This window comes from Streptomyces sp. URMC 126 (assembly GCF_051386555.1).
GTDB lineage: Bacteria > Actinomycetota > Actinomycetes > Streptomycetales > Streptomycetaceae > Streptomyces.
In genome coordinates this window covers 1-57,671 of record NZ_JBPQTX010000003.1, presented here as the reverse complement: position 1 = coordinate 57,671, position 57,671 = coordinate 1, and the positions used below count along the sequence as shown (strand labels likewise).

General features: G+C 70.1%; 52 protein-coding genes, 2 tRNA genes and 1 pseudogene (1 of these 55 running past the window's edge). 31 read left to right on the top strand and 24 right to left on the bottom strand.

Annotated features, from left to right (window positions below):
- Positions 1-72 carry the beginning of a TetR/AcrR family transcriptional regulator gene (locus ACSNOK_RS01030; RefSeq protein ID WP_436778596.1) on the bottom strand. 507 nt of this gene lie to the left of the window's left edge, so only the first 72 of its 579 coding nucleotides appear in the window; it begins with the start codon at positions 70-72; its stop codon lies beyond the left edge, outside the window.
- Between the two features lie 288 nt (positions 73-360).
- On the opposite strand from ACSNOK_RS01030, the gene ACSNOK_RS01025 reads away from it, so the two are divergent.
- Complete coding sequence (locus tag ACSNOK_RS01025; protein WP_436778595.1) at positions 361-2,010, top strand: TlrC/CarA/OleB/SrmB family ABC-F type ribosomal protection protein; 1,650 nt, start codon at positions 361-363, stop codon at positions 2,008-2,010.
- A gap of 118 nt (positions 2,011-2,128) precedes the next feature.
- On the opposite strand, the gene ACSNOK_RS01020 is transcribed toward ACSNOK_RS01025, so the two are convergent.
- Positions 2,129-2,563: a VOC family protein gene (locus tag ACSNOK_RS01020; protein ID WP_436778594.1), complete on the bottom strand. Its 435-nt coding sequence runs from the start codon at positions 2,561-2,563 to the stop codon at positions 2,129-2,131.
- Between the two features lie 117 nt (positions 2,564-2,680).
- Positions 2,681-4,183: a replicative DNA helicase gene (gene dnaB / locus ACSNOK_RS01015; protein ID WP_436778593.1), complete on the bottom strand. Its 1,503-nt coding sequence runs from the start codon at positions 4,181-4,183 to the stop codon at positions 2,681-2,683.
- 504 nt (positions 4,184-4,687) lie between these two features.
- Here dnaB and ACSNOK_RS01010 point away from each other — a divergent pair.
- Positions 4,688-6,028: an MATE family efflux transporter gene (locus ACSNOK_RS01010; RefSeq protein ID WP_436778592.1), complete on the top strand. Its 1,341-nt coding sequence runs from the start codon at positions 4,688-4,690 to the stop codon at positions 6,026-6,028.
- A gap of 85 nt (positions 6,029-6,113) precedes the next feature.
- Here ACSNOK_RS01010 and rplI read toward each other — a convergent pair whose 3' ends face one another.
- The 4 genes from rplI to rpsF form a co-directional block, all read right to left on the bottom strand.
- Positions 6,114-6,560, bottom strand: a complete 447-nt coding sequence (gene rplI, locus ACSNOK_RS01005; protein ID WP_185940371.1) for a 50S ribosomal protein L9 — start codon at positions 6,558-6,560, stop codon at positions 6,114-6,116.
- An 18-nt stretch (positions 6,561-6,578) separates the two neighbouring features.
- Complete coding sequence (gene rpsR, locus ACSNOK_RS01000) at positions 6,579-6,815, bottom strand: 30S ribosomal protein S18 (RefSeq protein ID WP_004950692.1); 237 nt, start codon at positions 6,813-6,815, stop codon at positions 6,579-6,581.
- Positions 6,816-6,917: 102 nt separating this feature from the next.
- Positions 6,918-7,502, bottom strand: coding sequence for a single-stranded DNA-binding protein (locus ACSNOK_RS00995; RefSeq protein ID WP_351507612.1), 585 nt, complete (start codon positions 7,500-7,502; stop codon positions 6,918-6,920).
- An 81-nt stretch (positions 7,503-7,583) separates the two neighbouring features.
- Positions 7,584-7,874: a 30S ribosomal protein S6 gene (gene rpsF / locus ACSNOK_RS00990; protein WP_049719052.1), complete on the bottom strand. Its 291-nt coding sequence runs from the start codon at positions 7,872-7,874 to the stop codon at positions 7,584-7,586.
- Between the two features lie 303 nt (positions 7,875-8,177).
- Between rpsF and ACSNOK_RS00985 the strand changes: the two genes are divergently transcribed.
- The 3 genes from ACSNOK_RS00985 to ACSNOK_RS00975 all read left to right on the top strand — a co-directional run bounded on the left by ACSNOK_RS00985 (position 8,178) and on the right by ACSNOK_RS00975 (position 10,813).
- The gene (locus tag ACSNOK_RS00985) at positions 8,178-8,516 is read left to right on the top strand and encodes a hypothetical protein (RefSeq protein ID WP_436778591.1); all 339 of its coding nucleotides are present in this window, start codon (positions 8,178-8,180) and stop codon (positions 8,514-8,516) included.
- Positions 8,517-8,617: 101 nt separating this feature from the next.
- Positions 8,618-9,736: a lipid II:glycine glycyltransferase FemX gene (locus tag ACSNOK_RS00980; protein ID WP_436778590.1), complete on the top strand. Its 1,119-nt coding sequence runs from the start codon at positions 8,618-8,620 to the stop codon at positions 9,734-9,736.
- Between the two features lie 45 nt (positions 9,737-9,781).
- A complete protein-coding gene (locus tag ACSNOK_RS00975) occupies positions 9,782-10,813 on the top strand; it encodes an alanine racemase (protein WP_185940369.1) in 1,032 nt (343 codons plus the stop codon).
- A gap of 56 nt (positions 10,814-10,869) precedes the next feature.
- Here ACSNOK_RS00975 and ACSNOK_RS00970 read toward each other — a convergent pair whose 3' ends face one another.
- A complete protein-coding gene (locus ACSNOK_RS00970; RefSeq protein WP_436778589.1) occupies positions 10,870-12,357 on the bottom strand; it encodes a glycosyltransferase family 87 protein in 1,488 nt (495 codons plus the stop codon).
- 143 nt (positions 12,358-12,500) lie between these two features.
- On the bottom strand, positions 12,501-15,161 hold the full coding sequence (locus ACSNOK_RS00965; protein WP_436778588.1) for a transglycosylase domain-containing protein: 2,661 nt from the start codon (positions 15,159-15,161) through the stop codon (positions 12,501-12,503).
- Positions 15,162-15,546: 385 nt separating this feature from the next.
- Here ACSNOK_RS00965 and ACSNOK_RS00960 point away from each other — a divergent pair, with 385 nt between their 5' ends.
- The 3 genes from ACSNOK_RS00960 to ACSNOK_RS00950 all read left to right on the top strand — a co-directional run bounded on the left by ACSNOK_RS00960 (position 15,547) and on the right by ACSNOK_RS00950 (position 18,682).
- Complete coding sequence (locus ACSNOK_RS00960; protein ID WP_436778587.1) at positions 15,547-16,140, top strand: helix-turn-helix transcriptional regulator; 594 nt, start codon at positions 15,547-15,549, stop codon at positions 16,138-16,140.
- A gap of 49 nt (positions 16,141-16,189) precedes the next feature.
- Complete coding sequence (locus tag ACSNOK_RS00955) at positions 16,190-17,272, top strand: inositol-3-phosphate synthase (RefSeq protein ID WP_436778586.1); 1,083 nt, start codon at positions 16,190-16,192, stop codon at positions 17,270-17,272.
- Positions 17,273-17,350: 78 nt separating this feature from the next.
- A complete protein-coding gene (locus tag ACSNOK_RS00950; RefSeq protein ID WP_436778585.1) occupies positions 17,351-18,682 on the top strand; it encodes an MFS transporter in 1,332 nt (443 codons plus the stop codon).
- 19 nt (positions 18,683-18,701) lie between these two features.
- Here the strand turns inward: ACSNOK_RS00950 and ACSNOK_RS00945 are convergent, their stop codons facing one another.
- A complete protein-coding gene (locus tag ACSNOK_RS00945; protein WP_436778584.1) occupies positions 18,702-20,171 on the bottom strand; it encodes a CCA tRNA nucleotidyltransferase in 1,470 nt (489 codons plus the stop codon).
- Positions 20,172-20,379: 208 nt separating this feature from the next.
- Between ACSNOK_RS00945 and ACSNOK_RS00940 the strand changes: the two genes are divergently transcribed.
- On the top strand, positions 20,380-22,707 hold the full coding sequence (locus ACSNOK_RS00940) for a DUF6049 family protein (RefSeq protein ID WP_436778583.1): 2,328 nt from the start codon (positions 20,380-20,382) through the stop codon (positions 22,705-22,707).
- 40 nt (positions 22,708-22,747) lie between these two features.
- On the opposite strand, the gene ACSNOK_RS00935 is transcribed toward ACSNOK_RS00940, so the two are convergent.
- Positions 22,748-23,059, bottom strand: coding sequence for a hypothetical protein (locus tag ACSNOK_RS00935; RefSeq protein WP_436778582.1), 312 nt, complete (start codon positions 23,057-23,059; stop codon positions 22,748-22,750).
- Positions 23,060-23,125: 66 nt separating this feature from the next.
- Here ACSNOK_RS00935 and murJ point away from each other — a divergent pair, with 66 nt between their 5' ends.
- From murJ to trxA, 6 genes are all read left to right on the top strand, one after another.
- Positions 23,126-25,003 carry a murein biosynthesis integral membrane protein MurJ gene (murJ, locus tag ACSNOK_RS00930; protein WP_436778581.1) on the top strand — a complete coding sequence of 626 codons (1,878 nt, stop codon included), beginning with the start codon at positions 23,126-23,128 and terminating at the stop codon, positions 25,001-25,003.
- 108 nt (positions 25,004-25,111) lie between these two features.
- Positions 25,112-26,821, top strand: a complete 1,710-nt coding sequence (locus ACSNOK_RS00925; protein WP_436778580.1) for a protein kinase family protein — start codon at positions 25,112-25,114, stop codon at positions 26,819-26,821.
- A 93-nt stretch (positions 26,822-26,914) separates the two neighbouring features.
- A complete protein-coding gene (gene sigM, locus ACSNOK_RS00920; RefSeq protein WP_436778579.1) occupies positions 26,915-27,628 on the top strand; it encodes an RNA polymerase sigma factor SigM in 714 nt (237 codons plus the stop codon).
- Positions 27,625-28,578: a hypothetical protein gene (locus ACSNOK_RS00915; RefSeq protein WP_436778578.1), complete on the top strand. Its 954-nt coding sequence runs from the start codon at positions 27,625-27,627 to the stop codon at positions 28,576-28,578. Before sigM ends, ACSNOK_RS00915 begins: the two co-directional genes overlap by 4 nt.
- Before the next feature lie 118 nt (positions 28,579-28,696).
- On the top strand, positions 28,697-29,665 hold the full coding sequence (gene trxB / locus ACSNOK_RS00910; RefSeq protein ID WP_436778577.1) for a thioredoxin-disulfide reductase: 969 nt from the start codon (positions 28,697-28,699) through the stop codon (positions 29,663-29,665).
- 45 nt (positions 29,666-29,710) lie between these two features.
- Positions 29,711-30,040, top strand: a complete 330-nt coding sequence (trxA, locus tag ACSNOK_RS00905; RefSeq protein WP_436778576.1) for a thioredoxin — start codon at positions 29,711-29,713, stop codon at positions 30,038-30,040.
- Between the two features lie 72 nt (positions 30,041-30,112).
- Here trxA and ACSNOK_RS00900 read toward each other — a convergent pair whose 3' ends face one another.
- The 9 genes and pseudogenes from ACSNOK_RS00900 to rpmH all read right to left on the bottom strand — a co-directional run bounded on the left by ACSNOK_RS00900 (position 30,113) and on the right by rpmH (position 36,939).
- A complete protein-coding gene (locus ACSNOK_RS00900) occupies positions 30,113-30,730 on the bottom strand; it encodes a GNAT family N-acetyltransferase (protein WP_436778575.1) in 618 nt (205 codons plus the stop codon).
- 329 nt (positions 30,731-31,059) lie between these two features.
- Positions 31,060-32,166 (bottom strand): ParB/RepB/Spo0J family partition protein, encoded by a 1,107-nt coding sequence (locus tag ACSNOK_RS00895; protein WP_436778574.1) that lies wholly within the window; start codon positions 32,164-32,166, stop codon positions 31,060-31,062.
- Positions 32,163-33,230 (bottom strand): ParA family protein, encoded by a 1,068-nt coding sequence (locus ACSNOK_RS00890; protein ID WP_436778573.1) that lies wholly within the window; start codon positions 33,228-33,230, stop codon positions 32,163-32,165. Before ACSNOK_RS00890 ends, ACSNOK_RS00895 begins: the two co-directional genes overlap by 4 nt.
- A 267-nt stretch (positions 33,231-33,497) precedes the next feature.
- Complete coding sequence (gene rsmG, locus ACSNOK_RS00885) at positions 33,498-34,214, bottom strand: 16S rRNA (guanine(527)-N(7))-methyltransferase RsmG (protein ID WP_436778572.1); 717 nt, start codon at positions 34,212-34,214, stop codon at positions 33,498-33,500.
- A gap of 152 nt (positions 34,215-34,366) precedes the next feature.
- Positions 34,367-34,888 (bottom strand): protein jag, encoded by a 522-nt coding sequence (locus ACSNOK_RS00880; RefSeq protein WP_436778571.1) that lies wholly within the window; start codon positions 34,886-34,888, stop codon positions 34,367-34,369.
- A 15-nt stretch (positions 34,889-34,903) separates the two neighbouring features.
- Positions 34,904-36,019, bottom strand: coding sequence for a membrane protein insertase YidC (gene yidC, locus ACSNOK_RS00875; protein WP_436778570.1), 1,116 nt, complete (start codon positions 36,017-36,019; stop codon positions 34,904-34,906).
- Between the two features lie 3 nt (positions 36,020-36,022).
- A complete protein-coding gene (gene yidD / locus ACSNOK_RS00870; protein ID WP_004939828.1) occupies positions 36,023-36,340 on the bottom strand; it encodes a membrane protein insertion efficiency factor YidD in 318 nt (105 codons plus the stop codon).
- A gap of 71 nt (positions 36,341-36,411) precedes the next feature.
- A pseudogene (gene rnpA, locus ACSNOK_RS00865) lies at positions 36,412-36,777 on the bottom strand (ribonuclease P protein component); the annotation flags it as partial.
- Between the two features lie 24 nt (positions 36,778-36,801).
- On the bottom strand, positions 36,802-36,939 hold the full coding sequence (gene rpmH, locus ACSNOK_RS00860; protein WP_003949374.1) for a 50S ribosomal protein L34: 138 nt from the start codon (positions 36,937-36,939) through the stop codon (positions 36,802-36,804).
- 448 nt (positions 36,940-37,387) lie between these two features.
- On the opposite strand from rpmH, the gene dnaA reads away from it, so the two are divergent.
- From dnaA to ACSNOK_RS00810, 10 genes are all read left to right on the top strand, one after another.
- Entirely contained in the window at positions 37,388-39,205 is a 1,818-nt protein-coding gene (dnaA, locus tag ACSNOK_RS00855; RefSeq protein WP_436778569.1) for a chromosomal replication initiator protein DnaA, read from the top strand.
- 869 nt (positions 39,206-40,074) lie between these two features.
- Entirely contained in the window at positions 40,075-41,205 is a 1,131-nt protein-coding gene (dnaN, locus tag ACSNOK_RS00850; RefSeq protein WP_436778568.1) for a DNA polymerase III subunit beta, read from the top strand.
- 362 nt (positions 41,206-41,567) lie between these two features.
- On the top strand, positions 41,568-42,443 hold the full coding sequence (gene gnd, locus ACSNOK_RS00845; protein WP_436778567.1) for a phosphogluconate dehydrogenase (NAD(+)-dependent, decarboxylating): 876 nt from the start codon (positions 41,568-41,570) through the stop codon (positions 42,441-42,443).
- Positions 42,444-42,490: 47 nt separating this feature from the next.
- A complete protein-coding gene (gene recF / locus ACSNOK_RS00840; protein ID WP_436778566.1) occupies positions 42,491-43,624 on the top strand; it encodes a DNA replication/repair protein RecF in 1,134 nt (377 codons plus the stop codon).
- Positions 43,621-44,151, top strand: coding sequence for a DUF721 domain-containing protein (locus ACSNOK_RS00835; protein WP_436778565.1), 531 nt, complete (start codon positions 43,621-43,623; stop codon positions 44,149-44,151). The genes recF and ACSNOK_RS00835 overlap by 4 nt, the downstream gene beginning before the upstream one ends.
- A gap of 346 nt (positions 44,152-44,497) precedes the next feature.
- On the top strand, positions 44,498-46,564 hold the full coding sequence (gene gyrB / locus ACSNOK_RS00830; protein WP_436778564.1) for a DNA topoisomerase (ATP-hydrolyzing) subunit B: 2,067 nt from the start codon (positions 44,498-44,500) through the stop codon (positions 46,562-46,564).
- A 46-nt stretch (positions 46,565-46,610) separates the two neighbouring features.
- A complete protein-coding gene (gene gyrA / locus ACSNOK_RS00825) occupies positions 46,611-49,244 on the top strand; it encodes a DNA gyrase subunit A (protein WP_436778563.1) in 2,634 nt (877 codons plus the stop codon).
- Between the two features lie 3 nt (positions 49,245-49,247).
- Positions 49,248-50,015: a DUF3566 domain-containing protein gene (locus ACSNOK_RS00820; protein ID WP_436778562.1), complete on the top strand. Its 768-nt coding sequence runs from the start codon at positions 49,248-49,250 to the stop codon at positions 50,013-50,015.
- Positions 50,016-50,097: 82 nt separating this feature from the next.
- Positions 50,098-50,171: transfer RNA gene (locus ACSNOK_RS00815), tRNA-Ile, on the top strand.
- A gap of 252 nt (positions 50,172-50,423) precedes the next feature.
- Positions 50,424-50,558, top strand: coding sequence for a DLW-39 family protein (locus tag ACSNOK_RS00810; protein ID WP_003958712.1), 135 nt, complete (start codon positions 50,424-50,426; stop codon positions 50,556-50,558).
- A gap of 175 nt (positions 50,559-50,733) precedes the next feature.
- Here the strand turns inward: ACSNOK_RS00810 and ACSNOK_RS00805 are convergent, their stop codons facing one another.
- Together ACSNOK_RS00805 and ACSNOK_RS00800 are read right to left on the bottom strand one after the other, a co-directional pair.
- Positions 50,734-51,831: a serine/threonine-protein kinase gene (locus ACSNOK_RS00805; RefSeq protein WP_436778561.1), complete on the bottom strand. Its 1,098-nt coding sequence runs from the start codon at positions 51,829-51,831 to the stop codon at positions 50,734-50,736.
- Positions 51,832-51,840: 9 nt separating this feature from the next.
- The gene (locus tag ACSNOK_RS00800) at positions 51,841-52,386 is read right to left on the bottom strand and encodes a helix-turn-helix domain-containing protein (protein ID WP_171164647.1); all 546 of its coding nucleotides are present in this window, start codon (positions 52,384-52,386) and stop codon (positions 51,841-51,843) included.
- A 117-nt stretch (positions 52,387-52,503) separates the two neighbouring features.
- Here ACSNOK_RS00800 and ACSNOK_RS00795 point away from each other — a divergent pair.
- Positions 52,504-52,576, top strand: a tRNA-Ala gene (locus ACSNOK_RS00795).
- Positions 52,577-52,662: 86 nt separating this feature from the next.
- On the opposite strand, the gene ACSNOK_RS00790 is transcribed toward ACSNOK_RS00795, so the two are convergent.
- Entirely contained in the window at positions 52,663-53,337 is a 675-nt protein-coding gene (locus ACSNOK_RS00790; protein ID WP_436778560.1) for a DUF5324 family protein, read from the bottom strand.
- A 227-nt stretch (positions 53,338-53,564) separates the two neighbouring features.
- Between ACSNOK_RS00790 and ACSNOK_RS00785 the strand changes: the two genes are divergently transcribed.
- A complete protein-coding gene (locus ACSNOK_RS00785) occupies positions 53,565-54,092 on the top strand; it encodes a peptidylprolyl isomerase (RefSeq protein ID WP_436778559.1) in 528 nt (175 codons plus the stop codon).
- A 109-nt stretch (positions 54,093-54,201) separates the two neighbouring features.
- Complete coding sequence (locus tag ACSNOK_RS00780; protein WP_436778558.1) at positions 54,202-55,059, top strand: rhomboid family intramembrane serine protease; 858 nt, start codon at positions 54,202-54,204, stop codon at positions 55,057-55,059.
- 281 nt (positions 55,060-55,340) lie between these two features.
- Here the strand turns inward: ACSNOK_RS00780 and crgA are convergent, their stop codons facing one another.
- Positions 55,341-55,595 (bottom strand): cell division protein CrgA, encoded by a 255-nt coding sequence (gene crgA / locus ACSNOK_RS00775; RefSeq protein ID WP_004939905.1) that lies wholly within the window; start codon positions 55,593-55,595, stop codon positions 55,341-55,343.
- A 136-nt stretch (positions 55,596-55,731) separates the two neighbouring features.
- Here crgA and ACSNOK_RS00770 point away from each other — a divergent pair, with 136 nt between their 5' ends.
- From ACSNOK_RS00770 to ACSNOK_RS00760, 3 genes are all read left to right on the top strand, one after another.
- Positions 55,732-56,514: a DUF881 domain-containing protein gene (locus tag ACSNOK_RS00770; protein ID WP_436778557.1), complete on the top strand. Its 783-nt coding sequence runs from the start codon at positions 55,732-55,734 to the stop codon at positions 56,512-56,514.
- Between the two features lie 121 nt (positions 56,515-56,635).
- Positions 56,636-56,824, top strand: a complete 189-nt coding sequence (locus ACSNOK_RS00765) for a hypothetical protein (protein WP_223768141.1) — start codon at positions 56,636-56,638, stop codon at positions 56,822-56,824.
- Positions 56,825-56,828: 4 nt separating this feature from the next.
- Positions 56,829-57,467 (top strand): aminodeoxychorismate/anthranilate synthase component II, encoded by a 639-nt coding sequence (locus tag ACSNOK_RS00760; protein ID WP_436778556.1) that lies wholly within the window; start codon positions 56,829-56,831, stop codon positions 57,465-57,467.
- Positions 57,468-57,671: the final 204 nt, after the last annotated feature.

The window sequence follows — 57,671 nt, the reverse complement described above, 5'->3', positions numbered from 1 at the left end:
CCCCTTGCTCCAGAAGACCTCCATGGCCCGCTCGACGGCGACGTCCGGATCGAACTGCTTCGGCCTTCCCATGATCGACAAGTTAGCCCGTTCTTGACCTCCAGGTCAACAATCAATCCACACCCGTCACGTCCGCCTCGACGAATTCCTTCGCCGACTCCGCCCCTGCCGTTCTAAGGTCTCCCCATGGGTTCCCTGTGACAGTCCCCGCGTGACCGCGTAGAGCTTCGCTCCGCCGTCGCGCGTCCCCGTCCGCGCCTCTCCTCGCCCCCGCCCCGCCAGGGACGGCACCGGCGCGCGCGGACGCGTCCTCCCACCGCCCGTTCCGATCGGCACCGGCCGAGAACAGGGGACTCCCCCATGCCCACCGCGCAACTCACCCTCCGCGGCGTCACCCGCCGCTTCGACGGCCACGTCGTGCTGGACGACGTGTCCCTCACCGTCAGGCCCGGCGAGAAGGCCGGCGTCATCGGCGACAACGGCGCCGGCAAGTCCACCCTCCTCCGCCTCGTCGCCCGCCAGGACGTCCCGGACGACGGCGAACTCACCGTCGTCGCGCCCGGCGGCGTCGGCTACCTCGCCCAGACCCTGGACCTCCCGCCCGAGGCCACCGTCCAGGACGCGGTGGACGCCGCGCTCGCCGACCTGCGCGCGCTCGAAGCGCGGATGCGCGGCACGGAGGCCGCACTGGCGGGGCTGACCGGACCGGAACTGGCCACCGCCCTCGACACCTACGCCGGACTCGTCACCCGTTACGAGGCACGCGCCGGCTACGAGGCCGACGCCCGGGTGGACGTCGCCCTGCACGGGCTCGGCCTGCCCGGCCTGGACCGCGACCGGGCGCTGGGCACCCTCTCCGGCGGCGAACGCTCCCGGCTGGCCCTCGCCGCGACCCTGGCCTCCCGGCCGGAGCTGCTGCTGCTCGACGAGCCCACCAACGACCTCGACGACCAGGCCGTGGCCTGGCTGGAGGACCGGCTGCGCGCCCACCGCGGCACCGTCCTCGCGGTCACCCACGACCGGGTGTTCCTGGAGCGGGTCACCACCACGATCCTGGAGGTCGGCGAGGGCCGCGTCACACGGCACGGCGACGGCTACGCCGGCTACCTCGCCGCCAAGGCCGCCGACCGGCGGCGCCGCCTGCGGGAGTACGACGAGTGGTGCGCCGAACTGGACCGCAACCGGGAGCTGGCCGCCCGGAACGTGGCCCGGCTCGGGGAGATCCCGCGCAAGGTGCCGCTCGCCGTGTTCGGGCACGGCGGCTTCCGGGCCCGCGGCCGGGGCCACGGGGCGATGGTCCGCATCCGCAACGCCAAGGAACGCGTCGCGCGGCTGACGGAGAACCCCGTCGCACCGCCGCCCGAACCCCTGGTCTTCGCCGCCCGGATGGCCACCACCGGGGACCGCACCGGGCAGACGGCGGCCGAGCTCACCGACGTCCGGGTCGGAAACCGGCTGTACGTGCCGTCCCTGCGCGTCGCGGCCGGGGAACGACTGCTGGTCACCGGGCCCAACGGCGCGGGCAAGACCACGCTGATGCGTGTCCTCGCGGGCGAACTCGCCCCCGACACGGGGCAGGTGAGGACGGCGGGACGGGTCGGGCACCTGCGGCAGGAGGAGACTCCCTGGCCGGCCGGCCTGACGATCCCGGAGGCCTTCGCCGCCGGACGCGGAGGCGACCTCGACGAGCACACCGACCGGCTGCTGTCCCTCGGCCTCTTCGGCCGCGCCGACCTGCGCCTGACGGTGGGCGAGCTGTCCTACGGACAGCGCCGCCGCATCGAACTGGCCCGCCTGGTCGACGACCCCGTCGACCTGCTGCTCCTCGACGAACCCACCAACCACCTCTCCCCGGCCCTGGTCGAGGAGTTGGAGGAGGCCCTCGCCGGATACCGCGGCGCGGTCGTCGTGGTCACCCACGACCGGCGCCTGCGGGCGCGCTTCACCGGCACGCCCGTCGAGCTCCGCGCGGGCCGGCTGGTCCGGCCGGAGCCGGCATCGGTGGAGTAGGCCGGGACGCGCTCCTGCGGGGACCGGGACGCGCCGGTCCCCGCGGGGGCCTCGGCCGGGTACTCGGCGGAGCCCCGGCCGAGGCCCAGTCGAGCCCCTGTCGAACCCCAGCCGAGCCTCAGTCGAGACAGAACTCGTTGCCCTCGATATCCCGCATCGAAATGCACGACTCGTTGTTCTCGTCGGCGAGCAGCACCTGCACGCACTCCGCCCCGAGCGCGCTCAGCCGCTCGCATTCCGCCTTGAGCACGGCGAGGCGCTCCTCCCCCACGAGCCCGGTGCCGACCCGTACGTCGAGGTGAACCCGGTTCTTGGCGACCTTGCCCTCGGGCACGCGCTGGAAGTACAGCCGGGGGCCGGCGCCGGAGGGATCGACACACGCGGCCCACGCGCCCCGCTCCTCGGGCGGCAGGGAGCGCCGGAAGTCGTCCCACGTGGCGAACTCCCCGCTCGGCGGCGGCATGACGTACCCCAGCGCCTCACACCAGAAACGGGCGACGCGCTCGGGATCCGCGCAGTCGAAGGTGACTTGGACATGTCTGATCGCGGCCATCGGCCCACCATAGGGGCGCGCCCCGAGAAAACCCACAAGATTTTCCGCGCCCGCGCCCTACCCATCGGCCACCGGACCAACGCCCGCCGCCCGTAAACCGGGGCCCACGCCCACCCGTCAGGTCTGCGCCATGTCCACGAACCGCGAGTAGTGGCCCTGGAACGCCACGGTGATCGTCGCCGTCGGACCGTTTCGGTGCTTGCCGACGATAATGTCCGCCTCGCCGGCGCGCGGGGACTCCTTCTCGTAGGCGTCCTCGCGGTGCAGCAGGATGACCATGTCGGCGTCCTGCTCGATCGAGCCGGACTCACGGAGGTCGGAGACCATCGGCTTCTTGTCCGTGCGCTGCTCGGGGCCACGGTTCAGCTGGGACAGCGCGATCACCGGGAGCTCCAGCTCCTTGGCGAGGAGCTTGAGGTTACGGGACATGTCCGAGACCTCCTGCTGGCGGCTCTCGGCCCGCCGGGAGCCGCCGGACTGCATCAGCTGGAGGTAGTCGATGATCACCAGCTTGAGGTCCTGGCGCTGTTTCAGGCGGCGGCACTTGGCCCGGATCTCCATCATCGACAGGTTCGGCGAGTCGTCGATGAAGAGCGGGGCCTGGGAGACGTCCGGCATGCGGCGGGCGAGCCGCGTCCAGTCCTCGTCCGTCATGGCGCCGGAGCGCATGTGGTGCAGCGCCACCCGTGCCTCCGCGGACAGCAGGCGCATCGCGATCTCGTTGCGCCCCATTTCGAGCGAGAAGATCACGCTCGGCATGTTGTGCTTGATGGAGCAGGCCCGGGCGAAGTCCAGCGCCAGGGTCGACTTGCCCATCGCGGGGCGGGCCGCGATGACGATCATCTGGCCGGGGTGCAGGCCGTTGGTGAGCGCGTCGAGGTCGGTGAAGCCGGTGGGGACGCCGGACATCTGGCCGCTGCGCGAGCCGATGGCCTCGATCTCGTCGAGCGCGCCCTCCATGATGTCGCCCAGTGGCAGGTAGTCCTCACTGGTCCGCTGCTCGGTGACCGCGTAGATCTCGGCCTGGGCGCTGTTGACGATGTCGTCCACGTCACCGTCGGCCGCGTAACCCATCTGGGTGATGCGCGTTCCCGCCTCGACGAGGCGCCGCAGGACCGCCCGCTCATGGACGATCTCGGCGTAGTACTCGGCGTTGGCGGCGGTGGGGACCGTCTGGACCAGGGTGTGCAGATAGGCCGCGCCGCCGACGCGGGCGATCTCGCCGCGCTTGGTGAGCTCGGCGGCGACGGTGATCGGGTCGGCCGGCTCGCCCTTGGCGTAGAGGTCGAGGATCGCCTGGTAGACGGTCTCGTGCGCGGGGCGGTAGAAGTCGTGGCCCTTGAGGATCTCCACGACGTCGGCGATGGCGTCCTTGGACAGCAGCATGCCGCCCAGCACCGACTGCTCGGCGTCCAGGTCCTGCGGCGGGACGCGCTCGAAACCGCTTCCCTGCGAGCCCTGGGAGCCCTGCCCCTGCGCGCCCTGCCAGTCGCCGCCTTCGTCGCCGTCGCGCCGGTCGCCACGGCCCTTGCCGTCGGCCCGGCGGGAGCGGGGGAACGGCAGCCGGTCGCCCGGCCCCTCCTCGCCCCACGGGCCGTCCATGGGCTCGTGGACGCTCACCCCGCCACCTCCTCCCGTCCGCGGCGCGGACCTCGCCGTGCACCTCTTTCTTACGGCACGGCACCGACAAACAGGACGCCCGACTCCGGTTCCGGCACATCGGGTTCGACGCGGTTTCCGACGGTCCGCGCGGTGCCGGACGGGGTGGTCCGGAGGCGCGGGACGGGACGGGAACGGGCGGCGGGCGCCGGTCCACGGTAGGGCCGCGGGCACCGTCAGCCAATCTGGTTATCCACAGGAGGTGTGGATGACCGGCCCCATCCTGTGGAGAACTCCCCCGATCCTGTGCACGAGCCGGGGGAAACCGCTGTGGACAACCCCACACCTCTTCCAGCCAACCCCCTCTGACCTGCATGTTTCCCATCCACCGGCTGTTGAGGAGAAAAAGTTCTCACACCGGGGCCGGATCACGACAAACGGCGCAGAGAAGATCACACCCCGCCACCTCGGGTAATAGACAACTACCAGTTGCACTCATTACCTGTGGAAGATTGAATGGCACCCATGAGCGACGCACTCGCGCGCGGAAAGCGCACCGCCCGGCGGCACGACCGCGAGATCCTCGCCCTGGCCGTCCCGGCCTTCGGCGCGCTCGTCGCCGAACCGCTCTTCCTGCTGGCCGACACCGCCATCGTGGGCCACCTCGGCACCGACCGCCTCGCCGGTCTCGCCATCGCCGCCCCGCTCCTCACCACCGCCGTCGGCGTCTGCGTCTTCCTCGCCTACGCCACCACCGCGGCCGTCTCCCGCCGGGTCGGCGCCGGCGACCTCCCGGCCGCCATCCGGCAGGGCATGGACGGCATCTGGCTCGCCCTGCTCATCGGCACCGTCCTCGCCCTCGCCACCCTTCCCGGCGCCCCCGCCCTCGTCGACGCCTTCGGAGCCTCCTCGTCCGCCGCCCCGCACGCCGTCACCTACCTCCGCGTCAGCGCCCTGGGCATCCCCGCCATGCTGGCCGTCCTGGCCGCCACCGGCGTCCTGCGCGGCCTGCAGGACACCCGCACCCCGCTGTACGTGGCCGTCGCCGGCTTCGCGGCCAACGCCGGGCTCAACCTCGCCTTCGTCTACGGCGCCGGGTGGGGCATCGCGGGCTCGGCCTGGGGCACCGTCGTCGCCCAGAACGGCATGGCCGTCGCCTACCTCGTCGTCGTGGTCCGGGGCGCCCGGCGGCACGGCGCCTCGCTCCGCCCGGACGCCGCCGGCATCCGGGCCTGCGCACGTGCGGGCGTCCCGCTGCTCGTCCGCACCCTCGCGCTGCGCGCCGTCATGCTGATCGCCACGGCGGTGGCGGCCCGGCTGGGGGACCGGGAGGTGGCCGCCCACCAGATCGTGCTCTCGCTGTGGAACCTGCTGGCCTTCGCCCTCGACGCCATCGCCATCGCCGGCCAGTCGATCATCGGCCGGTACCTGGGCGCGGAAGACGCCGACGGAGCCCGCGCCGCCTGCCGGCGCATGGTCCAGTGGGGCATCGGCACCGGCGTGGTGCTCGGGATCCTGGTGGTGACCTCCCGGCCACTGCTGACCCCGCTGTTCACCGCCGACCCGGACGTACGGCGGACCCTGCTGCCCGCCCTGCTGGTGGCCGCGCTCAGCCAGCCGGTGGCCGGGGTCGTCTTCGTGCTGGACGGCGTGCTGATGGGCGCCGGGGACGGCCCGTACCTCGCCTGGGCGATGCTGGTGGTCCTCGCGGTCTTCACGCCCGTCGCGCTGCTCGTCCCGCCGCTGGGCGGCGGGCTCACGGCTCTCTGGTGGGCGATGGCGCTGATGATGGCGGTACGGATGGTGACGCTGTGGCTGCGCATCCGCTCCGGCCGCTGGCTGGTAACGGGCGCGGTACGGGCGTGAGGCCCGTCCCGGAAACGCCGGAAGGGCCGCACCCCGAGGGGTACGGCCCTTCCTCACGCCGCTCCGCCAGGAGCGGCGTTCCGCATTACGCGGCGACGACCTCGATGCCGAGCTTGGCGACGACGTCGGCGTGCAGACGCACGGACACCTGGTGGGCACCCAGGGTCTTGATGGGCGAGCCCACCTCGACACGGCGCTTGTCGACCTCGGGACCACCGGAAGCCTTGATCGCGGAAGCGATGTCGGCGGGGGTCACGGAGCCGAACAGGCGGCCGGCCTCGCCGGCACGGGTGGCCAGGCGGACCTTGACACCCTCCAGCTGACCCTTGACCTCGTTGGCCTGCTCGATCGTGGCGATCTCGCGGATCTTGCGGGCGCGGCGGATCTGCGCCACGTCCTTCTCGCCGCCCTTGGTCCAGCGGATCGCGAAACCGCGCGGGACCAGGTAGTTGCGGGCGTAGCCGTCCTTGACGTCGACGACGTCACCGGCGGTGCCGAGGCCGGAGACCTCGTGGGTGAGGATGATCTTCATTACTTGGTCACCCTTCCCTTATCGCGCGGACGAGGTGTAGGGCAGCAGCGCCATCTCACGGCTGTTCTTCACGGCCGTGGCGACGTCACGCTGGTGCTGGGTGCAGTTGCCGGTCACGCGGCGGGCACGGATCTTGCCGCGGTCGGAAATGAACTTCCGCAGCATGTTCGTGTCCTTGTAGTCCACGTAAGCGGTCTTGTCCTTGCAGAAAGCGCAGACCTTCTTCTTGGGCTTGCGCGGAGGCGGCTTAGCCATTGTCTCTCTCCAGTGTGATCAAGAAGTTGTTGCTGTCGCCCACGGACCGCCCCGGAGGACGGCCCGGGCCCCGGAGGGCCTGGCTCCAGGCCCCGAGAGGGCCTAGAAGGGCGGTTCGTCGGAGTAGCCGCCGCCGGAGTTGCCGGAGCCGCCGCCCCAGCCACCTCCGCCGCCGCCCTGCTGGCCGCCGGACGGAGCGCCGGTCGCCCAGGGGTCGTCGGCGGGAGCCCCGCCGCCCTGCGGACCGCCGGGACCGGAGCCCCAGCCGCCGCCACCCTGGCCGCCGCCGTTGCCGCCGCCGTAGCCACCCTGGCCACCACGACCCGTGGTCTTGGTGACCTTCGCCGTCGCGTTCTTCAGGCTGGCGCCGACCTCTTCGACGTCGAGCTCGTAGACCGTGCGCTTGACGCCCTCGCGGTCCTCGTAGGACCGCTGCTTCAGCCGGCCCTGCACGATGACGCGCATGCCTCGCTGGAGCGACTCGGCGACGTTCTCCGCCGCCTGACGCCACACCGAGCACGTGAGGAAGAGGCTCTCGCCGTCCTTCCACTCGTTGGTCTGGCGGTCGAAGGTGCGGGGAGTGGACGCGACACGGAACTTCGCGACCGCCGCACCGGACGGGGTGAAGCGCAGCTCGGGGTCGTCGACGAGATTGCCGACGACCGTGATGACGGTCTCGCCTGCCATGGGTGAACCTCTCGGCGGGTGTGCTGCTGGCTGCTTGCTACTCGTTGCGATACAGCCCGATTACCTCTGAACCGAAGGGGTTCAGTGGGTCTCGGGACGGAGGACCTTGGTCCGGAGGACCGACTCGTTCAGGTTCATCTGGCGGTCGAGCTCCTTGACGACCTCAGGCGTGGCCTGCAGGTCGATGACCGAGTAGATGCCCTCGGGCTTCTTCTTGATCTCGTAAGCGAGACGACGACGGCCCCAGGTGTCGACCTTCTCGACCTTTCCGTTGCCCTCACGGACGACGGAGAGGAAGTTCTCGATCAGGGGAGAGACAGCGCGCTCCTCCAGATCGGGGTCGAGGATGACCATCACCTCGTAGTGACGCATGTGGAACCCACCTCCTTTGGACTCAGCGGCCACGGTCGATCCGTGGCAGGAGGGTCGTGATGCGTGAACAACGGTATCGGCTGACACTGACACCGAGGCCGGTGCCAACCGCACGGACGATCAGCGGAAAGTCCCTGGGTCGCCCCCGGGACGGAAGCCGGGTCCGGGCAGATACCGATGCAGACCGTCCAGAGTACCCGCACACCGGCGTCCGGTTGAAATCCGGCCGCCCGCCCCCTCACTCTGGACGCACCGGGTGTGACCGGCGCTACACCGCGCCGCCTGCCTTCAGGAGGTAGCCCCATGACACAGGCAGTCCGCCGGACTCCCACGCTGAAGAATCCCCGTTCGCTGCTCAACGCGGTGCTCAACAGCGACGGAAAGCCGCACCCACGGGAGAACACCCTGGTCGCGGTGACCGTCGTCCTGGGCCTGCTGGCCCTGGTCTCCTCGGCCTTCCACCACCTCCACCTGCTCAGCTCCTGGAGCGGTCTGGTCGGCATCCTCACCGGGGCGTGGGGCCAGTTCGTCTCCGCCACCACGGGCGAGCGCTTCCTGCTGATCATCGGTCTCGGCGCCGCCGCCATCGGCTTCTTCCTGGGCATGGCCCACGGCGGCCTCTTCGGCGGTGTGATCGGATAGCGGACCGTACGCCCAAACGGGGCGCTCCCCGGTCGCAGTAGGCTTCGGCGCGAGAGCCGGAGCCCCGACCCTGGGGACACACCTGCCGAGGAGCGCCCCGCATGAGCCTGACCCTGAGGACCATCAGCCGACAGCAGCATCTGGCATACATCCAGAGCCTGCGCGCTGCCAGTCACATGCAGGTGCCGGCCTGGGCGGACGTCAAGGCCGAGTGGCGCTCGGAGAGCCTGGGCTGGTTCGACAAGACCGGCCAGATGGTCGGCGCCGGCCTGGTGCTCTACCGCCAGCTGCCGAAGATCAAGCGCTACCTGGCCTACCTGCCCGAGGGCCCGGTCATCAACTGGTACGCCCCGAACCTCGAGGACTGGCTCCAGCCGATGCTGGCCCACCTCAAGAAGCAGGGCGCGTTCTCCGTGAAGATGGGCCCGCCCGTCGTCATCCGCCGCTGGGACGCCAACGCGATCAAGGCCGGCATCGCCGACCCGGACGCCAAGCGCCTGCGCGACGTCGAGCCCACCTTCATCGAGCCGCGCGCCTTCGAGGTGGCCGACAAGCTCCGCCGCATGGGCTGGCAGCAGGGCGAGGAGGAGGGCGCCGGCTTCGGCGACGTCCAGCCGCGCTACGTCTTCCAGGTGCCGCTGGAGAACCGCTCCCTGGAGGACGTCCACAAGGGCTTCAACCAGCTGTGGCGCCGCAACATCAAGAAGGCCGAGAAGGCGGGCGTCGAGGTCGTCCAGGGCGGCTACGAGGACCTGGCCACCTGGCAGCACCTCTACGAGATCACTGCGGAGCGCGACAAGTTCCGCCCGCGCCCGCTGAGTTACTTCCAGCGCATGTGGACCGCCCTCAACACCGAGGACCCCAACCGCATGCGGCTGTACTTCGCCATCCACGAGGGCGAGGCCGTGGCCGCGGCGACGATGCTGATCGTCGGCGGGCACGTCTGGTACTCCTACGGCGCCTCCGCCAACCACAAGCGCGAGGTCCGGCCGTCCAACGCCATGCAGTGGCGGATGCTGCGCGACGCCTACGCGCTCGGCGCCAGCGTCTACGACCTCCGCGGCATCGGCGACTCGCTGGACGAGAGCGACCACCTCTTCGGCCTCATCCAGTTCAAGGTCGGCACGGGCGGGCAGGCGGCCGAGTACCTCGGCGAGTGGGACTTCCCGCTCAACAAGCTGCTGCACAAGGCCCTCGACATGTACATGTCGCGCCGCTGATCCGACAGCTCCATCCACACTCAGGGAAAGGTTCCGGGACCGGCCATGGCGCTCACGCTCTACGTCGACACCCAGCGCTGGCGGGCACACCAGCAGTCCGTCCTCCAGCAGTTCCCGGGCATCGTCCCGGTCTGCAAGGGCAACGGCTACGGCTTCGGCCACGAACGCCTCGCCGAGGAGGTCATCCGCTTCGGCGCGGACACCCTCGCCGTCGGCACCACCTACGAAGCGGCCCGCGCCAAGGACCTCTTCGGCGGTGACCTGCTGGTGCTCACCCCCTTCCGGCTCGGCGAGGAGCCGGTGCCGCTGCCCGACCGGGCCATCCGCTCGGTCTCCTCGGTCGAGGGGGTGCGCGGCCTGGTCGGCGCGCGCGTCGTCATCGAGGTCATGAGCAGCATGAAGCGGCACGGCATCAGCGAGGAGGACCTCCCCAAGCTGCACGCCGCCATCGAGGACGTGCGCCTGGAGGGCTTCGCGATACACCTGCCCCTGGACCGCGCCGACGGCACCACCGGCGTCGACGAGGTCTCGGCGTGGATGGAGCGGCTCCGCGCCGCCCACCTGCCGCTGCACACCATGTTCGTCAGCCACCTCAAGTCCGAGGACCTGGCGCGGCTCCAGCAGATGTACCCGCAGACCCGCTTCCGGGCCCGCATCGGCACCCGGCTGTGGCTGGGTGACCACGACGCCACCCAGTACCGCGGCGCGGTCCTGGACGTCACGCCCGTCTCCAAGGGCGACCGCTTCGGCTACCGCCAGCAGAAGACGGCCGGCGACGGCTACCTCGTCGTCGTGGCCGGCGGCACCTCGCACGGCGTCGGCCTGGAGGCGCCGAAGGCGCTGCACGGCATGATGCCGCGCGCCAAGGGCGTCGCCCGCGCGGGCCTGGCGACCATGAACCGCAACCTCTCGCCCTTCGTCTGGGCGGGCAAGCAGCGCTGGTTCGCCGAGCCCCCGCACATGCAGGTCTCCATCCTCTTCGTGCCGAACGACGCCCCCGCGCCGCAGGTCGGCGACGAGCTGGTGGCCCACCTGCGGCACACCACCACCCAGTTCGACCGGATACTCGATCACTGAGCCCCCCGTTGATCTCCCCGGTTGATTCCCCCGTGTGACCGGCCCCGGAGCGGCGGCTAGACCGTGCCGCCGCTCCCGGAGCCCCACTGGACCCGCAAGGTCTCCGGACGCTCGTCGTGCCGCTCGTGCGCCCGCGCCCGGCCGAGGACGCGTATGTCCGGCGCCCGGTCGAGCGGGCCGCCGGACGGGTCGTCCGAACCGTCCCGCCGGATCACGTCCCGGTCGGGCCTGAGGACGTCGCGCACGACCAGCGCGCACAGATACAGCGTCCCCAGCAGGTGCAGGACGAGCGCGAGTTGGTAACCGTCCTGCGGCAGCCCCTGGTGCTTGCCGTCGCCGTTGTACGCCAAGTGCGACCAGATGCCGAGGAAGTAGAGCACCTCACACGCCTGCCAGACCAGGAAGTCACGCCACCTCGGCCGGGCGAGGACCGCCAGCGGGATGAGCCACAGCACGTACTGCGGCGAGTAGACCTTGTTGGCGACGACGAACAGCGCTATTTCCAGGAAGGCGAGCTGGGCGAGGCGCGGCCGGCGCGGCGCGTACAGGCACAGCCCGCCGATCGCCAGCGAGCCCAGGACCATCAACACCGTGGCGTAGGTGTTGACGTCGTCCATCGGGTCTCCCGTGCGCTGGGAGACGAGCAGCCACAGCGATCCGTAATCGACCGGCCGGTCGTGGCTGAAGGTGTAGAACTTCGCCCAGCCCGCCCGGATCGGCGCCATCGGCCCGTCGACGACCAGCATCAGCGGCACGTTCACCACCAGCCAGGTGACGACGGCCGAGGAGAGCGCGGTCCGGAACTCCCGCAACCGGCCGGCCCGCCAACACAGCAGGAACAGCGGCCACAGCAGCAGCACCGGATACAGCTTGGCCGCCGCCGCCAGCCCGATGAACAGCCCCGCCACACCGACACGCCCCCGCGACCAGGCGAGTATCGCCACAGCGGTCAGCGCCACCGCGAACAGGTCCCAGTTGATGGTGGCCGTCAGCGCGAAGGCCGGGGCGAGGGCCACCAGCAGGCCGTCCCAGGGCCGGCGCCGGTGCGTCCGGGCCACGCAGAAGGCGATCACCACGGCGCACACCAGCAGCATCCCGGAGTTCACGAACCAGTAGAGCTGGGCCCGGTGCTGGGCCCCGCCACCTGGCGTGAGCAGCGCGGCGACCTCCATGAAGGCCCCGGTCAGCACCGGGTACTCCAGGTAGTCCATATCGCCCATGGAGCGCGGGATCTCGTCCAGGTACGGGATGAGCCCCCGGTCGAAGCCGCGGCCCGTGAACAGGTGCGGGATGTCGGAGTAGCAGGCGTGGGTGTACTGGGTGGTGGCGCCGAAGAACCAGCCGTGGTCGTAGCACGGGGCCTTCTGCACCATGCCGAGCGCGAACATGCCGATCATCACCAGCACGATCACCCGCACCGGCGCCCGCCAGCCGCCGGGCAGCGCCCGCCGCCCGGCCGGCCCGCCGATCAGCTCGCTGCCGGCCGCGGCGACCTCGTCCTCCTGGGTGGGCCGCACCATCCGGTCGTCCCGCACGCTCCTCATGCGCCCATCCTGCCGTACGTCTCCCGGGCCCGCCGGTGCCTGTGGACAACCTGGGGACAGGCCCGCGCTTGTGGAAAACCACGGGGCCGTTCCGAGTGAACGGAACGGCCCCGGGTTTACGCGGCGCGGGGAGCGCGGGACGCTCAGCCGAACGGCCCGCCGAAGAGGCCCCCGCCCTGGCGCCGGCTCTGGCCCGGCGGCGCCTGCTCGTCGCCGCCGGGGTCGCCCTCCTGGCCGCCGCCCGGCCCCCCGGGCTCGCCGCCCGTGGCCCCCGCCGGGCCGCCACCGGGCCCGCCGTCGTCCTTCTGCCCGTGGTCGCCGAGCCGGCACCGCGGGTCGAGCAGCCCACAGGTCCGGGGGGTCGGCCGCGGGGACGGGGACGGCGGCGCCGACGGGGACGCCGGCGCCGACTCCGAGGGCGACGCGGACGGCGACGCCGACGGCGCGGGAGCCGGCGACGGGCTGGCCCCGTCACCGAAGATCTTCTCGCCGATGGGCTGCGGCGGGTCGAAGTGCCGGATGGGCGTGCCCTTGAGGGCCTTGCCCATGTAGTCGGCCCAGATCTCCGCCGGGAACGAGGCGCCGTGGATCGTCGCCTTGCCGCCCACCCCCCGCATCGAGAGGAACTGCTGGTTCTTGGCGTTCGGGTTGACGCGGTACATGCCGATGGCCGTGGAGAGCTGCGGGGTGTAGCCCGCGAACCACGCCGAGCGGTTCCCGTCCGTCGTTCCCGTCTTGCCCGCCGCCGGCCGCGCGCCGAGCCGGGCCGCCGTGCCGGTGCCCGCGTCCACGACCGTCTTCAGCACGTCGGTGACGTTGTTCGCCACGTTGGAGCTGAACGCCTGGGTGCTCTTCTTCTCGTGCCGGTAGGCCGGCTTGCCGTTCTTCTCCACCTTCTCGACGGAGTACGGGTCGACCTGCCGCCCGCTGTCCGCGAACGTCGCGTAGGCCCCGGCCAGCCGGATCGCGCTCGGCGCGGAGGTGCCCAGCGAGAAGGTCGGGGTGATCGAAGCCAGCTGTTCCTTGTCCAGCCCCGCGGCCAGGGCGGCCTCCCGGACCAGGTCCGTGCCCACGTCCATGCCGAGCTGGATGTAGGGGGTGTTCACCGAGAACTGCATGGCGGTGCGGAGGCTGATCAGGCCCTTGTCCTCGTCACCGTCGTTCTTCTGGTGCCACTCCCGGCCGTCCTGGTCATGCCAGACGGTCCCGTTGTACATCCGCAGGGTCAGCTTGTTGTCACCGTTGTAGATGCTGTCCGGTGAGACGAGCGTGCGCTGGCTGTCGCTTTGCTGCGCACCGAGGGCGGGGTTCCGCTTCCCGTGTGTCATGGCCGCCGCCAGCACGAACGGCTTGAACGTCGACCCCACCTGGACACCGGTGTAGTCCGCGTTGTTGGTGAAGTGGGTGAGGGCGTTCTCGCCGCCGTAGATGGCCACGATCTTCCCGGTGCCCGGCTCGACCGACGCCCCGCCGAACTGGACGTACTTGTCGACATCGCGCACATCCGGCTTGAGGTTCGCCTTGCGCACGTCCTCGACCGACTTCGCCAGGGCGTTGACCTTCTTCCGGTCGAAGGTGGTGTAGATCTGATAACCGCCCTTGTCCAGCTCTCCCTTGCTGATCATGGAGTGGGCGGTGATGTAGTTGTCGGCGAGGTCGGTGAGGTAGCCGATCTGGCCCGCGCGGTTGGTCGCCGGCTTCGGCTTCTGCGGCTGGGGGAAGCCCTGGCCCACCCATTTGTCCCGCTCGGCGGCCTCCATGTGGCCGACCTGGACCTCCCGGTCCAGCGTCCACTTCCACCGGTCCATGGCCCGCTTGGTGTTCTTCTCCGGCGTCGCCGCGGGCCCCTGCCCCCCGTAGGGGTCGTAGAGGTTCGGCCCGTTCAGCGTCGCCGCCAGGTAGGCGCTCTCGCTCGGCGACAGGTCCGAACAGTCCTTGTCGTAATAGGCGCGCGCCGCCGCCTGGATCCCGTAGGCGCCCCGGCCGTAGTAGGCGGTGTTGAGGTAGCCGGCGAGGATGTCGTGCTTGTCCTGGGTGGCCCCGACCTTGACCGAGATCAGCAGCTCGGTGGCCTTGCGCTTGAGCGTCTGCTCCTGGCTCAGGTAGGTGTTCTTGACGAACTGCTGGGTGATCGTCGAACCGCTCTGCGTCTCACCGCCCTGCGCCATCTTCACGACCGCCCGGGCGATGCCCATCGGGTCCACGCCCCAGTCCTTGTAGAAGCTGGCGTTCTCGGCGGAGATCACCGCGTTCTGCATGGACTTCGGGATCTCCGAGATCGGCACGATCTGCCGGTTGAGACTGCCGCCGCCGGCCACGACCATCTGTTTGCCGTCGGACCAGTAGTAGACGTTCTTCTGCACCTTCGAGGCGAGCTGGGCGCTCGGCACCTGCACCACCGCCAGGGCCACGCCCACCGTGCCCACGATCAGCCCGATGAACGACGCGATCGACCCGGTGACCAGGCGCCAGGACGGGATCCAGCGCCGCCAGTCGTCACGGCCGGCCCGCGGGTAGTCGACGAGCCGCTTCCTCCCCGGTCTGCCACCGTCCCGCCGGGGCCGGCCCGGCCCTCCCGCGCCGGACGGGCGTCTGCGCCCGCCCACCCCGGCGCCGCGCCGGTCCGCCCGCCGGGCTTCGGCACGTCCCCCTGACCGGGGCTCCTCGGCCTGGCCACGGCCGGGCAGGGCGGGGCCGCTGCGTGGTGCGGCGCGGCGGCCGGGCGTCGGCTGCTGCGCCGCCCGCCTGGCCGCGGCTCGTCCGCCGCCCTGCGGCTGGGGCGGCTTACGGCGATGCTCGCTCATCGAACGACTACTTCCTCGGGCAGGCGCTATCGCCTGGAAGCGGCAGGTGGCTTGCGTTCCCCCCGGTGCGGTCCGGCCCCCTGAACGGCCGGGCGCACAGCGTCCGGGACGAGGACGTCATGTCGCGTCACCCGGTTCCCAGTGGTCTGCATGGCGCACAGAGTACGCACGGTCAAATCCCGACTACTGGGGATGTTCACTCCAATTCAGGCCGCTCGTGTCCCACGAACCGGTGATGTGACCTCGTTCACCGTTCTCCCCCTTGTCGACACAGGACGCTCGTTCTATCGTCTGGATGTATCGAGTCGATACATCAGCTCGGCATAAGGGACCAGTAAAGACACAGGAGCAAAGGACTAGGCTGTGGGGGACAAGGAGGCGAAACATGAGCAGACGCTCCGGCATCCTCGAGTTCGCCGTCCTCGGCCTGCTCCGCGAGTCCCCCATGCACGGCTACGAGCTGCGCAAACGCTTGAACACCTCGCTCGGGGTGTTCCGGGCGTTCAGCTACGGCACCCTCTACCCCTGCCTGAAGTCCTTGGTGGCGAACGGCTGGCTGGTGGAGGAGCAGGGGAGCGCTCCCGACGACGCCAAGGCGGCGTCCCTGGCCGGACGGCGGGCGAAGATCGTCTACCGGCTGACGGCAGAGGGCAAAGAGCACTTCGAGGAGTTGCTCGCGCACACCGGCCCGGACGCGTGGGAGGACGAGCACTTCGCCGCCCGCTTCGCGTTCTTCGGGCAGACCTCGCGGGACGTACGGATGCGGGTACTGGAAGGCCGCCGCAGCCGGCTCGAGGAGCGGCTGGAGAAGATGCGTGCCTCTCTCGCCCGCTCCCGCGAGCGCGAGCGGCTGGACGGCTACACCCTCGAACTGCAGCGCCACGGCATGGAGTCGGTGGAGCGCGAAGTCCGCTGGCTGAACGAGCTGATCGAGAGCGAGCGGGCCGGGCGTGACAAACGCACCGGTCCGGACCAGTGAGCCCTGCACACAGCAGGGCTTCGTCGAGAACGAACAGGGAGCAACCGGAATGGGTTCGGTTCGCGTAGCCATCGTCGGCGTGGGCAACTGCGCCGCCTCGCTGGTGCAGGGCGTCGAGTACTACAAGGACGCCGACCCGAACGGCCGCGTGCCGGGTCTGATGCACGTGCAGTTCGGCGACTACCACGTGCGGGACGTCGAGTTCGTGGCCGCGTTCGACGTGGACGCCAAGAAGGTCGGTCTCGACCTCGCCGACGCCATCGGCGCCAGCGAGAACAACACGATCAAGATCTGCGACGTTCCCGCCACCGGCGTGACCGTGCAGCGCGGCCACACCCTGGACGGTCTCGGCAAGTACTACCGCCAGACCATCGAGGAGTCCCCCGAGGCCCCGGTCGACGTGGTCCAGGTCCTCAAGGACCGCCAGGTCGACGTGCTCGTCTGCTACCTGCCGGTGGGCTCCGAGGACGCCGCGAAGTTCTACGCGCAGTGCGCCATCGACGCCAAGGTCGCCTTCGTCAACGCCCTCCCGGTCTTCATCGCCGGCACCAAGGAGTGGGCGGACAAGTTCACCGAGGCCGGTGTCCCGATCGTCGGCGACGACATCAAGTCCCAGGTCGGCGCCACCATCACGCACCGCGTGATGGCCAAGCTGTTCGAGGACCGGGGCGTCATCCTGGACCGCACGATGCAGCTGAACGTCGGCGGCAACATGGACTTCAAGAACATGCTCGAGCGCGAGCGCCTGGAGTCCAAGAAGATCTCCAAGACCCAGGCCGTCACCTCCCAGATCCCCGACCGGGACCTCGGCGAGAAGAACGTCCACATCGGCCCGTCCGACTACGTGGCCTGGCTGGACGACCGCAAGTGGGCCTACGTCCGCCTTGAGGGCCGCGCCTTCGGTGACGTCCCGCTGAACCTGGAGTACAAGCTGGAGGTCTGGGACTCCCCGAACTCCGCCGGTGTCATCATCGACGCCCTCCGTGCCGCGAAGATCGCCAAGGACCGCGGTATCGGCGGCCCGATCCTGTCCGCCTCCTCGTACTTCATGAAGTCGCCGCCGGTGCAGTACTTCGACGACGAGGCGCGCGACCAGGTCGAGAAGTTCATCAAGGGCGACGTCGAGCGCTGACCCGCTCGGCGAAGGTCCCGTACAGGCCCTCGGAGGGAATCCCCCCGAGGGCCTGTCCCGTGTGTGAGGCTGTGCGGCATGCCTGTTGTGCGTGATCTCCGCGTCCTGCTCCGACTGCGCGATTTCCGCCGCCTGTTGACCGTACGACTGCTCTCCCAGGCCGCGGACGGTGTCTACCAGGTCGCCCTCGCCGCCTACGTGGTGTTCTCCCCGGAGAAGCAGGCATCCCCCGCCGCCATCGCCTCCGCGATGGCCGTCCTGCTGCTGCCGTACTCGCTGCTGGGACCCTTCACCGGCGTCCTGCTGGACCGCTGGCGCCGCCGCCAGGTGCTGCTCCACGGCAACCTGGTCCGGTCGGTCCTGGCCGTCGGCACCGCCGTCCTCATCCTCGCCGCGGTCCCCGACTGGATCTTCTACGCCTCGGCCCTCTCGGTGACCGCCGTCAACCGCTTCGTGCTGTCCGGCCTCTCCGCCTCCCTGCCGCACGTCGTGGACAACAGGGAGCGGCTGGTGATGGCCAACTCGCTCTCGCCCACGGCCGGCACCCTCGCCGCCACCGCCGGCGGGGGAATCGCCTTCGCGGTGCGGCTCGCGGCCCCGGAAGGAAGTACCTCCGACGCCTTGGTCGTCTTGGTCGGCGCCGCCCTCTACCTCTGCGCCGGCCTCAGCGCCCTGCGCATGCCCTCCGGCCTGCTGGGACCCGACACCGCCGGTCCTCAGGTCACGTTGCGTACGGCCATCGGAGTGACCGTCCACGGCCTGACGGCGGGCCTCCGCCATCTGGCCCATCGGCGGCCCGCCGCACGAGCGCTCGCCGCGATGACCTTGATGCGCTTCTGCTACGGCGCCCTCACGGTCACCCTGTTGATGCTGTGCCGCTACGCCTGGACAGACACCGACTCCGCGGGACTCGCCCTGCTGGGGCTCGCGGTGGGGGTGTCAGGCGCCGGCTTCTTCGCGGCAGCGCTGATCACCCCATGGGCCGTCGGCAGGTTCGGGCAACTGGGCTGGATAGTGGTCTGCGCCGGGGCCGCCGCCGTACTCGAACCGGGGCTGGGACTGCCCTTCGAGCCGGTACCGATGCTGATCGCGGCCTTCGTTCTGGGGCTCATCACCCAGGGAGCGAAGATCTCGACGGATACCGTCATCCAGGCCTCGGTGGACGACACCTTCCGCGGCCGTGTGTTCTCTCTCTACGACGTCCTGTTCAACGTCGCCTTCGTCGGAGCCGCGGCCGTGGCCGCTCTGATGCTCCCGCCCGACGGCCGGTCCGCGCCCCTGGTCATCACCGTCGCCGTGTTCTACGCGGCCACGGCCGTCGCGCTGGCGACCCGACGTCCGGTTTCACGTGAAACACCGACGCCTGGCAGCGGGTCCGAGCCCGCCGATGGCGTCCGCCGTTTCACGTGAAACCACGTCGGTCGCGCGGTCAGCTCTGCGCGGCCCACCACTCCTTCAGCGCGGCGACGGCCTCGTCCCGCTCCATCGGGCCGTTCTCCAGACGCAGGTCCAGCATGTGCTGGTACGCCTTGCCGACCTGGGGCCCCGGGGGGATGTCCAGGATCCGCATGATCTCGTTGCCGTCCAGGTCAGGACGGATGGCGTCCAGCTGCTCCTTCTGCTGAAGGTCGGCGATGCGCCGTTCCAAACCGTCGTACGCCTGCGAGAGCGCCTGGGCCTTGCGCTTGTTGCGCGTCGTGCAGTCGGACCGGGTGAGCTTGTGCAGCCGGTCGAGCAGGGGCCCGGCGTCCCGGACGTACCGGCGGACAGCCGAGTCGGTCCACTCGCCCGTGCCGTAGCCGTGGAAGCGCAGGTGCAGCTCGACGAGGCGCGAGACGTCCTTCACCAGCTCGTTCGAGTACTTGAGCTTGGTCATCCGGGACTTGGTCATCTTCGCGCCGACCACCTCGTGGTGGTGGAAGGAAACCCGGCCGTCCTTCTCGAACCGGCGCGTCCGCGGCTTGCCGATGTCATGCAGCAGGGCCGCGAGCCGCAGGGTGAGGTCGGGTCCGCCACCCGGCTCGTCGCGCGGCCCCTCCAGGTCGATGGCCTGCTCCAGGACGATGAGGGTGTGCTCGTAGACGTCCTTGTGCCGGTGGTGCTCGTCGCGCTCCAGCCGGAGGGCCGGCAGCTCCGGCAGGACCAGGGCGGCCAGGCCCGTGTCGACCATGAGCCGGAGGCCCTTGCGGGGGTGGTCGGAGAGGATGAGCTTGTTCAGCTCGTCCCGGATCCGCTCGACGGAGACGATCTCCAGCCTCTGGGCCATCTCCTTCATCGCGCTGACGACCTCGGGCGCGACCTCGAAGTCGAGCTGGGCGGCGAAGCGGGCGGCCCGCATCATGCGCAGCGGGTCGTCGGAGAAGGACTCCTCCGGCGTACCGGGGGTGCGCAGGACCCGGGCCGCGAGGTCCTCCAGACCGTTGTGCGGATCGATGAACTCCTTCTCCGGAAGCGCCACGGCCATGGCATTCACGGTGAAGTCGCGACGGACCAGGTCCTCCTCGATGGAGTCACCGTAGGAGACCTCCGGCTTGCGGGAGGTCCGGTCGTAAGCCTCCGACCGATAAGTCGTGATTTCGAGATCGAAGCCGGACTTGCGGCATCCGACGGTGCCGAAGGCGATGCCGACCTCCCAGACCGTGTCGGCCCAGGGCCGGACGATCTTCAGCACGTCATCCGGCCGGGCATCGGTGGTGAAGTCGAGATCGTTGCCGAGCCGGCCGAGCAGCGCGTCCCGTACCGAGCCGCCGACCAGGGCAAGGGTGAACCCGGCGGCGCGGAAACGCTGGGCGAGGTCGTCGGCCACGGGGGACACCCGCAGGAGCTCGCTCACGGCGCGGCGCTGCACCTGGTTCAGTTCGTTCGGCGGCACGGAGTCACTGTTGTTGGCGTTCGGCACAACAGGAAAGGGTACGTGGCCGGACGGCGATAGCCCTCCTCTCTCGGCAGAGCCGTATGAGGACCGTCATAAACCGTCACAGCCTGGGCATCGGCCCACTCCCGTGATCTTGCGCTGCGGTCCGCAGCACTTCGGCACAGCGCGCCTCGTTACCATTCGTGGACGCACATCCGACGACCACTGACGACGACGAGGGACGGGCGAGCGCGTGGCCGAGGCGGCAGAGTTCCAGGAGACGTTCCGGGGGACGACGCCTCCTGCCGCTTTCCACCGGATGCGGTCGGTCCTGACACTGCTCGCCGTCCTGCTGGTGCTCCTGGGCGTGACCGAGTTCTCCGCCGCGCCGACGGCCCACGCCGACGGCACGGGCTCCCGTACGGTCTCGGTCTCCATCGACTCCCTGACACCGATCGCGCCCACCCAGAGCGACAAGATCACCATCTCGGGAACGGTCACCAACAAGGGCCGGTCCACCGTCAGCGCCGGACACGTCGGGCTGCGCATCGGTGGGCTGCTCTCCACCCGCAGCGAGATCGACGACATCGGCGACCGGACCGCCTTCTCCCCGGGCACCGACGGCCCGGAGCTGACCGGCCATACCCAGAAGATCGGCAAGCTGCAGCCGGGCATCTCCCGTGAGTTCCAGCTGACCGTCCCCGCGAAGGACCTCAACCTGGACCGGGACGGCGTCTACCCGCTGGGGGTCTCCTTCTCCGGACAGACCACCGACCAGCAGTACGAGCGGGTGCTCGGCATCCGCCGCACCCTGCTGCCGTGGCAGCCCTCGGGCGCGGAAGGCAAGAAGACCAAGGTCACCTTCCTCTGGCCGCTGATCTCCGACACCCACCTCACGGCCCGCACGGAGTCGGACCAGCAACAGACCCCGATCTTCCCGAACGACGACCTCGCGGCGGAGCTGGCCCCGGGCGGCCGCCTCCAGCAGATGGTGGCGCTGGGCAAAGAACTCCACGTCACCTGGGTGATCGACCCCGACCTGCTGGCCACGGTCGAGGCGATGACCAAGAGCTACCAGGTCGCGCAGCCGAACGGGAAGGTCATCCCCGGCCGGGGCCAGGCGGTCGCCAATCAGTGGCTCAGCCAGCTGCAGTCGGCGGTGTCCGGCAAGGAGATCGTCGCCCTGCCCTTCGGCGACCCGGACCTCGCCTCGCTGGCCCATCACGGCGCGGGCGTGGGCGGCGCGCTCAGCCACCTCCAGTCGGCCACGGAACTCGCCGGCGTGACCGTGGACACCATCCTGCAGGTGAAGCCGCGTACCGACTTCGCCTGGCCGGTGAACGGCGCCATCGACTCCACCATCGTCCAGGTCGCCACCTCGGCGGGCGCACACAACGTCATCGCCCGCAGCGACAGCCTCCGGGAGCCCGACGGGTCTCCCTACGCCCCCACGGCGGCCCGCCAGATCGGCGGCGGGACCACGGCCGTCGTCGCCGACGCGCGCCTGTCCACCGCCTTCGAGGGCGATCTGACGCGCGCGGGCGAAGCCTCACTCGCGGTACAGCGGTTCCTCGCCCAGAGCCTGATGATCAACAAGCAGGCGCCGGAGAACGAGCGCAGCATCGTCGTGGCCCCACAGCGCATGCCGACCACCGGCCAGGCCCAGGCGATGGCCACGGCCCTGGGCGGACTGTCCGCCGGCCGCTGGACGCAGCCGCTCGACGACCTGAGCGCCGCCGCCAAGACCAAGCCGGACCCCGCCGCCAGCCGGCGGATTCCCGGCCCCGGCGCGTACCCGGACGCCCTGCGCGCCCAGGAACTGCCCAGCGAGGCGTTCACCGAGATACAGAAGGCACAGGACGAGCTGTCCTCCTTCAAAACGATCCTCACGTCTCCGGACCGGGTGGTCATCCCCTTCGGCAGCGCGATCATCCGTGAGATGTCCACCTCGTGGCGCGGCGACCCGGCGGGCGCGTCCGACTTCCGCGCGGCCGTGCAGTCGTACCTCTCCACCCTGCAGAACCACGTCAAGCTGGTGGACAAGTCCGACGCGACCCTCTCCGGCCGCAGCGCGACGATCCCGGTGACCGTGAAGAACGGCCTGTTCCAGGGGATCGACCACCTGTACCTGCGGCTGGAGTCCACGCAGCCGAACCGTCTGAAGGTCACGGACAAGCAGCCCGTGAAGATCGACGGCGGGCACAGCCAGTCGGTGAAGTTCGAGACCAGGGCCTACGCCAACGGTCCGGTCACGGTGAAGGCACAGCTCTACACTGCCGACGGCCAGCAGGTCGGCGAGCCCATGCGCTTCACTGTGCATGTCACGTCCATCACCCCTATGGTGCTGCTGGTCATCGCCGGCGGTGTCCTCCTCCTCGTCCTCGCGGGACTCCGCATCTATCTGAAGCGCAAGCGCTCGGGCAACCGTGACGGCGCCGGGAACGGTCCGGAGGCCGGTGGTGAAGGCCCCTCGGACGGCGGCGACGACGGCGGCGAGCCCGAGCGCCCGGGGGACCCGGCGGCGGACGCCGGAACCGGGAGCGGTGAGCCCTCCCGGCCGGGTGAGAAAGTGGAACGTTGACGTGTCGTGGGGCCGGTCGGCCGCGGACGGATGAGGTGGGCTAGGGATGAACGCGCCGTACGACGGTGACCGCGGCCGGGGCGCGGGAGGTGACCGACGGGACCAGTACCCGCCGGCGCCGCCCGGTGCCCAGGGGCCGGGCCCGTACGCCCCGGACCCGTACCTCGGAGATCCCTACCCGGCCGAGCCGTACCCCGGCCGGGCGCCCGCCGACGACGACGGCGGCGTGCGGCAGGACGGCTTCCACCAGGGTGGACAGCCCGGGTACGGCCGGCCGCAATACGGCCAGCCCCAGGCCGGCCCGCCGGTCCCGCCGCCGCCCGCGCCGTCGTACCCACAGCAGCAGAGCCACCCACAGCAGCCGTGGCCTTCGGCCCCGGCGCCCGGTGACGATGAGGCGACCCAGCTCATCGGCAGCGTGAGCGGCTTCCCGGACCGGACGACGCCCCCGTCGCCCCAGCGCGACGCCTTCGCCCACCTCTACCGGGACCAGCAGCAGCCCTACGAGCCCCAGCGGCCGCAGGGCCGGCCGGTCCCGGCGCCCGGGCAGCACCCCGCGACGCCCTCGATGGAACACACCCAGCCGATGGTGCCCGCCGTGGAGCCGCCCGCGGCCGAGCCGCTCGTGGAGCCGGAGCCCGCTCCCGCTGCACCGGCGGCGAAGGGCGGCAAGGCGGCGGGCCTGCTGAAGTCGAGCGCCCTGATGGCGGCGGGCACGATGGTGTCGCGGCTCCTGGGCTTCGCCAAGCAGGCGCTGATCGTCGCTGCCCTGGGCACACAGGTGCTGGCCGACACCTACACGGTGGCCAACCAGCTGCCCGCCATGGTCTTCTTCCTGACGATCGGCGGCGGCCTCAACTCGGTCTTCATCCCGCAGCTCGTTCGCTCCATGAAGGAGGACGCGGACGGCGGAGACGCCTACGCGAACCGGCTGCTGACGCTGGTGGGCGTCATCCTGGGCGCACTCACCCTCCTGACCGTGCTGGGGGCGGAGTTCCTCGTCCCCCTGATGTCGAACGACTTCGCCAACAAGCCCGACGCCAACTCGGTGACGGTGACCTTCGTCCGTTACTGCATGCCCACCATCTTCTTCATGGGCATCCATGTGGTGATGGGGCAGATCCTCAACGCACGCGGCCGCTTCGGCGCGATGATGTGGACACCCGTCCTCAACAACGTCGTCGTCATCGCCACCTTCGGCCTCTTCCTCTGGGTCTACGGCACGGCGGGCAGCTCCCACCTGAGCGAGAACACCATCCCGCCGGAGGGCGTCCGGCTGCTGGGTGTCGGCACCCTGCTCGGTCTGGTCGTCCAGGCGCTGGCGATGATCCCCTACCTGAAGGCGGCGGGATTCAAGATCCGACCGCGCTTCGACTGGCGCGGCCACGGGCTCGGGAAAGCCGCGAAGCTGGCCAAGTGGACCATGCTCTTCGTGCTCGCCAACCAGGCGGGCAACCTGGTCGTCACCCAGCTCGCCACCGCCGCCGGCGCCGACAGCGGCCAGAACGGCACCGGCATCACGGCCTACATCAACGCCCAGCTCATCTGGAACATGCCGCAGGCCATCCTCACCGTCTCGATCATGGCGGCGATGCTCCCACGGCTGTCGCGCTCGGCAGTCGACGGGGACACCAGCGCCGTACGAGACGACATCTCCCAGGGCCTCCGCACCTCGGCCGTGGCGATCGTGCCCATCTCTTTCGCTTTCCTGGCCCTCGGCGTGCCGATCTGCACCCTGCTCTTCGGCTCCGGCGGCACCGAAGGCGCCCGCTTCTTCGGCTACGCCCTCATGGGCTTCAGCCTCGGCCTGATCCCCTTCTCGGTGCAGTACGTCGTCCTCCGCGCCTTCTACGCGTACGAGGACACCCGCACCCCCTTCTACAACACGGTCATCGTCGCCGCGGTCAACGCCTCCTGCTCGGCACTCAGCTACTTCCTCCTTCCCGCCCGCTGGGTCGTGGTCGGCATGGGCGTCTCCTACGGCCTCGCCTACGCCGTCGGTGTCGGTGTCGCATGGCGCAGGCTGCGCAACCGGCTCGGCGGCGACCTGGACGGCGCCCGCGTGGTGCGTACGTACGCCCGCCTCATCGGGGCGTGCGTTCCCGCGACGCTCATCGGCGGCGCCATCGCCTACGGCATCGGCCAGGTCCTGGGCAGCGGCGTCTTCGGTTCGCTCGCCGCCCTGATCGGCGGCGGCGTCATGCTGCTCGGCGTCTTCTACATCGCCGCCAAACGCATGCGCGTGGAAGAGGTCACCGCCATGGTCGGCATGGTGCGCGGGCGTCTGGGACGCTGACCGAGCACAACCATCACCCGTCGTCGTGTGTCGTGCAGGGCGACGGAGTGTGGGCACAATTGTCTTGGCTGCGGACAGGGTGCATCGGACGGGGAGGCAGGAGCGACGGTGGCGGAACGGAGCACGGCTGCCGTCGACGTGGCAGGCAGCAGCGGCGCGCAGGACGAACCGTCGCTGACCGCCAAGGCGGACAAGGCCACGGCCGACGGGACGGAGGCCGGGATCACCGAGGAAAGCGGCGCCGGTGCGCGCCTCGACACCGAGCGCACGACGGACGGAAAGGCCCCGCGCGGCGACCGCGCGCCCGAACTGCACAGCGGACACAAGCTCGCCGGGCGGTACCGCCTGGAGGAGTGCGTCACCCGTCTGGAGGGATTCAGCAGCTGGCGTGCTGTCGACGAGAAGCTGCGCCGGGCCGTCGGCGTCCACCTGCTGCCGGCCGATCACCCGCGGGCCCGTACGGTACTCGCGGCGGCCCGCTCCGCCGCACTGCTGGGTGACCCGCGCTTCGTCCAGGTCCTCGACGCCGTCGAGGAGGACGACCTCGTCTACGTCGTCCACGAGTGGCTGCCCGACGCCACCGAACTGACCTCGGTACTGGCCTCCGGCCCCATGGAGGCGTTCGACGCCTACCAGCTCGTCAGCCAGGTGTCGCAGGCCATGGCGGCCGCCCATCGGGAGGGCCTCGCCCATCTGCGGCTCGGCCCCGGCTGCGTGCTGCGCACCGGCTCGGGCCAGTACCGCATCCGCGGGCTCGCCGTGATGGCGGCACTTCGCGGCATCACCTCCGATTCCCCCCAGCGCACCGACACCGAGGCCATCGGCGCCCTGCTGTACGCCGCCCTCACCCAGCGCTGGCCCTACGAAGGCGATGCCCACGGCCTGGCCGGGCTGCCCAAGGGCGTCGGTCTCATCGCCCCCGACCAGGTGCGAGCCGGGGTTCACCGAGGCCTCTCCCAGTTGGCGATGCGCGCGCTCGTCAATGACGGTGCCACCGCATCCCGCCAGGAACCGCCCTGCACCACACCGGAAGAACTCGCCAAGGCCGTCTCGGCCATGCCGCGAGTCCGCCCCCCGGAGACGCCGTTCTCCGCCACACCGGCCTATCCACGCCCCCAGCCGGGCGGCGGCTACGGGCCGCAGGCCCTCCATCCCGCCGCTCCTCCGCCGCCCCCGCTGCAGAGCCGGACCGGGACGGCCATCAAGTGGATCGTCTCCTCACTGCTCATCGCCGCACTGGGCCTGGGCAGCTGGCAGCTCGCCGATGCCCTGCTCAAGCACACCGACTCTGACGATGACCCCCAGCAGTCACAGCTGTCGGACAACGAGGCCAAGAAGAAGATCGTCAGCCATGCGCTGAAGATCATGGGTGCTCAGGAATACGCCACGGACGGCGGCCTTCAGCACCCGGGGCAGGTACCGAACACCTACGACAAGCAGGCCGGGACAGCCTGGCGGTCGCTCTCCTTCAACGATCAGCTGGCACCCAACTCCTACAAGGACGGCGTCGGCATCGTCTATGACCTGGGCAAGGAGGAACAGGTCACCAAGGCGGAGATCGACATGATCCACGAAGGCGGCACGACGATCTCGCTCTACGCCGCCGACAGCCTGACTCCCTCCGGCCCGCCGAGCACGATGAAGAAGCTCTCCGAGGTCACGGAGAACGGTCGCACCGTGCAGTTCTCCCTCAAGAAGCCCGCCAAGACGCGCTACGTGCTGGTGTGGATCACGGCCATGCCCAATGCCGGGCAGGAGCAGTACAGCAGGGCCGGCCACAAGCAGGGCATCACCGAGGTCCGCTTCCGCGGCCGCTGACCGAGAGACCCTGGCCCCTACCCAGCCGATCCCCCTCCTCTCTAAGTTGGTCTCAACAACAGATCGCGCGCGAGACAGCGCTCTCAGGGCGGGGTGAGTGCCATCGCAGAGGACGGACGGCAGCAGCGGACGCCGACGGCCGGCAGTGACAGCGAGCTGCTCGCCCTGCATGTCGCCGGAGATCCCGAAGCCTTCAGCGAACTCGTACGGCGCCACCGGGACCGGCTGTGGGCGGTGGCCCTCCGAACCCTCGGCGACCGGGAGGAAGCGGCGGACGCCGTACAGGACGCTCTCGTCTCCGCCTACCGCGCGGCACACACCTTCCGCGGCCAGTCGGCTGTCACCACCTGGCTGCACCGCATCACCGTGAACGCCTGCCTGGACCGAGCCCGCAAGGCCGCCGCGCGCCGGACGTCACCCCTGGCCGAGACCGAGAAGCTTGAACACCTTCTGGAGCCCCATGAGTCCGCCGCCGAGCCGGCCGAGCGGAGCGATCTCCACAGAGAGCTGCTTCGGGCCCTCGCAACCTTGCCACCCGATCAGCGTGCCGTTCTCGTCCTGGTCGATATGCAGGGTTATCCGGTAGCCGAGGCGGCAGCCGTATTGAATGTTCCTGTGGGCACGGTGAAGAGCCGGTGCGCCAGAGCACGGGCGAGACTGCTGCCGATGCTCACCCATCTGCGTCCCGACGGCAGGGGTAGCCCTCGGTCCGAGAGGGAAAGGAACCGGTCGCAGGCATCGTCCGTCCCACCACCGGCTGGACGGAGTGACGTGGACCCAGTGAAGGGCGGAGGTGGGCGAGCGTGACCTCGACGACCGGCACGGACGGGCACCCGGAGGTCTCGGAGATCTCCGCACTCGCCGAGGGAGTGCTCTCTCCCGCGCGCAGCGCGGACCTACGGGAGCATCTGGCCGACTGCATGGTCTGCGACGACGTCCGGGCTTCCCTCGACGAGATCCGCGAGCTGCTGGGCACCCTCCCCGGCCCGGCAAGGATGCCGGCGGACGTCGCCGGCAGGATCGACGCGGCCCTCGCGGCCGAGGCCCTGCTCGATGCGACAGCTCCCCAGGAGGCGGTCTCGACCGTTTCACGTGAAACCGCGACGATCATCGCAGGGCAGGTTTCACGTGAAACGCCGTACCCCCCGGCCCCCGACATCGACAGCTCGGTTTCACGTGAAACACCGCTCTGTGACCGGCCCGCCGGGCGCTCTCGGAGCACTGTGGGGCCAGGCCGCCAGTCGGTGCCCGGGAAGCCTTCCGGGAAGTCGGTCGCCACTCGTGGCCACCGCTGGCGCCGTACGTTGCTGGGTACCGCCTGCGCCGCTGCCGCCATCGGCGTGAGCACCTTCCTGCTCAGCACAGGGGAAGACGGGGGGGACCATTCCACGCTGCGAGCGGACAGCCCGAGCCCTTCCGCGGTCGCCGTGGCCGAACTCAAGACACGGGTGCACAACGCGCTGTCGAACCTCAAGCCGGCCGAGACACGCGGCATGCGGGCCCAGGACGGACCCGAGCCCTACCTGGGATCGGACAGCACCGCCCCGCACTGTGTGCGGCAAGGCATCGGCCGCTCGGATGCCGCCCTCGCGGTACGCCAGGAACGCTTCACCGGAACGGACACCTACCTGGTGATCTACCCGCACTCCCGTGACGCGACGCTCGTTGACGTCTATGTCGTCGCGGCGGACTGTGTCGGCACCTCCTCCGGCAGGCCCGGGAAGGTGCTGGTAAGCGAGACGGTTTCGCGTTCCTGAGCCGTTTCTCCGGCTGCTGCGATGCCTCTGGGGGAATGCTCGCCCCGTAGGATCCGTTGGGTGGGGTGAGACCCAGCAAGGACCCAGTCAGCAGTCGGCAGAGACAAGGAAGACACCCGTGAGCGACGTCCGCAACGTGATCATTATTGGCTCCGGGCCCGCGGGCTACACGGCCGCGCTCTACACCGCCCGCGCTTCTCTGAAGCCGCTGGTGTTCGAGGGCGCCGTAACCGCCGGTGGTGCACTGATGAACACCACCGAGGTGGAGAACTTCCCCGGCTTCCGCGACGGCATCATGGGCCCTGACCTCATGGACAACATGCGGGCCCAGGCCGAGCGCTTCGGTGCCGAGCTCATCCCGGACGATGTCACGGCCGTCGACCTCACCGACGAGATCAAGACCGTCACGGACTCCGCCGGCACCGTGCACCGGGCCAAGGCCGTCATCGTGACCACCGGTTCCCAGCACCGCAAGCTCGGCCTGCCGCGCGAGGACGAGCTGTCGGGTCGCGGTGTGTCCTGGTGCGCCACCTGCGACGGGTTCTTCTTCAAGGACCAGGACATCGCCGTGGTCGGCGGTGGCGACACCGCGATGGAGGAGGCCACCTTCCTGTCGCGCTTCGCGAAGTCGGTCACCGTCATCCACCGCCGTGAGGCCCTGCGCGCCAGCAAGGCCATGCAGGAGCGGGCCTTCGCCGACCCGAAGATCTCCTTCGTCTGGGACAGTGAGGTCGCCGAGATTCACGGCGACGCCAAGCTCTCCGGGCTGACCCTGCGCAACGTCAAGACCGGCGAGACCTCGGAGCTGCCGGTGACCGGCCTCTTCATCGCCATCGGTCACGACCCCCGCACCGAGCTCCTCAAGGGCCAGCTCGAGCTGGACGACGAGGGCTACCTCAAGGTGGACGCGCCGTCCACCCGCACCAACCTGCCGGGCGTCTTCGCCGCCGGTGACGTCGTCGACCACACGTACCGCCAGGCGATCACCGCGGCGGGCACCGGCTGCTCCGCGGCCCTGGATGCGGAGCGTTACCTGGCCGCCCTGGGCGACGGCGAGAACGTCCGCGAGCCCGAGCAGAGCGCCTGACCCCCTCCCCCCGCCCCCCCACAGAGAAGAATCAAGGAGACCGCAATGGCTCTCAAGGCCGTGACCGACGCGTCCTTCGACGAGGACGTCATCAAGAGCGACAAGCCCGTGCTGGTGGACTTCTGGGCCGAGTGGTGTGGCCCCTGCCGCCAGATCGCTCCCTCGCTCGAGGCCATTGCCGCCGAGCACGGTGACAAGCTCGAGATCGTCAAGCTGAACATCGACGAGAACCCGACGACCGCCGCCAAGTACGGCGTGATGTCGATCCCGACCCTCAACCTCTACAAGGGCGGCGAGGTCGTGCAGACCATCGTGGGTGCCAAGCCGAAGGCCGCCCTGGAGCGCGAGCTGACGGACGTCATCCACGCCAAGTAAGCGGTGCGTCGACGTTTCACGTGAAACAGGGGCCGTTCCCGTACGGGGGACGGCCCCTGTTCCGTGCTCCGGCTACAACGGGCGGAGCGCCGGCTCCTTCTGCACCGCGCCCAGCAGCCGGTCCAACGCCAGCTCCACGTCCTCCTTCCAGGACAACGCGGACCGCAGTTCAAGCCGGAGCCGGGGATAACGCGGATGTTGGCGCACGGTCTTGAAGCCCACGGCCAGCAGATGGTCGGCCGGGAGTACACACGCGGGCTCCTTCCACCGCGCGTCGCCGAACGCTTCGATGGCCTTGAACCCTCGCCTCAATACGTCCTTGGCGACCGTCTGCACCATGACGCGCCCGAGCCCCTGGCCCTGGAAGCCCGGTGCGAGCCAAGCGGTCATCAGTTGCACGGCGTCAGCGGCCACCGGGCTGGTGGGAAACGCCGTCGCCCGGGGCACATAGGCCGGCGGAGCGTAAAGGACGAAGCCGGCCGGTTCGTCGTCCACGTAGACGACCCGGCCGCACGATCCCCATTCCAGGAGTACGGCCGAGATCCAGGCCTCTTTCTCCAGCTCGGGACGGCCTGCCCTCAGTGCGGCCTCACCGCTGACGGGGTCAAGCTCCCAGAACACACACGCCCGGCAGCGCTTGGGAAGGTCCGGCAGATTGTCCAGAGTGAGCGGTACGAGGCGACGCCCCATGGAGCCAGTTCCTCACTTCCTACCCGTGCCGCGCCGCGGGCGGCACTCAGCGCGTTGCGCTCCCTGAGCAGGCCGCCGACGAATCCGCCGACCGCGCCCAGACTCAGGCCCGTCGCCACCAGTCCGGTCCGGCTCACCATTCGCATGGCCTCGTTCCTCCGTCAACTGCGTTCGCATGTCCGACGTGGTGGTGCCATACCTCAACGCATCGTATCCACCGGCGGTTTGGGCCGACAGCCGACCAAGGCAAAGGGGCGGGGCGTGTTCCACGGGAAACTCGTTGTTTCACGTGGAACACGCCCCGCCCCACTCGGTCCCGATCGGACGCGCTAGCCGTCCGCGTCCTCGGAGCCCGTGTCCGACAGCTTCTGCTCCAGCACACCGCCCTCACCCGGGGCGAGCGTGCTGAGAATTCGCTCAAGATCCTCAATCGAGGCGAACTCGACGACGATCTTGCCCTTCTTCTGCCCGAGGTCGACCTTGACCCGCGTCTCAAAGCGGTCGGACAGCCGGGATGCCAGGTCACTGAGCGCCGGAGAGACCCGGGCACCGGCCCGCGGCCCCTTGGCCTTCGCCGACTTCTTCGTCCGGGAGCCCATCAGCTGGACGATCTCTTCCACCGACCGCACCGACAGGCCCTCCTGCACAATGCGGCGGGCGAGCTTCTCCTGCTCCTCCACGTCGTCCACGGCGAGGAGAGCCCGGCCGTGTCCGGCGGAGAGCACGCCCGATGCCAGCCGGAGCTGCACCTCGGGCGACAGCTTGAGGAGTCGGAGCGTGTTGGAGACCTGCGAGCGTGAACGCCCGATGCGGTCCGCCAGCTCGTCATGCGTGCAGGCGAAGTCCTTGAGCAGCTGATCGTAGGCCGCCGCTTCCTCCAGCGGGTTCAGCTGTGCGCGGTGGAGGTTCTCCAGGAGAGCGTCCAGGAGGAGCTTCTCGTCTTCCGTCGCCCTGACGATGGCCGGGATGCTCTCCAGGCCCGCCTCACGGCAGGCGCGCCAGCGGCGCTCTCCCATGATGAGCTCGTACCGCTCCGGGGCCAGCTGCCGGACGACCACCGGCTGCAGCAGTCCCACTTCGCGGATCGACGTGACCAGCTCCGCCAGAGCGTCCTCGTCGAACACCTCACGCGGCTGCCGGGGGTTGGGTGTGATGGCATCCAGGGGCAGCTCGGCGAAGTGCGCTCCCGCCACCGTCTCCACGGGCTCGGCCTCAGGCTCGGGCTTCCGGACGTCCACCGGTTCAGCGGCGAGCGCTCCGCCTTCCAGGGCCGACACGCCGGCCGGCGCGATCCCCCGGTCGGCGGTCAGCAGCGGCACCGCAGTGGGAGACGTGGCACCGGGCCCCACCGTGGGGGTGCCGATCTCCGCCCCCTTCGGTGCTGCCGGGATCAGGGCCCCGAGCCCGCGGCCCAGTCCTCTACGTCGTTCACTCACTGCAGCCCCTCCGACATGCTGTGCTGGTCCTGCTGTTGTTGATGACCCACCGGCTGGTGACCCACCGGCTGATGACCCACCGTATGGGCGTTGGTGTCGTCGTAATGCACGGCGACGCCCCGCAGCGCGATCTCGCGGGCCGCCTCCATGTACGACAACGCCCCACTGGATCCCGGGTCATAAGTGAGTACGGTCTGGCCGTAGCTCGGGGCCTCGGAAATCCGGACCGAGCGCGGGATGCTGGTTCTCAGCACCTCCTGGCCGAAGTGGCTGCGCACCTCGTCGGCCACCTGGGAGGCCAGCCGGGTGCGTCCGTCGTACATGGTCAGCAGGATGGTCGACACATGCAGCTTCGGGTTGAGGTGACCGCGGACGAGTTCCACGTTCCGCAGCAGCTGCCCCAGGCCCTCCAGCGCGTAGTACTCGCACTGGATCGGAATCAGCACCTCGGCGCCGGCGACCAGCGCGTTGACCGTCAGCAGCCCCAGCGAGGGCGGGCAGTCGATGAGGATGTAGTCCAGCGGCTGCTCGTAGGCCTTGATGGCCCGGTCCAGCCGGCTCTCCCGGGCCACCAAGGAGACGAGCTCGATCTCGGCACCGGCCAGGTCGATGGTGGCCGGTGCGCAGAAGAGGCCTTCCACGTCCCGGACCGGCTGGACGACATCGGAGAGCTTTCTCTGATCCACCAGCACGTCGTAGATGGACGGCACGTCGGCATGGTGATCGATACCCAGGGCCGTCGAGGCATTGCCCTGCGGGTCCAGGTCGACGACGAGTACCCGGTTGCCGTGCAGCGCCAGGGAGGCGGCCAGGTTCACCGTGGTCGTCGTCTTGCCGACGCCACCCTTCTGGTTGGCCACCACCATGACCCGCGTCTGGTCGGGCCGTGGCATCCGGGTTTCACGTGAAACGACCTCCGCGGCGCCCAAGGGGCCGGGCACCGGTTCGGAGTCGGCGGGGCGGGGGCCGGGGACCGGGTCGGCCATCGGCCCCGCGATATTGGCGTCGGACCGCAAGGATTCACTCTCCTCGACATCAGGCTCGCGATGGGGAGAGCCTGCCATGGTTCGCCGGGTACGAACCAGTGAGGCCCACTCTCCTGTGGATGAATCCACCGTGCCTGTGGATACCGGGGGAGGCTCCACAGCGTCGGCCGGCCGGCGGTCGCGGGCCGCGGCTGCGCGACCGCGCCCGATGATCCCTTGCAGCAACGAGCGATGTTTCACGTGAAACACGATGCCCGCGACCCTTGGCTACCCTGCCACGACACTCCGTGACGCATACTTTAGGCAGCTTGTATGGAGCACTCCCGGTACCGCCGGCCGGAGTAATCAGCGGCGTCGGCGCGACCGGCTCGTCCGAGCGGCCTTGGCCCGCTTCGCCGCGAAGCGGACGCCGCCGGGGCTCTCCCCGACCTCGACCCGCACCAGCGTGGACGGCGGGTCCACCACACCCTCGCCGACCTGCAAGACGGACGTCCGCTCCACGCCGAGCTTGCTGAGGGCGGCGCGGGCCCCCTTCAGCTCCTCCTCGGCGGTGTCGCCCTTGAGGGCCAGCATCTCGCCGTACGGCCGCAGCAGGGGGACGCCCCAGCCGGCCAGCCGGTCCAGCGGGGCCACCGCGCGCGCCGTCACCACGTGCACGGGCGGAAGCTTGCCCAGGACCTCCTCGGCACGGCCGCGGACGACCGTGACATGGTCCAGGCCGAGCAGTTCGACGACCTCGGACAGGAAGGTCGTCCGCCGCAGCAGCGGCTCCAGCAGGGTGATCTGGAGGTCGGGACGGACCAGGGCGAGCGGGATGCCCGGCAGACCGGCACCCGAGCCCACGTCGCACACGGAGACGTCCTCGGGGACGGCCTCGGAGAGCACGGCGCAGTTCAGCAGGTGCCGCTCCCAGAGCCGGGGAACCTCCCGGGGGCCGATCAGCCCACGCCGGACGCCCGCGTCCGCGAGCAGTTCGGCGTAGCGGACGGCATCCTGAAAGCGGTCACCGAAAACCGCCCGTGCCTCCGGGGGCGCCGGGGGGAGCTCCGCTGCCTCTTCCACAGTGAACCGTCCTTCCGTACCACGTTGTATCGACGACTCTGCGTATCGACGAATCTGTGGGACCCCGAACCTCGGAGTCCGATGTCAGGCTGACAAGGTTCGGCCCCGCCTGCGTACAGACGGGGCCGAAGCTACCGGGAAACGGGAGCAGGTCACACCGGCAGGACGACCACGCGGCGCTGGGGCTCCTCGCCCTCGGACTCGCTGCGCAGGCCGGCCGCGGCCACCGCGTCGTGGACGACCTTGCGCTCGAACGGCGTCATCGGGTCGAGCTTGACCGGCTTGCCGCCGCGCTTCGCGTCCTCGACGGCCTGGGCACCCAGCTTGGCGAGTTCCTCGCGCTTGCGGGCGCGGAAGCCGGCGATGTCGAGCATCAGACGGCTGCGGTCACCGGTCTCCCGGTTGACCGCGAGCCGGGTGAGCTCCTGGAGCGCCTCCAGCACCTCGCCGTCGCGGCCCACCAGCTTCTGCAGATCCCGGCTGGTGGAGTCGCTGATGATCGACACGGACGCCCGGTCGGCCTCGACGTCCATGTCGATGTCACCGTCCAGGTCGGCGATGTCGAGCAGACCCTCCAGGTAGTCGGCCGCGATCTCGCCCTCCTGCTCCAGGCGGGTCAGCGAGTCGGTGCCCTCGGCGGCGTCCGCACGGGTCTGGTGCTGGGTGTCCGTCACGGTGGGGCTCCTTCGTTACTTCTTGGACGACGGGTGCTTGGGCCGCTGCGGGCCGCCCTTGCGCTGCCCGGACTTGGCACCGCGGGACGAACCCCCGCCCTGCTTGGACTTGGCGTCCTCCGGCTGCTGCTTGGCACCGTTCCCCGAGGAGGCCTTGGTGCGGGCCTGCGGGCGGCCGGCCGGCTGCTGTCCGGTGGCCGGAGCGGCGGTGCGCTTGGCCTTCGGCTGACGCTTGGGCTGCTGACGGGCGGCGCGCGCGGCCTCGGCGGCCTGCTTGGCCTCGACCTCCGCCGGGTCCTCCTTGAGCTTGCCCTTGGCCCGCAGCCGCTCCTGGCGCTGCTGGTAGGCGAGGCTGCCCGGGGTGGGGTTGCGGCGGATGATGAACATCTGCTGGCCCATAGTCCACACGTTCGTGGTCAGCCAGTAGACCAGGACACCGACCGGGAAGTTGATGCCGAAGACGGCGAACATGATCGGGAAGATGTACATCAGCATCTTCTGCTGCTGCATGAAGGGCGTCTTGACCGTGAGGTCGACGTTCTTCGTCATCAGCTGGCGCTGCGTGTAGAACTGCGACAGCGACATCAGAACGATCATGACCACCGTGACGACGCGGACGTCGGTGACGGTGGAACCGAGCTTCTCGATCTTGCTCGCGCTGTCCAGGAACTTCACGGACAGCGGGGCGCCGAAGATGTGGGCCTCACGGGCGCTCGCCAGCAGGTCGTGGTTGATGACCCCGACCGTCTTGCCCTGGGCGATGTGGTTGAGGACCTGGTACAGCGAGATGAAGAACGGCGACTGGGCCAGGATCGGGAGACAGCTCGAGAGCGGGTTGGTGCCCGTCTCCTTGTAGAGCTTCATCATCTCTTCGGACTGGCGCTGCCGGTCGCTCTTGTAGCGCTCCTGGATCGCCTTCATCTTCGGCTGGAGCGCCTGCATGTTCCGGGTCGCCTTGATCTGCTTCACGAAGAGCGGGATCAGGCAGATGCGGATCAGGACCACCAGCGAGACGATCGACAGACCCCACGCCCATCCGCTGTTCTTGTCGAAGATCAGACTGAAGAACGAGTGGAACTGGACGATGATCCAGGAAACTGCGTAATAAAGGGGCTTGAGGACCGTGTCCACGTATCAGGCTCCTTGGGCGTTGGGCTGAGTCTCGGGCTGTGCGGCGGCCCCGGCTACGGGGTGTCCGCCCAGTCGGCTCCTCAGCCGCTGGTGCCAGACCGGACGCTTCCGGGGAGGTACGTGGTCGACGCCACCGAGCGACCACGGATTACAGCGCAGGATGCGCCAGGCCGTCAGCACCGTCCCCTTGATCGCGCCGTGCACCTGGATGGCCGTGTAGCCGTAGTGCGAGCACGACGGGTAGTACTTGCAGACCGGGCCGAGCAGGGGACTGATGGTCCACTGGTACAACTTGATCAACCACAGCAGCGGGTACTTCACCGTGCACTCCCTCCCGGGTCATGGCCGGGGTTCCGGGGAACCGAGGTATCGGTACCCGGGGGATTGCAGCTTCGCGGCGCCCCTCCCAACAGCCGCTGCAGCGCGGTATCGAGATCACGGGCGAGCTGACCGAAGTCCGCCTCGCCCGCGCCCGGCAGGGCTCGCACCACCACCAGGCTACCGGCGGGCAGCGTGTCGAGCCGGTCACGCACGAGGTGGCGCAGCCGGCGTTTGACACGGTTGCGGATCACCGCACCGCCCACCGCCTTGCTCACGACGAAACCCGCACGTGCCGGGGGGACACTTCCCCCAGGCGCGTGCGGGTCCGTTTCACTGCGGAGGTGGACGACGAGGAGTGGGCGCCCGGCCCTGCGTCCTCGTCGAACCGCGGTCGCGAAGTCCTCGCGCCGCCTCAGCCGAGACTCGGAAGGCAGCACGTCATGGACCTTGAGTCAGGCTGCTCAGGCCGACAGGCGGGCGCGACCCTTGCCACGGCGGGACGCGAGGATCGCGCGGCCGGCACGGGTGCGCATGCGCAGGCGGAAGCCGTGGGTCTTCGCACGACGGCGGTTGTTCGGCTGGAAGGTGCGCTTGCTCACTCGGGGACTCCAGAAATGAATCGTGTGATGGCGGGACATCGCCTGGCTGTCACCGTGCGCCCACGAGGAGACTCGCAATACGCAAGGCACCGCTTCACGATCACATCCCCACTTGGAGGGAGTGCGACCCTTGCCCATCGGAGGCAGGCGGCAGCAGCCATCGACAACTCGACCTGGTCACGGTACGCGCCGTTACGCCATCCGGTCAAACCGGCAGCGCACCAGCATTAACCGTAGCCTCCCGGAGGCCCCGCGCGTGCCAGCCGTGCCCGGGTGAGGCGCCGTGGACCGCCCCATGGCACATTTGTACACACCCTGTGGACAACGACTTGAACGACGTGCCACGGCCTGACTACCGTGGCTGAACTCCGAATCCTTCCCGCCCGTCCCGAGAACCACACATTCGTGGGACCGGAGGGCGCCCCCGCTGACCGAGAGAGCGTGCCCTGTGGCTGACCTGCCTGCCGATCTTGCCGCAGTGTGGCCGCGCGTGCTGGAGCAGCTCCTGGGCGAGGGAAGAGTAGAGAGCAAGGACGAGCACTGGATCAAGCGCTGTCAGCCGCTGGCCCTGGTCGCGGACACGGCGCTGCTCGCCGTCCCCAACGAGTTCGCCAAGGGCGTACTGGAGGGGCGGCTGGCCCCGGTCGTCAGTGACGCCCTCAGCCGGGAGTGCGGCCGGCCCATCCGCATCGCGATCACCGTCGACAACTCGGTCGGCGAGCCGGCGGCGCCACAGCAGCCCGCGCACGAAGAGCGCTCGCACAACGGCCAGGGCCGTGACACGTACGAGGGGTACGACGGACGCTCCGGTTACGACGGCCGGGACGGTTACGGCCGCGGCGCCGGCGACGACCTGCCGACCGTCCGCCCCGCCTACCCCGACTACCAGCAGTCCCGCGCCGAGCCGGGCTCCTGGCCGCGCCACACGGGCCCCGGCGGTCCGGGCCCCGGCCGGACGCCGGACCGGGGCGACTACGGCTGGCAGCAGCCGCGGCTCGGCTTCGCCGAGAACGACCGCGACCCCTATGCCTCCCCGCAGCACCCGTCCTCCGGCTACGAGCAGCAACGGGATTCCGGCGGGTACCGGCCCGGCGGGGGCGAGCGGTCCTACGAGCAGCAGCGCGAGCTGCCGGACGCCCGCGGCCGTGGCGCCGGCCAGGGGGACCGCCCGGTGCCCGGCGGCTCCGGCGCGTCGGGCACGGGCAAGTCGTCGGGGTCCGGCCCGGGCGAGCCGACCGCCCGGCTGAACCCCAAGTACCTCTTCGACACCTTCGTCATCGGCGCGTCCAACCGGTTCGCGCACGCGGCGGCCGTGGCGGTCGCCGAGGCGCCGGCGAAGGCGTACAACCCCCTCTTCATCTACGGGGAGTCGGGGCTCGGCAAGACCCACCTGCTGCACGCGATCGGACACTACGCGCGCAGTCTCTACCCGGGCACCCGGGTGCGGTACGTGAGCTCCGAGGAGTTCACCAACGAGTTCATCAACAGCATCCGCGACGGCAAGGCGGACGCGTTCCGCAAGCGCTACCGCGACATGGACATCCTGCTGGTCGACGACATCCAGTTCCTCGCGAGCAAGGAGTCGACGCAGGAGGAGTTCTTCCACACCTTCAACACCCTCCACAACGCGAACAAGCAGATCGTGCTCTCCTCGGACCGGCCGCCCAAGCAGCTGGTGACCCTGGAGGACCGGCTCCGCAACCGCTTCGAGTGGGGTCTGATCACCGACGTCCAGCCGCCCGAGCTGGAGACCCGGATCGCGATCCTCCGGAAGAAGGCGGTCCAGGAGCAGCTCAACGCGCCGCCGGAGGTCCTGGAGTTCATCGCCTCCCGGATCTCGCGGAACATCCGCGAGCTCGAGGGCGCCCTCATCCGCGTCACGGCGTTCGCCAGCCTCAACCGGCAGCCCGTGGACCTCGGCCTCACCGAGATCGTCCTCAAGGACCTCATCCCGGGCGGCGAGGACGCCTCGCCGGAGATCACCGCGCCGGCCATCATGGCCGCCACCGCCGACTACTTCGGGCACACCGTGGAGGACCTGTGCGGCGCCTCGCGCAGCCGGGTGCTGGTGACGGCGCGCCAGATCGCCATGTACCTCTGCCGTGAGCTCACGGACCTGTCGCTGCCGAAGATCGGCGCGCAGTTCGGCGGGCGCGACCACACGACCGTGATGCACGCGGACCGCAAGATCCGCGCGTTGATGGCCGAGCGGCGGTCCATCTACAACCAGGTGACCGAGCTGACCAACCGCATCAAGAACGGCTGACAGGGCCGCGCCGAGGGCGCGTGGACGCCTCCCAGGGCGCTCCGGGACGGTTCCCGGGGCGCCCTTCGCCGTTCCGGACGGCGTCGCCTCGCGGCCACCTCGTTCGAATAGGGACCCCCGTCACCCCGTTCTCCACAGAATCCGCCCCCGAGACCCGTCCACATCCTGGGGACTGGGAAGTTATCCAGATGATGTCCACAGCGGGCCCTGTTGACAGCCCATCAGTGGAGGTCAGAGGGGTGTGGAAGTGTGGGGAACCGAAGTCCACAGCCTGTGGATGACGGAACGGCCCCCAGCGGTCGCGCCGGTTGTCCACCGGCCGCCCACAGGAAGATCGGCGTTGTACACAGCCTTTCCCCAGGGTTGTCCACTGTTCGGCAACGAAACGCCCGAGGTCACCGCGCCGAGTGAAAGGCGTCACACCAAGCTGCCGGGTTGGGCTGTGGGGAACCTGGGTAAAGCTGGGGACGAGCCTGGGGAGAAGTGCGCCCTGCCTGTGCACCGCCTGTGCAGAACTTTTGTTTCTCCACAGTGACCCCCTGTTTTCCACCGTGGCCGCCCACAGGGGCAGTGGACAAAAAATCCGGCCTGACCAGGGCAAAGGAAGTTTTCCACGGTTTCCACAGGCCCTACTACTACGACCACTGAGATCAACCGGGGAACTCGCTTCGAAGTGGGCCCTGTGCACAACTCGGCCCGAGGCCGCGCCACGCCGTCGGGTGCGACTTGACCCCGAGCAGCACCGGCTGTCAGCGGCGTACGTCAGACTGGTCTCCGGCTTCGTAGCCGTCGAAGGCCGACGAAGCCGGACGAAGCCCGACGAAGACAGCCCAGCAGGGCCAGCCAGCAACAAGCAGGAGGCGGTTCCGGTGAAGATCCGGGTGGAGCGCGATGTACTCGCGGAGGCAGTGGCCTGGGCGGCCCGCAGCCTCCCGGCCCGTCCGCCGGTGCCGGTCCTCGCGGGACTGCTGCTGAAGGCCGAGGACGGTTCGCTCAGCCTCTCCGGCTTCGACTACGAGGTCTCGGCCCGAGTCTCCGTCGAGGCCGATGTGGAGGAGGACGGCACCGTCCTCGTCTCCGGCCGGCTGCTCGCCGACATCTGCCGCGCACTTCCCAACAGGCCTGTGGAGATCTCCACCGACGGCGTCCGCGCCACCGTGGTCTGCGGCTCCTCGCGATTCACACTCCACACCCTGCCTGTGGAGGAGTACCCGGCGCTGCCCCAGATGCCCACCGCCACCGGCACCGTCCCGGCCGAGGTGTTCGCGTCCGCCGCCGCCCAGGTCGCCATCGCCGCCGGCCGTGACGACACCCTCCCGGTGCTCACCGGTGTGCGCATCGAGATCGAGGGCGACACCGTCACCCTGGCCTCCACGGACCGCTACCGCTTCGCCGTCCGCGAGTTCATGTGGAAGCCGGAGACCCCCGACGTCTCCGCCGTCGCCCTGGTCCCCGCCAAGACGCTGCTGGACACCGCCAAGTCGCTCAGCGGCGGCGACTCCGTCTCGCTGGCGCTCTCGGGCTCCGGCGCGGGCGAGGGCCTCATCGGCTTCGAGGGCGCCGGCCGCCGCACCACCACGCGGCTGCTGGAAGGCGACCTGCCGAAGTACCGCACCCTGTTCCCGACCGAGTTCAACTCGGTCGCCGTGATCGAGACGGCCCCCTTCGTCGAGGCCGTCAAGCGCGTGGCCCTGGTCGCCGAGCGCAACACCCCGGTCCGCCTGAGCTTCGAGCAGGGCGTGCTGATCCTGGAGGCCGGCTCCAGCGACGACGCACAGGCTGTGGAAAAGGTCGACGCGCGGCTGGAGGGCGACGACATCTCCATCGCCTTCAACCCCGGCTTCCTGCTGGAGGGCCTCTCCGCGATCGACTCCCCGGTCGCCCAGCTCTCCTTCACCACGTCCACCAAGCCGGCGCTGCTCAGCGGCAAGCCCGCGGTCGACGCGGAGGCGGACGAGGCGTACAAGTACCTGATCATGCCGGTGCGGCTGTCGGGCTGACGCTCCGGCCCGACGCCCCCGGCGGCTGGGTGCGCGAGGGTCGTCCCTCGCAAGAGCGCAGCATGCCGGTGCGGCTGTCGGGCTGATGCTCCGGCCCGACGCCCCCGGTGGCCGGGTGCGCGAGGGTCGTCCCTCGCAAGAGCGCGGCATGCCGGTGCGGCTCTCGGGCTGACGCCCGGCCGACGGGCCGCGGTGTCCCCCGCGCGGAGCATCCGGCGGGAGACGGGAGCGGCGCATGCACGGAGGACGGGCGGGTAACCGCCCCACCGTTTGAGCGCTCGGTCCCGACAGGTGTGCACGGATCCCCGGGCGTAGGCTCGGATCCGGGTAAACCGCTACGACTACGGCATAGAGGATCACTGATGGAGCTCGGTCTCGTCGGTCTCGGCAAGATGGGCGGCAACATGCGCGAGCGCATCCGCCGCGCAGGCCACACCGTCATCGGATACGACCGCAATGCGGACCTCGCGGACGTCCACAGCCTCCGGGAGCTTGTGGATTCCCTGAAGGGTCCGCGAGTCGTGTGGGTCATGGTCCCCGCCGGCGCGGCGACCCAGTCCACGATCGACGAGCTGGGCGAGTTGCTGTCGCCCGGCGACGTCGTCGTCGACGGCGGCAACTCCCGCTGGACGGACGACGAGAAGCACGCCGAGGAGCTCGCCGCCAAGGGCATCGGCTTCGTGGACTGCGGCGTCTCGGGCGGCGTCTGGGGCCTGGAGAACGGCTACGCCCTGATGTACGGCGGCGACGCCGAGCACGTCGCGAAGGTGCAGCCGATCTTCGACGCGCTGAAGCCCGAGGGCGAATTCGGCTCCGTGCACGCCGGCAAGGTCGGCGCGGGCCACTTCGCCAAGATGGTCCACAACGGCATCGAGTACGCCATGATGCAGGCGTTCGCCGAGGGCTGGGAGCTGCTGGAGGCGGTCGACTCCGTCACCGACGTGCGCGAGATCTTCCGCTCCTGGCAGGAGGGCACGGTCATCCGCTCCTGGCTGCTGGACCTCGCGGTCAAGGCCCTGGACGACGACGAGCACCTCGACAAGCTGCGCGGTTACGCGTCCGACTCGGGCGAGGGCCGCTGGACGGTCGAGGCCGCCATCGACAACGCGGTGCCGCTTCCGGCGATCACCGCGTCCCTCTTCGCCCGCTTCGCGTCCCGCCAGGACGACTCGCCGCAGATGAAGATGATCGCCGCGCTGCGCAACCAGTTCGGCGGCCACGCGGTCGAGAGCAAGTAACACCCCGCGTACCAGACCACGCGAATCAGGAGGCTCGGCGCGCACCCATGCACGTTTCGCATCTCTCGCTCGCCGACTTCCGCTCGTACGCCCGGGTCGAGGTCCCGCTCGACCCGGGCGTCACGGCTTTCGTGGGACCCAACGGCCAGGGCAAGACCAACCTCGTCGAGGCGGTCGGCTACCTGGCGACCCTCGGCAGCCACCGCGTCTCCTCCGACGCCCCGCTGGTCCGCCTCGGCGCGGACCGGGCGTTCATCCGCGCGGCCGTCGTTCAGGGCGAGCGGCAGCAGCTGATCGAGCTGGAGCTCAACCCGGGCAAGGCCAACCGTGCCAGACTCAACCGCTCGTCCCAGGTCAGACCCCGGGACGTGCTGGGCATCGTGCGCACGGTGCTGTTCGCCCCCGAGGACCTGGCCCTGGTCAAGGGGGACCCAGGGGAGCGCCGCCGGTTCCTCGACGAGCTGGTCACGGCCCGTTCCCCGCGGATGGCGGGCGTGCGCTCGGACTACGAGCGCGTGCTCAAGCAGCGCAACACCCTGCTGAAGTCCGCGGTCATGGCCCGTCGGCACGCCGGCCGGTCGATGGACGTCTCCACCCTGGACATCTGGGACCAGCACCTGGCCCGCGCCGGCGCCGAACTGCTGGCGCATCGCCTGGACCTGATCGCCGCCCTGCTGCCGCTGACCGACGCCGCGTACGAGCGGCTGGCGCCCGGCGGCGGACCGGTCGCCTTCGACTACCGCGGCCCGGTGGGCGTCGGCGGTCCGGAGGGCGCGCGCACCCGCGAGGAGCTCTACGAGGTGCTGATCACCGCGCTCGGCGAGGCCCGCAAGCAGGAGATGGAACGCGGCGTGACCCTCGTCGGGCCGCACCGCGACGACCTCGTGCTGCGGCTGGGGCAGCTGCCGGCCAAGGGGTACGCGAGCCACGGCGAGTCCTGGTCGTACGCGCTGGCGCTGCGGCTGGCCTCGTACGAGCTGCTGAAGGCGGAGGGCAACGAGCCGGTGCTCGTCCTGGACGACGTCTTCGCCGAGCTGGACGCCCGCCGCCGGGAGCGGCTGGCGGAGCTGGTCGCGGACGGCGAGCAGGTGCTGGTGACGGCCGCGGTGGACGACGACGTCCCGGGCGTGCTGACGGGCGCGCGGTACGCGGTCTCCGAGGGAACGGTCGAGCGCGCATGACCGAGCAGTCACCGGCGCGCAGGGCCCCCGAGCCGTCCGGAGTGGACCTGGCGCGGGTCGCGTTGCGCGCGGCGAAGGAGCAGGCGCGGGCGCGGGGCGCGGCCGTGCAGCAGAAGAAGCAGGCGCGCCGCGGCGGCCTGCGCTCCGGCGCGCGTGCCGACGGACGCGACCCGCTGCCGCTGGGCGCGGCCATCAACCGTCTGATCACCGAGCGCGGCTGGGAGACGCCCGCGGCGGTCGGCGGGGTCACCGGGCGCTGGCCGCAGATCGTCGGCGAGAACGTGGCGCTGCACTGCGAGCCGCAGGGGTACGACGAGGACGCCCGGGTGCTCACCGTGCGGTGCGACTCGACGACGTGGGCGACCCAGCTCCGGCTGCTCGCCCCGACGCTGGTGGCCCGGCTCAACGACGACCTGGGCCAGGGCACCGTCCGGCTGATCAAGGTGCTGGGCCCGGGCGGGCCGGGGCGCCGGTACGGAGCGCTGCGGGCTCCGGGGAGCACGGGGCCGGGCGACACCTACGGGTGAGGCGTGCCGGTTCGGGCACGGGGGACCTCTGAGGCGGATCGGGGCGAACGGGGGAGGACGTGTCCCCCGAGCGTGGTAGCGGGCGGTTGACAACCCAAAGCGCTGAGTGCCGCTGTGAGCCTCTTGGAGCCCCGGGCTACATATAGGGAGTCGGCTGATGCCGGTTCAGGGCGGCACATGCGGACTCAGACGCCGCCAAACCCCCATTCATGTCGGCGCTACCGGTAGACTGGTGGTAATCCCGCGCGTTTCGCGGAAACAAGTCGAACGACGCAGTCGCTCCCGCCTGCCCTCCCGGTCTCCCGGACCGACGACGGCGCCCCGCCGCACAGGCAGGAGAAGGTCTGTGCTGTGCCAGAAAGGGCGCTTCGTGGCCGATTCCGGCAACCCCAACGAGAACACCACCCCTTCCCCCGAGGAAGGCGCCACTCCTGTGCCGGAGGACGCCTCGTCCGGCACCCCGGGCGGAGGTGCGTCGTACGACGCCAGCGCGATCACCGTGCTGGAGGGTCTGGACGCGGTCCGCAAGCGGCCGGGCATGTACATCGGTTCCACCGGTGAGCGCGGCCTGCACCACCTGGTGCAGGAGGTCGTCGACAACTCGGTCGACGAGGCCCTGGCCGGCCACGCCGACACCATCGACGTGACGATCCTGCCGGACGGCGGCGTCCGCGTGGTCGACAACGGCCGCGGCATCCCCGTCGGCATCGTCCCCTCCGAGGGCAAGCCGGCCGTCGAGGTCGTGCTGACCGTCCTGCACGCGGGCGGCAAGTTCGGCGGCGGCGGTTACGCGGTCTCCGGTGGTCTGCACGGCGTCGGCGTCTCCGTCGTCAACGCGCTGTCGACGCGCGTCGCCGTCGAGGTCAAGACGGACGGCTACCGCTGGACCCAGGACTACAAGCTCGGCGTCCCCACCGCCCCGCTGCAGAAGAACGAGGCGACGGACGAGACCGGCACCTCCGTCACCTTCTGGGCCGACGGCGACATCTTCGAGACCACCGAGTACTCCTTCGAGACGCTGTCGCGGCGCTTCCAGGAGATGGCGTTCCTCAACAAGGGCCTGACCATCGCCCTGACCGACGAGCGCCCGGACCACGTGGACGAGGAGGGCAAGCCGCTCTCCGTCCGCTACCACTACGAGGGCGGCATCTCGGACTTCGTCCGCTACCTCAACTCGCGCAAGGGCGAGCTGATCCACCCCACGGTGATCGCGCTCGAGGCCGAGGACAAGGAGCGGATGCTCTCGGTCGAGATCGCGATGCAGTGGAACAGCCAGTACACCGAGGGCGTCTACAGCTTCGCGAACATCATCCACACCCATGAGGGCGGTACCCACGAGGAGGGCTTCCGCGCCGCGCTGACCTCGCTGATCAACAAGTACGCGCGCGACAAGAAGCTGCTCCGCGAGAAGGACGACAACCTCACGGGCGACGACATCCGCGAGGGTCTGACCGCGATCATCTCGGTCAAGCTGAGCGAGCCGCAGTTCGAGGGCCAGACCAAGACCAAGCTGGGCAACACGGAGGCGAAGACCTTCGTCCAGAAGGCGGTCTACGAGCACCTCACCGACTGGCTGGACCGCAACCCCAACGAGGCCGCGGACATCATCCGCAAGTCGATCCAGGCCGCCACGGCCCGTGTCGCCGCCCGCAAGGCGCGCGACCTGACCCGCCGCAAGGGTCTGCTGGAGACCGCCTCGCTGCCCGGCAAGCTGTCGGACTGCCAGTCGAACGACCCGGCCAAGTGCGAGATCTTCATCGTCGAGGGTGACTCCGCCGGCGGCTCGGCCAAGTCCGGCCGGAACCCCGAGTACCAGGCGATCCTCCCGATCCGCGGCAAGATCCTCAACGTCGAGAAGGCCCGGATCGACAAGATCCTCCAGAACCAGGAGATCCAGGCGCTGATCTCCGCGTTCGGCACCGGGGTCCACGAGGACTTCGACATCGACAAGCTCCGCTATCACAAGATCATCCTGATGGCGGACGCCGACGTCGACGGCCAGCACATCAACACCCTGCTGCTGACCTTCCTCTTCCGCTTTATGCGCCCGCTGGTCGAGGCCGGGCACGTCTACCTGTCGCGCCCGCCGCTGTACAAGATCAAGTGGGGCCGCGACGACTTCGAGTACGCGTACTCGGACCGCGAGCGCGACGCGCTGATCCAGCTCGGCCGGGAGAACGGCAAGCGGATCAAGGACGACTCGGTCCAGCGCTTCAAGGGTCTCGGCGAGATGAACGCCGAGGAGCTGCGCGTCACCACGATGGACATCGACCACCGGGTGCTCGGCCAGGTCACCCTGGACGACGCGGCGCAGGCGGACGACCTGTTCTCGGTGCTCATGGGCGAGGACGTCGAGGCACGGCGTTCGTTCATCCAGCGCAACGCCAAGGACGTCCGCTTCCTCGACATCTGAGTCGGCCTGCACGAACAGCCGCGGCTCGAAAGGACTTTGAACACCAATGGCCGACGAGATGACCCCTGACACGCCCGTGACCCCGGACGGCACCACGCCCGAGGGCCAGCCCGCCGCCATCGAGGGCGTCGGGATGCGCGTCGAGCCCGTCGGGCTCGAAACGGAGATGCAGCGCTCCTACCTCGACTACGCGATGAGCGTCATCGTCTCGCGTGCGCTGCCCGACGTGCGGGACGGCCTCAAGCCGGTGCACCGGCGCGTGCTCTACGCGATGTACGACGGCGGGTACCGCCCCGAGAAGGGCTTCTACAAGTGCGCCCGCGTCGTCGGCGACGTCATGGGTACGTACCACCCGCACGGTGACGCCTCCATCTACGACGCCCTGGTCCGGCTGGCCCAGCCGTGGTCCATGCGGATGCCGCTGGTCGACTCCAACGGCAACTTCGGCTCCCCGGGCAACGACCCGGCGGCCGCCATGCGGTACACCGAGTGCAAGATGGCCCCGCTGTCCATGGAGATGGTCCGGGACATCGACGAGGAGACCGTCGACTTCCAGGACAACTACGACGGCCGGAACCAGGAGCCGACGGTCCTGCCGTCGCGCTTCCCCAACCTGCTGGTGAACGGTTCCGCCGGCATCGCGGTCGGCATGGCGACCAACATCCCGCCGCACAACCTGCGCGAGGTCGCCGAGGGCGCCCAGTGGTACCTGGCCAACCCGGAGGCGACCCCCGAGGAGCTGCTCGACGCGCTCATCGACCGGATCAAGGGCCCCGACTTCCCGACCGGCGCCCTGGTGGTCGGCCGCAAGGGCATCGAGGAGGCGTACCGCACCGGCCGCGGCTCGATCACCATGCGCGCGGTGGTCGAGGTCGAGGAGATCCACAACCGCCAGTGCCTGGTGGTCACCGAGCTGCCCTACCAGGTCAACCCGGACAACCTCGCGCAGAAGATCGCCGACCTGGTGAAGGACGGCAAGATCGGCGGCATCGCGGACGTCCGTGACGAGACCTCGTCCCGGACCGGTCAGCGCCTGGTGATCGTCCTCAAGCGGGACGCCGTCGCCAAGGTCGTCCTCAACAACCTCTACAAGCACACCGACCTCCAGACGAACTTCGGCGCGAACATGCTCGCCCTGGTCGACGGCGTGCCGCGCACCCTGTCGCTGGACGCGTTCATCCGCAACTGGGTCACCCACCAGATCGAGGTCATCGTCCGGCGCACCCGTTTCCGGCTGCGCAAGGCCGAGGAGCGCGCCCACATCCTGCGCGGTCTGCTGAAGGCCCTGGACGCGATCGACGAGGTCATCGCGCTGATCCGGCGCAGCGACACGGTCGACGTCGCCCGCGAGGGCCTGATGGGCCTGCTGTCGATCGACGAGATCCAGGCCAACGCGATCCTGGAGATGCAGCTCCGCCGGCTGGCGGCCCTGGAGCGGCAGAAGATCGTCGCGGAGCACGACGAACTCCAGGCGAAGATCAACGAGTACAACGCGATCCTGGCCTCGCCGGAGCGCCAGCGCGGCATCATCAGCGACGAACTCACGGCCATCGTCGAGAAGTTCGGCGACGACCGGCGCTCCAAGCTGGTGCCCTTCGAAGGTGACATGTCCATCGAGGACCTGATCGCCGAGGAGGACATCGTCGTCACCATCACCAACGGTGGTTACGTCAAGCGCACCAAGACCGAGGACTACCGCTCGCAGAAGCGCGGCGGCAAGGGGGTGCGGGGCACCAAGCTGAAGCAGGACGACATCGTCGACCACTTCTTCGTCTCCACCACCCACCACTGGCTGCTCTTCTTCACCAACAAGGGCCGGGTCTACCGGGCCAAGGCGTACGAGCTGCCGGACGCCGGCCGGGACGCGCGCGGCCAGCACGTGGCCAACCTGCTCGCCTTCCAGCCGGACGAGAAGATCGCCCAGATCCTCGCCATCCGCGACTACGACGCGGCGCCCTACCTGGTGCTGGCCACCAAGTCCGGCCTGGTGAAGAAGACCTCGCTGAAGGACTACGACTCCCCGCGCTCCGGTGGCGTCATCGCGATCAACCTCCGGGCGATGGACGACGGCCGCGAGGACGAGCTGATCGGCGCCGAGCTGGTGTCGGCCGACGACGACCTGCTGCTGATCAGCAAGAAGGCGCAGTCCATCCGCTTCACCGCGACGGACGACTCGCTCCGCCCGATGGGCCGGGCCACCTCCGGCGTCAAGGGCATGAGCTTCCGTGAGGGTGACGAACTGCTGTCGATGAACGTCGTCCGTCCGGGCACGTTCGTCTTCACCGCGACCGACGGCGGCTACGCCAAGCGCACCAACGTGGACGAGTACCGCGTCCAGGGCCGCGGCGGCCTCGGCATCAAGGCCGCGAAGATCGTCGAGGACCGGGGTTCGCTGGTCGGCGCCCTGGTCGTGGAGGCGACGGACGAGATCCTCGCGATCACCCTCAGCGGTGGTGTCATCCGGACCCGGGTCGACGAAGTGCGGGAAACCGGGCGTGACACCATGGGCGTCCAACTGATCAATTTGGGCAAGCGCGACGCCGTCGTGGGCATCGCGAGGAACGCCGAGGCCGGCCGTGAGGCCGAGGAGGTCGACGAGGACACGTCGGCCGAGGCCGGGGGCGGGGGGCCCGAGGTGGCCGGAGGCACGGAGCCTGCGGTCGAGGACACCGAGGAGTAGGTCGTGAGTCGAGCCACGGGCACCGCGGCAAGCGGTGCGGACGCCGGACGGCGCGGTGCCGGTGCTTCGTCGAGCACCGCGGTCGGCAAGGGCGGTGCCCGTGGCGCCGACGCGGACGGGGCAGACTCCCCGGGTGGGAGCGACACCACCGCCGCGAACAGGGGGGACTCCATGACGGAGACCAAGGGCCCGAAGCCGTACCACCCGCCGAAGGCCTACGAGCCGCCGGCCGAGCGCACCGCGTCCAAGGCGGGCAAGGGCGCCGCGGGCGCCGCCAAGGGGGGCACCAAGAGCATGAGCAAGTCCGCGGGCAGCGCCACGGCCCCGGCCGCGTCCCGGTCCGTCCCCGCCCAGGGCACGGGCAAGGCACCGGCCGGCAAGGCGCCGGACGCCGCGGCTCCGCGCACCCGCTCCGCGCGGCTGCGGGTGGCCAAGGCCGACCCCTGGTCGGTGATGAAGGTCAGCTTCCTGCTGTCCCTCGCCCTGGCCGTCTGCACGATCGTGGCGGTCACGGTGCTGTGGCTGGTCCTGGACGCCATGGGGGTCTTCTCCGCCGTCGGCGGGACCATCAGCGACGCCACCTCCGGGGAGGGCGGCGGGTTCGACCTCCAGTCGTTCCTGTCGCTGCCGCGGGTCCTGATGTTCACCGTCGTGATCGCGGTCATCGAGGTGGTCCTGGCGACCGCCCTGGCGACCCTGATCGCCTTCGTCTACAACCTCTCGGCGTCCTTCGTGGGCGGTGTCGAGCTCACCCTCGCCGAGGACGAGTAGCCGTCGGGGGCGGTCCGCCGGGGGGTGGCGGACGGCGATTTTGGGACTGGGCCCCAAGTGCGCTAATCTTTCGGTGCAGCGCGGGGCTATAGCTCAGACGGTTAGAGCGCTTCCCTGATAAGGAAGAGGCCACAGGTTCAAGTCCTGTTAGCCCCACCGGCCCGATCGGCCCGGACGGAGAGAAATCTCCGGCCGGGCCGATCGGCTTTTCCGAGCTTGTATGGGCCGGAGTGGGGCCGGAGTGGGCTCGGATCGGACCGGAGTGGACCCGACAGGGCCGTACGGAACGGCGGGGCCGGCCCGGAGGGGTCTCCGGAAAGGTCCGATACAGGTCACCGATCGGTATCGGCCGGTGTGTATCATCGGCCACCAGAGTCCCCTTACGTCAAGGAAAGACGAGGTCGCGCGGTGAAGAAGCTGCTCCTGGTCGCACTGGCCGCCATCGGCGGGCTCCTCGTGTACCGCCAGATCCAGGCGGATCGCGCCGAGCAGGATCTGTGGACGGAGGCGACCGACTCCGTGCCCGCAGGTTCGGGTGTGTGAGACGACGAGTTCTACGCGGAGCCCCGGCCGGTACGACGGCCGGGGCTCCGTTGTCTTTCCGGCACCAATCCGGTGCCTTCCGTCCGGCCGCCCCCTTCCGCCCACCCGTTCCGGCCAGAGTCTTCACTACTGCGAATAAAATGATTGCAATAGTGAATGCGGTGAAGGGGTCGGCTCAGGCCGAAGCGGCGAGGGCCCAGATCCCCACCCCCAGGCACAACAGCGCCACCACCAGCACCACGACCGCCGTGGAACGGGCCGGAGGAGGCGGACGCCGACGCCCGTCGGCACCGCGAGGAGCCCCCAGGGGCAGCGCGACCGGCTGTGGGGGCGTGGGCGGCATCGGAGGCGGTACGAGCCGTGGCGGGCCGCCCAGGGGGCTGTGAGGGGCCTCCGGGCCGTCGGCCCCGAACCCCGGCGGCAGCGGGCCGATCTGGTCGAAGACCTCGATCCGCTCCTCCCCGGCCGCGGGCGGGGGCAGCAGCGGGACGGCCGCGGCCAGGGCCGCGCGGGCCTCGGCGGCGCTCCGGAAGCGCAGCGCGGGGTCGGGGGCCAGGAGCCGGGCCAGGACGGCCCACAGCGCCACGGGGATGCCCTCCGGTGCCGGAGGCGCCGGTTCCGCGGCCAGCCGCCGCACCAGAGCGTCGGCGTCCGGTTTCCGTCCGGTCAGCAGATACAGCGCGACGAGTCCGACGGCGAACAGATCGGCGGGGAAGTCCGGTTCCTCGCCCGCCATTTGCTCGGGCGCGAAGTAACCGGGAGTTCCCATCACATAGTTGGTCTCGGTGAGCCGCGGTTCGCCCTTGCGCATCGCACAGCCGAAATCGGAGAGGCGTAAATGAGGGGGCCCGGTGCCGGTCGCCTCCAAAAGCAGATTCGCCGGTTTGATGTCCCGGTGCACCACACCTTCCGCGTGCACCGCGACGAGTGCGTCCAGCAACTGGTCCAGCAGAACGCAGGCGAAACGCGCGGGCAACGGTCCGTAATCACCGATGAGATGGGCGACCGAACCGCCGTGCACCACGTCCATGGTGAACAGCACCCGGTCGTCGTCGGCGGCCCAGCTGACCGGGGCCAGCACATGCGGATGATCGATGCGCAGCGCCTGCTCGCGGACGAAGCGCAGCAGCAGGGTGTGGGCATGGCTCTGCTTGAGCACCTTCGCCGCCGCGTACCGCCGGCGCGCCCGGTCCCAGACCCGCCAGACCTCCCCCACCCCACCGCGCCCGATGGGGTCCACCAGCTCGTAGCGCCCGGCGAACACCTCCCCCATCGCGGCGGGTCAGCTCTGGTGCGCCTCGTAGTGGGCGACCGCCTCGGCGGTCCGGCCGGCGCCGTAGACGCGCAGGAACTCGGCCAGTTCGGGGTGGGTGGGGGCGAGCGTGCCGGCCGCGTCGATGATGTCGCCGGCGGCGGCCACCGAGCGCAGCAGCGACTGGATCTCGCGGACCACCCGCTTGACGGTCGGGGCGCCGCTGCTGGCCGTGGTCTGCGTGGAGTTGAGGACCGAGCCGCCGGAGCTCCGCTTGACCTCCTCCATCCGCTCCGCCGCCTCCGCGGCGCTCACGCTGCCGTCGGCCACCTGGTGGGAGAGTTCCTGGAGGGCCTGGACGCGCTGTACCACCGCCGGGTTGCCGATCTTCGCCCGCTGACCGCTCATCAACTGCGAGAGCATGGGCGCCGAAAGGCCCAGGACGGAGGCGAGACGGGCCTGGTTGAGACCGAGATCGTCGATCAGCCGGCGGAAGAGCGCCCCCAGCGGCTCCCCGTACCAGCTCCGCTGCAGCTCTCGTGCGCGGGCGGTGGCTTCCTGCTGTGCTGCGTCCATCTCGCTCTCCCCTTCGCTTCGCTGCCGCGAATCTTGCGGTGCATCCTACGGAGAGTGGTGGGTCGCGGCGATACCTGGTCGGCCCCGCTCCCGGCACCGGGTACCCTGGTGCTCCGAGGGGCCTTAGCTCAGTTGGTAGAGCGCTGTCTTTGCATGGCAGATGTCAGGGGTTCGACTCCCCTAGGCTCCACGCAAATCCCCTCCGACCTGCGGCTACGCGGTCGGAGGGGATTTTTTGACGTCCGGGGCCGGGTGGCCCGGGAGGCCGGACGGCCGTCAGGAGTGGTCGTCGTCCTTCTTGCCTTCGCCGGCCGCCTTCTCGTCCTCGCCGGCCGCGGCCTCCGCCTCGGCCTGCTTGGCCTGGACCTCCGGGTCGAGCGGGGAGCGCTCGCCGCTGCCGTCCACGGAGGAGAGGTGCGGGCGGTCGGCGATCTCGGTGGCGGCCGGGGGCTCGACCAGCCAGTCCGGGTTGGCCTGCTTGTCCCACCACTTCCAGGCCGCGACGGCGCCCCCCACCAGCAGGCCCGCGAAGGCCAGCCGCTTGACCGCCCGGCCGGCCCGGGAGCGGCGCCGGCGCTTGCGGCCCAGGCGCTCCACGTCTTGGGCGGACACCTGGCCGCGCAGGACGGCGAGGGCGGCCGTGGAGCGGGAGACGGCCTCGTCGCGGACGGGCTCGGCGGCGGCACGGGCCCGCGCGGCGGCCTGGTTGACCTTGGGAGGAAGGACCTCCCGGGCATGGTCGATCCGGGGCTGCAGGTGCGCGTCGTACTGGGAACGCGCCTGGTGGGCGGCGCCCGCCACCTTGGGGGCGAGCCGGACGCGGGCTTCGTGCGCGTAGTGCACGGCGGCGTCCTTGGCCGTGCCGGCGTAGGGCGCCACCACTTCGGCCGCGTGGCGCACGCTGTCCTTGGCGGTGCTGGTCGCGGCGCGCACGCTGTCCTTGCGGGTCACGAGAACCTCCTCCTCGGTGGCGTACTGGACTGTCGCCTTTCCACCCAGTGGGAAATCATGCCTGTCCAGGGGCGGTCCGGCAGGTTCGGAAAGGCATCCGGGTCAACGGGCCTCCGGCTCGACAATGCCATGGTTCGCCGCCGCGCGCGGGGCTTTGGGCGTTACTCGCCGGGCGCCGGTCCGTGCGAGGATCGGTGGCTGTCAGTGCAGACTATGGAAGGTAGATCGTGGCCGAGCAGCTCTACGCCACCCTTAAGACCAACCAGGGGGACATCGAGATCCGGCTCCTGCCGGATCACGCCCCGACGACGGTCAAGAACTTCGTCGAGCTCGCGAAGGGCGAGCGCGAGTGGACCCACCCGGCGACCGGGAAGAAGTCCACGGACAAGCTGTACGACGGCACGGTGTTCCACCGCGTCATCAGCGGCTTCATGATCCAGGGCGGTGACCCGCTGGGCAACGGCACCGGCGGCCCGGGGTACGAGTTCAAGGACGAGTTCCACCCCGACCTGTCCTTCAACAAGCCCTACCTGCTGGCCATGGCCAACGCCGGCCCGGGCACCAACGGCTCGCAGTTCTTCATCACCGTGTCCCCGACCACGTGGCTGACCGGCAAGCACACCATCTTCGGTGAGGTCACCAACGACGCGAGCAAGAAGGTCGTGGACGCCATCGCGGGCACCCAGACCAACCCGCGGACCGACCGTCCGGTGCAGGACGTCGTCATCGAGAGCGTCGTGATCGAGTCCCGCTGAGGACCGTTCGCGTACTCCGGGAACCCGGCGCCCCGCCCGTCCGTAAGACGGGCGGGGCCCTGCTCATCAACGGCGGCGCCCGGGTCCGCCACAGGGGCGAGGGGAGAGCATGAACGACCAGGCCGTCTGCTGTTACCGGCATCCGGACCGCGAGACGGGCATCCGCTGTACGCGCTGCGAACGGCCGATCTGCCCGGACTGCATGGTCAACGCCTCGGTCGGCTTCCACTGCCCCGAGTGCTCGGGCGGTTCCGGTACCGACCGCGGGAGTGAACGGCGGGACGCCGCCCCGCGGACCGTCGGGGGCGCCGTCGACCGGCCCGGCGACCCCTTCCTGGTGACCAAGGTGCTGCTGGGGATCAACCTCGCGATCTGGATCGCGGTGCTGGTCCAGGGGCCGGACCTGGTGGGCACCCTGGAGCTGATGGGCCGCGACCCGTTCCAGGACGGCGAGGGCGTGGCCGAGGGCCAGTGGTACCGGCTGCTGACCTCGCTCTTCCTGCACGAGTCGGTGATGCACATCGGCTTCAACATGCTGTCGCTCTGGTGGCTGGGGCCCCCGCTGGAGGCCGCTTTCGGCCGGGCCCGGTACCTGGCGCTCTATCTGCTGTCGGGGCTCGGCGGCAGCGCGCTCACCTATCTGATGGTGGACGCGGGCGGCCGGTCGTACGGCGCCTCGGGCGCGATCTTCGGCCTGCTGGGCGCCACGGCCGTGCTGATGCGCCGGCTGAAGTACGACATGCGCCCGGTGATGGCGCTGCTCGTGCTCAACCTGATCTTCACCTTCACCTGGCGGAACATCGCCGCGGAAGCGCACATCGGCGGCCTGGTGGTGGGTGCTCTGGTGGCGTACGGCATGGTGCACGCGCCCCGCGCGCGCCGCGCGCTGGTGCAGTGGCTGACCTGCGGGGCCGCGCTGCTGGCGATCGTGGTGACCGTGGCCGTCCGGACGGCCGAGCTGACCTAGGCCGGCCCGGCCGGACGCCCTCCGGAGCGCCGGCCCGGCCCGTCACCCACATCAGTGGGCCGGGGGTTGTCCACAGCATCCCCCGGCCGGTGTGCAGAACGCCGGGAAAGGCGTCACCGACTCCGCTGAGACCCGCTCCGACCTGCGCATACGGCGAAGTACGCCGGTGTGGAGGATGGCCCGCGGGAATCGCGAACAGTCACACCGGCGTCAACGCCAAGGAAGTTATCCACAGATCTTCTGAGTTTTTCCCCACTGTGGACGAGGGTGTGGATAACTCGCTACTTCCACTGTGTGGAGACCACGAACCCCGCCGCGATGAAGCCGAAGCCGACCACGATGTTCCAGTTGTGCAGGGACTCGATGGGCATGTCGCTGCCGGTCACGTAGAAGACGACGATCCACGCGAGACCGATCAGGAACAGCGCCAGCATGAGCGGAGCCACCCAGCGCCGCCCGCTGTTCAGCTTGATGCTCTGCTGCTTCGCCGGCGGAGGCGTGAAGTCTTCCTTCTTGCGGATCCGTGACTTCGGCACGAGGAACTCTCCTGTCGATGCGCTGCGTAACCGCGCTGGGGGTACAAGGGCTGGTCGGCCGCGTCGGGGAGCGCTTCCTCCCCCCGGGCGTCCGTTAGCGTAGTGCTTCAGCGGCGTCGGAGAGGACAAGGGTACGTTGAGCAATTCTGCCGTCTCCACCAGCGACGCAACGCCCGGCCACCGTCCTCCCCGCCGGTTCCGTCCCGTACGGCTGCTGACGGCCGCGGTCTTCGCCCTCGCCGGCCTCATCTTCTGGATGAGCTTCAACACCGCCAAGGGCACCGACATCCGCACCGACGCCTCGATGCTCCGGCTGTCCGACCTCATCCAGGAGCGCAGCAAGGGCAACGGCGAACTGGAGCGGAGCGCCGCCGCCCTGCGCTCGGAGGTCGACTCCCTCGCCGGCCGGGACTCCGGCGCCGACACCGCCGAGGCCCGCAGGCTGGCCGCCCTGGGCGACGCCGCGGGCACCCGGGAGATCGGCGGCACCGGTCTGACGGTCACCCTGACCGACGCCCCGCCCAACGCCACCGCCAAGATCCCCGGCGTCCCGCAGCCCCAGCCCAACGACCTGGTCATCCACCAGCAGGACCTCCAGGCCGTCGTGAACGCCCTCTGGCAGGGCGGCGCCCAGGGCATCAAGGTGATGGACCAGCGGCTGATCTCCACCAGCGCCGTCCGCTGCGTCGGCAACACCCTCATCCTCCAGGGCCGCGTCTACTCCCCGCCGTACAAGATCACCGCCGTCGGTGACCGCGGCAGGCTGCGCAAGGCCCTGGACACCTCGCCCACCATCCAGAACTACCAGCAGTACGTCGCCGCCTACGGCCTCGGCTGGAAGGTCGACCAGCACGACAAGGTGACCCTCCCCGGCTACACCGGCGCGGTGGACCTGCACTACGCCAAGCCGGCCCGCTGACGGGCCCGGCGCGCCCGGCGTGAACTCCACGCCGGGGGTTTGCCCGGCTGCGCCCCGCGCACGGGTGCGGCCCCTTACTCTGGTGCGGCAAAGACCATCCCCGTCGGCAAGTAGGGACAGCATGTACGTCTGGATCTGGCGTCATCTGCCGGGCAACGCGTGGGTGAAGGCCCTGGTCTCCGTGGTCCTCGTGCTGGCCGTCGTCTACGTCCTCTTCCAGTACGTCTTCCCCTGGGCCGAACCGCTGCTGCCGTTCAACGACGTGACGGTCGACGACAGCCTGCCGACACCGGCAACGGAATGGCGGTGACGCGATGAGCGCGCGCATCCTCGTCGTGGACAACTACGACAGCTTCGTCTTCAACCTCGTCCAGTACCTGTACCAGCTCGGCGCCGAGTGCGAGGTGCGCCGGAACGACGAGGTCGAGACCGCGCACGCCCAGGACGGCTTCGACGGGGTGCTGCTCTCACCCGGCCCCGGAGCCCCCGAACAGGCCGGTGTCTGCGTCGACATGGTGCGGCACTGCGCGGCCACCGGGGTGCCGGTCTTCGGCGTCTGCCTGGGCATGCAGTCGATGGCCGTCGCGTACGGCGGGGTGGTCGGCCGGGCGCCCGAGCTGCTGCACGGCAAGACCTCGTCGGTGGTCCACCAGGGCGCGGGCGTCTTCCAGGGGCTGCCCTCGCCGTTCACCGCCACCCGCTACCACTCGCTCGCGGTCGCCCGGGAGGGCTGGCCGGACGAGCTGGAGATGACCGCCTGGACGGAGAACGGCGTCGCCATGGGCCTCCGCCACCGCGACCTCCCCGTCGAGGGCGTGCAGTTCCACCCCGAGTCGGTGCTCACCGAGTGGGGACACCGGATGCTGGCCAACTGGCTCGTCTCCTGCGGTGACACGGGGGCGGTGGAACGGTCGGCCGGGCTCGCCCCGGTGGTGGGCAAGGCCGGAGAGTGAACGGGCTCCGCCCCGAGCGGGACCCCTGGGGGGCGCCGGCACCGGAGCGGTACACGCCCCCGCCGACGGAACAGCGGCCGGCGGACCACCCGTCGGCGGTTCACACATCAGCTGGGACCCCGTACGGGTACGGGCCCGAGCCGGCCGCCGGGGCGTGGCAGCCCTCCGCGCCCGCCTCCTGGCCCACGCCACCCTCCCCCTGCC

Bases quoted from the DNA above. Each gene is read 5' to 3' on its own strand.
- ACSNOK_RS00900 (WP_436778575.1), bottom strand. From the start codon at position 30,730: ATGGGGCGTCGCCTCGTACCGCTCACTCTGGACAATCTGCCGGACCTT.
- ACSNOK_RS01025 (WP_436778595.1), top strand. From the start codon at position 361: ATGCCCACCGCGCAACTCACCCTCCGCGGCGTCACCCGCCGCTTCGAC.
- ACSNOK_RS00765 (WP_223768141.1), top strand. From the start codon at position 56,636: ATGTACGTCTGGATCTGGCGTCATCTGCCGGGCAACGCGTGGGTGAAG.
- ACSNOK_RS00805 (WP_436778561.1), bottom strand. From the start codon at position 51,831: ATGGGGGAGGTGTTCGCCGGGCGCTACGAGCTGGTGGACCCCATCGGG.
- ACSNOK_RS00995 (WP_351507612.1), bottom strand. From the start codon at position 7,502: ATGGCAGGCGAGACCGTCATCACGGTCGTCGGCAATCTCGTCGACGAC.
- ACSNOK_RS00960 (WP_436778587.1), top strand. From the start codon at position 15,547: ATGAGCAGACGCTCCGGCATCCTCGAGTTCGCCGTCCTCGGCCTGCTC.
- ACSNOK_RS00965 (WP_436778588.1), bottom strand. From the start codon at position 15,161: ATGAGCGAGCATCGCCGTAAGCCGCCCCAGCCGCAGGGCGGCGGACGA.
- ACSNOK_RS00970 (WP_436778589.1), bottom strand. From the start codon at position 12,357: ATGAGGAGCGTGCGGGACGACCGGATGGTGCGGCCCACCCAGGAGGAC.
- rpsR (WP_004950692.1), bottom strand. From the start codon at position 6,815: ATGGCTAAGCCGCCTCCGCGCAAGCCCAAGAAGAAGGTCTGCGCTTTC.
- ACSNOK_RS00835 (WP_436778565.1), top strand. From the start codon at position 43,621: ATGACCGAGCAGTCACCGGCGCGCAGGGCCCCCGAGCCGTCCGGAGTG.
- ACSNOK_RS00760 (WP_436778556.1), top strand. From the start codon at position 56,829: ATGAGCGCGCGCATCCTCGTCGTGGACAACTACGACAGCTTCGTCTTC.
- gnd (WP_436778567.1), top strand. From the start codon at position 41,568: ATGGAGCTCGGTCTCGTCGGTCTCGGCAAGATGGGCGGCAACATGCGC.
- trxA (WP_436778576.1), top strand. From the start codon at position 29,711: ATGGCTCTCAAGGCCGTGACCGACGCGTCCTTCGACGAGGACGTCATC.
- rpsF (WP_049719052.1), bottom strand. From the start codon at position 7,874: ATGCGTCACTACGAGGTGATGGTCATCCTCGACCCCGATCTGGAGGAG.
- ACSNOK_RS00780 (WP_436778558.1), top strand. From the start codon at position 54,202: ATGAACGACCAGGCCGTCTGCTGTTACCGGCATCCGGACCGCGAGACG.
- ACSNOK_RS01020 (WP_436778594.1), bottom strand. From the start codon at position 2,563: ATGGCCGCGATCAGACATGTCCAAGTCACCTTCGACTGCGCGGATCCC.
- ACSNOK_RS01010 (WP_436778592.1), top strand. From the start codon at position 4,688: ATGAGCGACGCACTCGCGCGCGGAAAGCGCACCGCCCGGCGGCACGAC.
- ACSNOK_RS00975 (WP_185940369.1), top strand. From the start codon at position 9,782: ATGGCGCTCACGCTCTACGTCGACACCCAGCGCTGGCGGGCACACCAG.
- ACSNOK_RS00985 (WP_436778591.1), top strand. From the start codon at position 8,178: ATGACACAGGCAGTCCGCCGGACTCCCACGCTGAAGAATCCCCGTTCG.
- gyrA (WP_436778563.1), top strand. From the start codon at position 46,611: ATGGCCGACGAGATGACCCCTGACACGCCCGTGACCCCGGACGGCACC.
- ACSNOK_RS00950 (WP_436778585.1), top strand. From the start codon at position 17,351: ATGCCTGTTGTGCGTGATCTCCGCGTCCTGCTCCGACTGCGCGATTTC.
- rplI (WP_185940371.1), bottom strand. From the start codon at position 6,560: ATGAAGATCATCCTCACCCACGAGGTCTCCGGCCTCGGCACCGCCGGT.
- ACSNOK_RS00980 (WP_436778590.1), top strand. From the start codon at position 8,618: ATGAGCCTGACCCTGAGGACCATCAGCCGACAGCAGCATCTGGCATAC.
- recF (WP_436778566.1), top strand. From the start codon at position 42,491: ATGCACGTTTCGCATCTCTCGCTCGCCGACTTCCGCTCGTACGCCCGG.
- ACSNOK_RS00800 (WP_171164647.1), bottom strand. From the start codon at position 52,386: ATGGACGCAGCACAGCAGGAAGCCACCGCCCGCGCACGAGAGCTGCAG.
- ACSNOK_RS00890 (WP_436778573.1), bottom strand. From the start codon at position 33,230: ATGGCAGGCTCTCCCCATCGCGAGCCTGATGTCGAGGAGAGTGAATCC.
- ACSNOK_RS00955 (WP_436778586.1), top strand. From the start codon at position 16,190: ATGGGTTCGGTTCGCGTAGCCATCGTCGGCGTGGGCAACTGCGCCGCC.